Source organism: Arthrobacter sp. C2, assembly GCA_024207135.1.
Lineage (GTDB): Bacteria > Actinomycetota > Actinomycetes > Actinomycetales > Micrococcaceae > Paeniglutamicibacter.
This window is the reverse complement of sequence record CP042428.1, coordinates 1,540,372-1,597,027: the sequence shown is the minus strand read 5'-3', so window position 1 is coordinate 1,597,027 and position 56,656 is coordinate 1,540,372. Positions and strand designations below refer to the sequence as shown.

Sequence of the window (56,656 nt, the reverse complement as noted above, 5' to 3'; positions counted from 1 at the left end):
CGGATAGAGCAAACAGCTAACGGTTAGCTGACATCGGCCGATGGTCTAGGAAGAGCACGGATAGCTCACTTTCCTTTTGCGCCCACGGATGGGCCACGCACCGACCCTGGAGCAATTCGTCGTGTTCGATTCCGTCACGTCCCTGGCGCTGGAAAGCGCGCTGGACGGCCTGGCTCTGCGTCAGCGTGCCATCGCCAACAACATCGCGAACGTCAACACCCCCGGCTACCACGCCCGCCGTGTCGAGTTCGAATCCGCCCTGGCCAAGTCCGTGTCCGAGGGCAACGGCCACGTTGCCGCAACCACGTCCACCTCGCTGGAGCCCACGCGCCTTGACGGAAACAACGTGAACCTGGATACCGAGACGCTGTCCAACATCGACACCGTGCTGCGCTACCAGTTCGCCACCCAGGCGGCTTCCGGGCCCTTCAACTCCATCCGCACTGCACTTCGGAGCAACTAATGTTTGACGCCATCGGAATCGCGGGAACCGCGCTGACTGTCCACCGCAAGTGGCTCGACGCCGTTTCCGACAACCTCGCCAACGCCAACACAGCCACCTCCACCGACGGCGACGCCTTCCGGGCCCGCTATGTCCTGGCCCAGGCCGGTGCCGAAAACACCGGGGTCTACGTTGCCGGGACAGAGCTGGGGGACGCGGCCGGGCGCATCGTCCACGAACCGGACCACCCGCTGGCCGATGCCGAGGGCAACGTCCGCTACCCGGACATCGATATGTCCGAGCAGATGGGAAGCCTGATCATGGCGCAGCGCGGATACCAGGTCAACGCGGCCGTGGTGGACCGCGCCAAGGAAACCTACCAGGCAGCACTTCAGATCGGACGCAACCAATAATGGCCTTCGAAATCGGCCCAGTCGCGGGCGTCAGCCCCACCCTGCCCACCGGCTACCTGCGCGCCGCCGGAACGCCGTCCACCGACGGCTCGGCCTTCGCCACCGCTCTGGGTGGGGCCGTGGATTCGGTCCAGTCCCTGCAGGCCACCTCGAATGATCTTTCGATCAAGGCAGTGACCGGGGACCTGACCGACATCCACGCGGCCACGCTTGCCTCGACGCGTTCCGCGGTCGCCCTGGAAATGGTGTCCACCTTCCGCAACCGCGGTGTTGAGGCCTTCAACGAAATCATGAGGATGCAAGCCTAGTGGCTAACGTTCCAGCGCCCGTGACCAAGGCACTCGATGCCGTGCGCGGCTTTTCCCTGGCCCAGCGCACCATCGCCCTGATCGGGGTCGCCGTCCTGGTCCTGGGCTCCATTGCCTTGGTGGCCTTCATGAGCCAACCCAAGCTGACCCCGCTGTTCACTGGTCTTGCGCCGGAGGATGCCGCGGGCATCGTCGAACAGCTCCAGGCCGATGCGGTTCCCTATGAGCTGACCGGGGGAGGGGGCACCATCCTGGTGCCCGAGGCCAACGTCTACGACTCGCGGCTCAAAGCCGCCGCCGCAGGGATGCCCAGCGCCGGAACCAGCGGCTACTCGCTGCTTGACGACATGGGCGTGACTTCGAGCGAATTCCAGCAGTCCATCACCTACAAGCGCGCCCTCGAGGGAGAACTGGCCACCACTATCGGTGCCATGGACGGCATCAAGCTCGCCTCGGTGAAGCTGGCCATCCCAGAACAAACCGTTTTCGTGGATTCCAAGACAAACCCCACGGCCTCGATCTTCGTCGAGACCAAGCCGAACGTAAACCTCACCAGCAGCCAGGTCCAATCCATCGTCCATTTGACCTCCTCGGCCGTAGACGGCATGAAGGCCGAAGACATCTCGGTCGTGGATTCCACCGGCAAGCTGCTCTCCGCCGCAGGCGTCGGGCTCACCGGAGGGGCCGAGAAGCAAACAGCCGACTACGAATCCCGGGTCGCTTCGGTCATCCAGGGAATGCTGGACCGCGTGGTGGGCCCGGGCAACGCCACGGTGGCCGTCGCCGCGGATCTCTCCCTGGAATCGGCCGAACGCACCGAGGAATCCTTCACCAACCCCGAAGGCAACCCCGCGTTGACCGAGTCAAGCAAGGAAGAAGAATACGAGGGCAGCGGCGGTGCCGGAGCCGGGATACTGGGACCGGACAACATAGCGGTGCCCGGTGGGTCCAACGGCGAGGGAACCTTCAACTCCACCGACACCCAACGCACCAATGCGGTGAACAAGGTGACCGAAAACCGATTGATCCCCTCCGGCACGCTCAACCGCCAGAGCGTGTCCGTCGCCCTGGATGCCGCGGCCGCCCAGGGTCTGGACATCCCCGAGATCACCCAGATGGTCAGCACCGCGGCGGGCATCGACACCGAGCGCAACGACACCGTCAACGTCTCGGTGGTCCCGTTCAACGCGGACGCAGCCACCGCCGCGCAGGACGCCCTGGCCGCGGCCGCCGCCGCGGAGACAGCCGCGCGCAACGCCGCCCTGCAGAAGAACCTGATCATCGGCGGGGTCATCGCCCTGGCCCTGCTGCTGGCAACCGTCTACGCGCTGTACGTGCGGCGCAACAAGCAAAACCGGGAACCGGTCGACCTGGGCGAATTCCGCGAATTCGCCCCGCTGCCGCCCGCTCCCGCCGCGGTCACGAACCCCGAGACGATGGCCATCAGCCAGGTGCCCATCCCGGAACCGGCACTCGCGCTGGCGACCCCGCACCACGTCAAGCGCGACGAGCTCTCGGCCCTGGCCGCCAGCGACCCGGCCAAGATGGCCGACTACCTGCGCTCCGTGATGGACGATAGGGGCAACGAATGAAACAGGACCCAAGCAATGCAGCCCGAAAGCTGACCGGCATCCAAAAGGCCGCGATCGTGCTGATGCAGCTGGACCAGCACCACGCGGCCGAGGTCATGCGCCAATTCACCGAGTTCGAGGCCGACGAGATTGCCGCCGAACTGGTGCGCCTGCGCCGTATCGACGCCGGGACGATCGAAGACACCATCGACGAGATCCACGAGATGGCCACCTCCGGCAAGCCCACCGCGCGCGGCGGCCGGGACGTGGCGGCGGGCCTGCTGGAAGCCTCCTTCGGCAGCGAAAAGGCGACCACGGTGATGAACCGGCTGTCCTCCTCGATGTCAGGAATGACCTTCGAGTTCCTCGACGGCAGCGACCCGGCGCACATCGCCTCGCTGCTCGACGGGGAACTGCCCCAAACCATTGCCCTGGTGTTGGCCCACCTGCGTCCCGAGGTCGCCTCGGTGGTGCTGGCCGGGTTCGAGGGCCCGGCCCGCACCGACACCGCCAGGGCCCTGGCCACCATGGGCACCGCGGTGCCTGAGGCGGTGCGCGTGGTCGCGGAGGAATTGAAGAAGCGCACCGGATCGGTCATGACGAGCCACGAACCGCTCGAGACCGTCGGGGGGATCCAGCCCCTGGTGGACATCCTGAATCGCTCGGACGTCACGATGGAGAAGGACCTGCTGGCCTCCCTGGACGAACGGGACCCCGAGCTGGCCGAGGAAGTCCGCTCGCGCATGCTCTCCTTCGCGGACCTGGTCAAGTTCGAACGCCGCGACGTCCAGCGCGTGCTGCGCGGGGTCGACCCGACCACGCTGGCCTTCGCGCTCAAGGGCGCGGCGGCCGAGGTCGAGGAAACCATCCGCGCCAACATCTCCGACCGCACCAAGGAAATCCTTGACGCGGAAATCTCCTCCATGGGCAAGGTCCGCCTCTCGCAGGTCGAGGAGGCCCGCGCCGACGTCGTCCAATCGATCCGGGCGCTGGAAGCCAGCGGCGAGATCACCATCAAGCGCGGCGATGAGGATGACTATGTCCTCTGACGCCCAGGGGTTCGAACCGGTGCATTTCAGCGTGCTCGCTCCCTCGTCCGGGGACCGGCGCGAGGCCGGCGCCTCGCATGCGCACGGCTATGCCAGCGGCTACGCGCAGGGCATCCGCGCCGCCGAGGCCGTGGCGCGGACCGCGCGCGAGGATGCAGCACGGACCGCCGCCGAGGCCGAAGCCGCACGGCGGGTAGAACACGCCGACGCGTTGCGCGCCCTGGCCGGTGCCGCTGCGGCCCTGAACGCACGCACCGTTCCGGTGCTGGAGGAGGCCTCCGGCGTGCTGGTGGAATCCGCGCTGCTGCTCGCGGAAAAGATCGTGGGAAAGGAGCTTTCCAACGACCGCTTCGGGGCCAAGGCTGCACTGGACCGCGCCATGGATGGCATCGACGCGGCCACCGTGCGCCAGGTGCGGATGAATCCGCAGGATCTGGCGCTGTTGGACCTGGACACCGTGCCGGGCACCTCGATCGCGCTGGTTGCCGATCCGTCCCTGGCCCGCGGGGACGCGCTGACCGCATTCGAATCCGGATTCCTTGACGCGCGCATTTCAACCGCCCTTGAACGGGCCGCCGCCGCCTTGCGGAGCGGAATCGCATGAGCCTGGATACGCGTTCCTGGGAGGGCCTCGGTGCCGCGCTGTCCGCGGCCGGACCGGTGCCCATGGGGGTCGTCTCCTCCGTGGTGGGCCTGGGCCTGGAGGTTTCCGGGCTCAACGCCCCGGTAGGCACCGTGCTGCACATCGGGGAGAAGAAGATCCCCGCCGAGGTCGTGGCCGCCCGCAGCGACACCCTGCACTGCATGCCGCTGGGAGCCCTGGACGAGATCCAGGTGGGCGACTTCGTGCACAGCAGCGGCACCGCGGCCTACATCCCGGTCGGCACCGGCCTGCTGGGACGGGTGCTGAACGGGCTGGGAAACCCCATTGATGGCCTGGGTGCGCTGGGGGAGCACACCATGGTGCCCATGGAGAACCAGGCACCGGCCGCCCTGGAGCGAAGCAGGATCACCGACCCGCTGCAGCTGGGGGTCCGGGTCATGGACACGCTCACGGCGGTGGGTGCCGGGCAACGCATCGGCCTGTTTGCAGGCTCCGGCGTCGGGAAGTCCTCGCTGCTATCCATGATTGCCCGCGGCACCGCCGCGCAGGTCAACGTCATCGCCCTGGTGGGGGAGCGCGGGCGCGAGGTCCGCGAATTCCTCGAGGAAGACCTGGGTGCCGAGGGACTGGCCCGGTCCATCGTCGTGGTGTCCACCGCGGACGAGCCGGCACGCATGCGTCTGCGGGCGGCCTTCGTCGCCACCCGCATCGCCGAGTCGTTCCGCGAATCCGGTGCGCAGGTGCTGCTGATGATGGATTCGCTGACCCGCGTGGCCATGGCCCAGCGCGAGATCGGCTTGTCGGCCGGCGAACCGCCGGCAACCCGCGGCTACCCGCCCTCGACCTTCTCGTTGCTGGCCAGGCTCCTGGAACGCGCCGGAACCTCGGCGAACGGGTCGATCACCGGGATCTACACCGTGCTGGTGGACGGGGACGACCACAACGAACCCATCGCCGATGCGACCCGCTCGCTGCTGGACGGGCACATCGTGTTGGACCGCAAGCTGGCCATTGCCGGGCATTTCCCCTCCATCGACGCCCTGGCCTCGGTCTCGCGCGTTGCCTCGAAGGTCACCACCCGGGAGCAGGCCCGGGCAGCCGGAACGCTGCGTAAGGTCTTGGCCGCGCGGCGCTCTGTGCAGGACCTGCTCGACGTAGGCGCCTACCAGCGCGGCAGCAACCCGCTGGCCGACGCCGCGGTCGACCATGAAGGGCGAATCAACGATTTCCTGCAACAACGTCTCGAGGAACCGGTGCCCAGCACCCAGTCCTGGGCCGAGCTTGAATCGCTACTGCTTTCCATGGGGGTGTCCTGATGTCCAAGGGATTTGCACTGTCCAGCCTGCTGAGGCTGCGCGGCCTGCAGGAAACCAAGGCCGCCGGCCAACTCGCCGCGGCCAACCACGCCCTGCGCCGGGGCACCGGTGAGCGCAACACCGTGCGGGAATCCATCGCGGCTCCCGAGGACGCCCCCGTTGACAGCGGAACGCTGATGGCGCTCATGGCCGCCCGCGCTTCCACGCGCGGCATGCTGCTTGAACTGGATGCCGTGGTCGCGTCCCTGGACTCGGACGCGGACCATGCCCGCGAGGCACACCGGCAGGCCCGGGCCGAGCTGAAGTCCCTGGAAAAGCTGGCCGACCGCCACGAGATCGCCGTCCGCAACCAGGCCCTGGCCCGCGAGCAAGTACTGCTTGACGACCTGGGTGCCACCAACGCCTTCGAAGGGAAGACGCCGTGAGCTTCACCGACATGGCCTCGCGCATCGGTGCGATCCAGGGAACCCTGGCTCGTGTCAGCGGCACCACGGCAACGGCTCGCCCGGAACCGCTGTCGGCCGGCACCGCTTCGGCGGCCTCCATGTATGCGGGGGGATCCGCGGGCACCACTTCCGCGCTGCCCGCAGCCCCTTCAACACCGGCGGCATTCACCCAGGCACTGCAGGAGGCCATGGCCGCCCCGGCGGTGCTCGCCCCCAAGACAGCAACCCCGGCACCTGCCCCCTCCATTGCGCCGGGTACCGGTGCCGCCGCGGGCAAACCGGACGCGGTGCGCAACGAACCAAAGGCAACTAAGGGCGACGTAGACGGGTCGGACGTGGTCGCGGCCGCGAAGAAGTACCTTGGCGTCCCCTATGTGTGGGGCGGCAACAACCCCAAGATCGGACTTGACTGCTCGTCCTTCGTCCAGCACACCTTCAGGGATCTGGGCGTGGAACTTCCGCGCGTTGCCCGTCAGCAGGCCAAGGAAGGCACCGAGGTGCCTTCGCTGTCCCAGGCCAAGCCGGGGGACCTGATCGTCACACGGGGTGGTGGCCATATCGGCATCTACCTGGGTGACAACAAAATGATCCATGCCCCGCGACCCGGCGAAAGCGTGAGCATCCGCAAGCTCTTTGAAACGGATGCCACGATCATGACCATCCGCCGGATCGTGCCCTCTGAAACCTCGGCCCCGGCCGCGGCGAAGCCGGCGGCCGGCGCGACCAAGGAGACAGCCATCGAACAGGCCGAACTTACCGCAGCCGTGCAGCGGGCACTCTTCTCAACGGCGGTGAATGGCGCATGATGCCCCTGATACCAACAACTTCAACTCACCAGCCCGGTGCCGGTGAATCGACCACTGGCTCCGGCACATCGACCCGCGCCGGCGGTGCCGATCTTCCCGCAGCCGCGGCACCGGGGCTGTTCGCCGAACTCTTCGCCTCCATGATTCCTGTTTCGGCACCACGGCAAGAAGCGGACGCTTCTATCCGATCGAAGACGGATCCAGCGGTAGCCCCGGAGGATCCCGCCGCGGACGGACAACCCGCTGCCGCAGCACCCGAGAGAATGGAATCCCCACCGGAGGGCTTGCTGCTGGCGCAGCGGGCGCACTATCCGACCTTGGCACCGTTCGAAGCCACACCGGATGCGGTCTTAAAAGGTTCGACGGGCATGGTCCCTGCGATGAACGAGCCCGCTTCACCGGTCCAGTCCGAAATCTCAGCTGCACAGGCTCCGGACCTCCGCGTCGGTAGCGATCCGCTGGCAACCGGTTCCGCGGCCCGGGCATCCTTCCCGGTCGCCGTTGCCCCGCTGCTCATCTTGCCGCTGCCAGGGCCACCATCGCCCGAGACCTCTGCGCCGCCGCAGGTTCCGCCGCTGCCGGTGGCCGAAGCCCCGTTGCTCACCTTGCCACGGCCCGGAGGGCCAATGCCCGAGACTCCTGCAGCGCCACAGGATCCAGCGCTGCGGGTGGCCAACGCCCCATTGCTGGTTATCAAGATGCCGGAGTCGGCCGACTCCGCATCGGGTGTCCCCGAGCTGGTGGACGCCGCCGGTTCGGCGTCCCTGGACTCGAGTCATACTGCGCCAACCACCACGCTGCCCGCCACAGTGCCCGGGGCGGCATCGGTGCAGGGTGAGACACCGGCCGCGATCCAAACAGGAGTCCCCGAGACCGAGACCGACACGGCTGAAGGATCCGTGGCCGGAGGCGGCTCGCCACCTGCCACCGCCGGAGTTTCCCTGGCCGAGCCAAAGCCTTCCGCCGTGCCTCTAACCCCGGTGTCGGCATCTGCCATCGCTGCCCACTCCGTTGCCCAAGCCACTGAACCCGCTCCGGCAGCCGTGGGCCGCCCGTCCGCCGATGTGGGTGTCGGGGCCGTCGATTCGATCGAGGTGCCATCGACCACGGCCGCATCGGCCAGGACCCAACCCCCGCTGCCGCTGCACCGGCAATTGCTCGGGCCCATCGCCACGCTGGCCGCCGGACCCCATGGGGAACGCACGCTGAGCGTGAACATCGCCCCGGAGGCGCTGGGGCCCATCACGGTCAAGGCCCATCTGGGATCCGATGGCATCCGCATGGACATTTCCGCCCCCACGGAAGCCGGACGTGAGGCGCTGCGGGCCATGCTGCCGGAACTGCGCCGTGAACTGGCGGCCAGCGGAGGGGGAAACATCACCCTGAACACCACTGCGGACGGCTCGTCCTCCGGGGGAAGCCCCAGGGGTGAAACCTTCGGCGGCGGGGGCGAGCAACGAGCAGCCTCCGGCACCCGGTCCACGGTGTTGCCCGGCGGCACCGGACAACCACCCGAATTCCAAGCCCAGCCAGAACTCCCGACGCACCGTGCCACATCCCATCTCGACGTGATGGCCTAGGAAGGAAATACGCCCATGACCGTGCCACCCATCGAGGCCACGCAATTCGGGGCCGGAGCAGCACCTGCCCGGGCCCCCAAGCAGACCATGGACGGGGAGATGTTCTTGCACCTTTTGGTCACCCAGCTGGCCAACCAGGACCCCAGCTCGCCCATGGACACCAACGAGATGATCTCCCAAACCACGCAGCTGGCGTCCATGGAGCGGCTGAACCAACTCAGCGCCACCCAGGACGTGTCCCTGGCCATCCAGCAGCGCCTGGCCGTCTCGGCGCTGATCGGACAGCAAATCACCACCGGCGGCGATGACCCGGTCATGGGTGTCGTCACGGCGGTCTCCTTCTCCGGCATCGACCCGGTGGTCACCGTGGGGGACAAACAAATCCCCTACGGGCAGATCGTCACCGTGGGGATTCCGGAAGATTCACCGGCGGTGGAGGAACCCACCGAGGACGCTGAGCCCAAGACCACCGAACCCGATCCCGCCGCCGCGTAACTGCAATCCCTCAATTTTTCTTGATCCACCCGCCTTTCCTTCAACGCAGAAAGTGACCCCCCATGCTTCGTTCACTGTATTCAGGAATTTCCGGTCTTCGTGCGCACCAGACCATGCTCGACACCACCGGCAACAACATCGCCAACGTCAACACCGCGGGCTTCAAGTCTTCTTCCGTCCAGTTCCAGGACACCCTCTCGCAGATGACGCAGGGCGCCACCACCCCCGGTGCCGACACCGGCGGACGCAACCCCGCCCAGGTGGGCCTGGGCGTGCAGGTGGCCGGCATCGCGACCAACTTCGGACAGGGCTCGTCCCAGAGCACCGGGCGTGCCTCGGACATGATGATCTCCGGGGACGGGTTCTTCATCACTCGCTCGGGCAACGCGACCACCCTGACCCGCGCCGGGGCTTTCGAATTCGACGCCAACGGACGGCTCACCAGCCCCGACGGCGGCATCGTGCAGGGCCGCATGGCAGTCAACGGCGCCCTGCCTACCGGTGGCGCACTGGGCGACATCGTCCTGCCCCGCGACCTGGTCTCGCCGGGCACCGCCACCACCGAGGCTGCGCTCACCGGCAACCTGCCCAAGGAAACCGTCATCGGGGATTCCATCACCCAGGACAAGGAGATCTTCGCAGCGGACGGCACCAGCCGGACAATGTCCCTGACCTTCACCCGCACCTCCGCGACGCAGTGGAGCGTTGTCGCCAATGACGGTGCAACGCCAGCCGTCACCGACAACAGCACGCTCACGCTGAACGCCAACGGCACGCTGGCAGGCGACAAAACCCTGAATCTTGGAAGCCTCGAGGTGGACCTGTCCAAGGTCACCGGCTACGCGGGCCTGAAGACCGTTTCAATCTCCGAGGCGAACGGCAACGCTGCTGGCACCCTGGAGTCCTACACCCTGGGCTCGGACGGCACTCTGACCGGAACCTTCTCTAACGGCAAGCAGCAGGCCATTGCCCAGATTGTGCTCGGGACCGTGGCCAACCCCTCGGGCCTGCAGAAGACCGGAGGCTCGGGCTACACGACCACCGCAAACTCCGGGAACATCGAATTCGGTGCTCCGGGGGACCCTGGCATGGGCTCGATCGCCGGCGGAATGCTGGAAATGTCCAACGTCGATTTGTCCCAGGAATTCACCAACCTGATCGTCGCCCAGCGAGGCTTCCAGGCCAACGCCCGGATCATCACCACCAGTGACGAGGTCCTGCAGGAACTGGCCAACCTCAAGCGCTAGCCAGGGACGTCAATCATCGAAGGGCTGCCCCCTTGGAAAACGGGGCAGCCCTTCCTGCATTAATGGAAGCCTTGGTTCAATGTCTTTTTTGGACCTGGGTTCTCTCCCGGGCCATGGCCGCGCCGGGCACTGCAGCATGCGCAGGCCTGCCCGGCGATCAGTCGAGAAACCTCGGGAGCACGGGCTCGCCGATTCGACGGCCCCGGTCATCAAGCCGCCAGCCCATGCGCTTGATGAACCTGACCGTCACCGAACTCTCGGAAATGGTCAAGTGCTCAATTCTTTCGACGACTTCCCGCTCGATTTCAAAGATGTCCTCGGGCGACTTGACCCAGAGGACGAAGGTGAAGTTGGTCTGGCCCGTTGTCGAGGCGCAGTAGCGCAGATTCGGCAAGGTTCGAAGCACTGCTGCTGCAGCATCGTGTTGATTGGGCGGGAGTCGGCAGAACCACTGGCAGCTGATCGGCTGGCCGACAAGCTCGGGAGCCACATCGCAGCGCAGCGATATCTGGGGGTCTGCGAGGAAGCGATTCAGCCGCCGGGAAACCGTGCTTGCGTGCGTGTTGAGTTCGGCGGCGATGTCGGTGACACCTGCACGCCCGTCGCGAAACAGCAGGGGAATCAAGGCCCCATCCTCATTGCGCATCCCCTTGCCGTCTTCAACGGCGACCCGGCTTTGCAGTTGGAGCGCCGCCCGTGCCGCACCGTCCAGGACATTGAGCCGCCACTCGTGGCCCCCAAAATGCCGGCGCGTGCAGAGGATCGTTTCGTGCTGGGTCAGGCCTTCGAGGTTCGCGATCCGCGGTTGCAGCGAGCGCAGGAACACTTCCATGTCAGGAACCAGCACCGTCAGGATGAGGTCCCAGCGCCGGGCCGGTACCTCGATCGAAATGACCTCGGGAATCAGGATGGCTTGGTCGATTAGCGCTTGCTGCTGGCCCGGTTCGCCGAGCAGCGCGATGAACGCGGTGACGCCGGAGCCGCCCTCCCCGAAGGGTACTGCGGTGCACCATGCCAGTCCGGCATCCGTGAGTTCCTGCCAGCGGTTCGCGAGCATTGCCGGGGAACGGTGGAGCGCGGCGCCCAGGGAACGCCACGAAGCGCGCGGCGCGATTTGCAGGGCATGGAGCAATTCGAGGTCCTCTGCACGGGTCATGCCGGCCTCCTGTTGCTGGGAAACGTTGTGGGAGCGCTCACCTGCCGTGCATCGATGCGCACAGACTTGATGGCTTGATGCAAGAATATCCCAATATTATTCCTCAGATGATCAATATCGATGGATGTTCCGCGTGTAATCTGCACGACTTTCGGCGCGCCTATACTGATCTGAGCAGAAATTGAAAAGCGTGAGGATAGCCGATTTGGAATACCTGAAACAAGCTTCTCGGATCGAGGCAGACCTTGTGTCGCTCAGGCACGAGCTGCATCGCCACCCCGAGGTCGGGCTCCACCTGCCCCGGACGCAACAGCGGATTCTCGACAGATTGGCCGAATTGCCCGTCGAAGTCACCGTGGGTGTCAAATGCAGCTCCGTGGTCGCGGTGCTCAGGGGACAAGTCCCAACTCTGTGACCCGCCCCCGCAGTACTGCTGCGCGGAGACATGGATGCGCTCCCCGTCCAGGAGGAGACAGGACTCGCGTTTGCCTCCGAGCAGCCCGGAGCGATGCATGCCTGCGGGCACGACGCCCACATGGCGATGGTGCTCGGAGCGGCCGAACTGCTCAGCGCCAATCGCGAGAACCTGGCCGGCGACGTGGTGTTCATGTTCCAGCCGGGCGAAGAAGGCCATGACGGGGCCCGCCTGATGATCGAGGAAGGTGTGCTGGATGCCTCCGGCACCCGCGTCTCGGCCGCCTTTGCGCTTCACGTCTTCTCGGCGCGCATACCGCAGGGCGCCTTCATGGTTCGCAAGGGTGCGATCATGAGCGCCTCCGACACCGTGCTCATCACGGTGAAGGGCCGCGGCGGACATGGCTCGGCCCCGCACCGGGCTGTCGACCCGGTGACTGCCGCTGCAACGATGGTGCTCGCACTCCAGACCATGGTCACCCGCCGGTTTGATTCATTCGATCCCGTGGTTGTGTCGATCGGCATGATCAAGGGCGGCGAAGTCGAGAACGTCATCCCCGACACCGTCGAGATCAAGGCGACGGTTCGAACCTTCAGCACACAGAACCGCACGCACATGAGCACCTCGATCCCCGAGGTGCTCGGTGGCATCGCGGATGCGCACGGCGTCGAGGTCGACGTCGACTACCAAATGCTCTACCCGGTCACCCACAACGATCCGGCAGAGTCCGACATCGTCTCGGGCACCGTGCGGGAGCTCTTCGGCGAGAACCGCCTCATCGACCCGGAATATCCGCTCAGTGCATCCGAGGATTTCTCGAAGGTGCTTGAACAGGTGCCCGGGGTCTTCATCCCGCTCGGGGCAGCCCGTCCGGGCGTCGACGTCGATGACCTGCCCGACAACCATTCACCCCAGGCAGTCTTCGCCGACGACGTCTTGAAAGACGGTGCCGCGCTCATGGCGACACTGGCCCACCGCCGGCTGGCAGATCTGGCAGTCGACCGCACGAAACAGGAAGCAACCAGATGAGCTCCATAGATTCCCGCACAGCGAACGAGCGCGAAGCGGAACAAAGCCGCCGGACGACGAGGAAGAACCTTGTCGGCATCGGCATGGGAAACCTCCTTGAGTGGTACGACTGGAATGTCTACGCCTCCTTTGCCGTCTACATCGCCGCCCACGCATTCGACAACGACGACCCGACGTCCGCGCTGCTCTCTGCGCTGGCTGTTTTCGCCGTCGGATTCATTGCCCGCCCGTTTGGCGGCTTCCTCTTCGGATGGATCGGAGACCGCAAGGGCCGCAAGTTCTCGCTGACTCTCGCGATCATGCTTGCCTCGTTCGGCAGCCTTGCGATTGCCCTGATGCCCGACTACCAGACCATGGGCGCATGGTCCTCGCTCATGCTGCTGCTGGCACGCCTGGTGCAGGGCCTGGCCCATGGCGGCGAGCTTCCCGCCTCTCAGGTCTTCCTCTCCGAGGTCGCCCCCCGCAAGCATCGCGGACTGTGGTCGAGCTGGATCTACGTCTCGGGCACGACCGGCATACTTTTCGGCCTGCTGCTCGCCGCAATCCTCAATTTGGCACTCACCACCGAGCAACTTAACTCCTTCGGCTGGCGCATTCCGTTCGCGCTGGGGGCGGTCGCCGGTCTCTACACTCTCTACCTGCGCCGCAACATGAAAGAATCCGAGGTGTTCGAGCAGGTTGCCAAGAGCAACGCGAATCGCAAGCGGAATATCGTTGCACAGATCTGGGAACACCGCCTGGCGGCGTTGCAGGTCATCGGACTGACCATCGGGCTCACCGTTGCCTACTACGCCTGGGCCATCAACGCCCCGACCTTCGCGAACACCCAACTCGGCATGGATCGCGGACTTACCCTCTGGGCAGGCGTGATCGGCAACATCGTCCTGATTGGCGCGCTCCCGCTCTGGGGGATCCTTTCCGACCGCATCGGACGCAAGCCGGTCATGCTCATCAGCGCGGGTGGCGCACTCGTGCTCTACTACCCGATGACCTTGTGGCTGCGCGATGACTTCATGGTGCTCCTGTTGAGCGTCTCGATCATGTCCGCACTCCTGGCCGGTGCGCTGGCCATCATGCCTGCCCTGTTCTCCGAGCTGTTCCCGCCGGAGGTGCGGACCTCGGGCATCGGCTTCCCGTACGCCTTCGCGGTTGCCGCGTTCGGCGGCACCGCTCCCTACATTCAGACTTGGGCGGCTTCGTCGTCGTTCAACTTCTTCCCGATCTACGCGATGGCACTTTTGGTGATTTCCGCCGTGACGGTGTTCACCGTGCCCGAGACCAAGGGCAAGGACCTCAACGTCCTGGACCAGTAGCAGCGACAGTTGAAATGAACCGTGGCCGCAAGGTCGCACGCAGCAATGCGTCGCGAAGTTGCGGCCACGGTCGTTCCGGATGTGCCCGGGATCGCCATCGGGCACGCCCGGAACCGGGTGCCCGGAGGCTCCCGGATCGACGGTGCCATGGCTGGGGCAGCATCATCCATTCGTCAACGCCGAAATGCCGGCACTCGACGATTGGCCGCTGCCGACTACCGCGGCGCCGGTTGAATGGTCACCGCGAACCCGGGGGCGATCGAGCAATGGTCTCCCGGGATCGTGGCAGGGCGGCGCCGTTGGCTAACGGTTCCGCCCTTCCTGCCGAGAGTGCACCTGTGAAAGGACGGGCGCATTCATGATCGTAGTCACCAGGCTCAATGCCACACGTTTTGCGATCAATGCCGACCTCATCGAGCGGATCCAGGAAAACCCCGACACAGTCGTGGTCATGGTCAACGGTGCCAAGTACGTGGTGCGCGAAACCATGGAGGAAGTCATCTCCCTGGTGGCGGGGCACCGCGCCCGCGTGGTCTCGCTGGCCCGCCAGGCCCTGCCGTCCGATCCGCCCCTGACGCTTCGATAGAGGACGACCTTTGGATCCCGCAACACTCATAGGCCTGCTGCTGGCCTTCGGCGCGATGTTCACCATGCTGTTCATGGAGGGCGCCTCGGTCTCCTCGATCCTGCTGCCGGCCCCCATGATCATCGTGTTCGGCGGAACCATCGCCGTGGGCATCGCCAGCGGGACCATCGGGGACACGATCACCGCGATCAAGGCGCTGCCTTCGGCCTTCCGTGGCAAGCTGTCCCCGGTGCGCGAAACCATTGGCAAGCTGGTCGAGCTCGCCGAGGTGGCACGCAAGGACGGGCTGCTGGCCCTGGAGGCCGAGGCCCGCGACGCCAAGGATCCCTTCCTGGGGCGTGCCCTGCAGTCCCTGGCCGACGGCATGGATGGTGACGATCTGCGCGAGACCCTCGAGGACGAGATCACCACGCGCGAGGGCACCAACGCCATCGCGCACAAGTGGTTCTCCACTCTGGGCGGCTACGCACCCACCGTGGGCATCATCGGCACCGTGATTTCACTGACCCACGTGCTCGAAAATCTCTCCAAGCCCGACGAGCTGGGCCACATGATCGCCGCGGCCTTCGTGGCAACCCTCTGGGGCCTGGTGTCGGCCAACTTCATCTGGCTGCCCATCGGCTCACGCCTGCGCCGGCTCTCCGAGCTGGAAATCGATTCGATGACCCTGGTCCTCGAAGGCGTGATGGCCATCCAAGGCGGCAGCCAACCGATCCTGCTGGAAGAAAAGCTCAAGGCCATGGTCCCGCCCCACCTGCTGGGCAAGGAAGCAGCACAGGCGACGGGCGCCGACACCAAGGCCCTGCTCGACGACTTCAAGGAAGCCGCGTGAGCAGCTCCGGTCGCGGGGGCCGGCGGGGCCGCAAGCCGGCCCAGTCCGGTCACGACGGTCCGGACGAGCGCTGGATGGCCTCCTACATGGACATGGTCACGGTGCTGATGTGCCTGTTCATCGTGCTCTTCGCCATGTCAACCGTCGACCAAGACAAATTCGAGGCGCTGAAGAACTCCCTGGCCACCGGCTTCGGCTCCGAACAAAGCATCACCGCCGACACCGCCGACGGCATCGTGGTACCCCCGGAACTGGTCGGCACCGAGGGGTTGCTTGCCAACAGCAAGATCGACGGGCAGACCAAGGATGCGCTGCTCGAGCTGGCCAAGAGCGAGGAAGCCGACCTGCTGGAAATCAAGAGCCGCATCCAAAAGCGGCTGAAGGACTCGGGGCACGACGGGGCCGCGGTCTTCTCCATCGACAACCGCGGGCTGACGGTGCGGCTTGTCAGTGCCGAGACCTTCTTCGTGCCCAACAGCGCCAAGCTCACCGAGGATGCCCGGGAAATTATTGATGCCATAGCCCCGGTGCTGGCCCCCACCAAGCGGTACTTCGAGGTGGAGGGCTTCGCGGACGAGCGACGCCCGGTCCAGCCGTACCCCACCAACTGGGAACTCTCCGCGTCCCGCGCCACCGGCGTGCTGCGGGCCCTGGTCGAGGACGGGGGAGTGAAGGCCGCACGGATCTCCTCGGTCGGCTACGGGGACGCCCGTCCGGTCCCCGGAGCCAAGGACCTGTCGCTGAACCGCAGGGTCGACATTGTGGTGCTGTCCAACCAGCCAGAATCCGTGCGCAACCTGTTGCAACAAACGCCCTAGTGGGTGCGGCAACGGGCGATCCTGCCCGGGACCGGCCGAAAATGGTTGACCGCACCGGCTAACGCTTACCCTGATCCTGCCGATAGTGGTGCCAGTGACGCTCTTGCCTGCGGGACACCCCGGTGCGGGTGGACCGACCCCGAACCCCGAGGACCCGGCCATTGTCGTGCCCTACGACTTCCGCCGGCCCACAACCCTGGCCCGCGAGCACGCGCGCGTGCTCGAGCTGGCCTTTGAGACCTTTGCCCGGCAGTGGGGCACCCAGCTGACCGCAAAGATCCGCGTGATGTCCCAGGTGTCCCTGGAATCGGTGTCCATGGCTTCCTACGACGACTACGTCGCCGGACTGCCGCCGGCCACCACGATGGTGCTGGCCGAGGTCGCCGGGCACGAGGCCCGCACCGTGATCCAGTTCCCGGCCGCCGACGCGCTGAACTGGATCTCCCACATGCTCGGCAGCCCCGTCGCCACCGACGTGCCCGAGCGCAAGTTCACCCGCATCGAGGCCACCTTGGTGCGCGGGCTGATGGACGAGGCACTCGAGGACCTGCACTATTCCCTCGGTGCCCTGCTGAAGCACCAGCTGACCGTGGCCACCATCGGGCACAACTCCCAGTTTGCGCAGGCCGCCACGAAATCCGAGATCGTCATCACCGCCTCCCTGCGCGTGCGCGTGGGCGAACGCAGCGCCCTGGCCACCGTCGCGCTGCCCGCGGAGATGTTGTTGCCGCAGCTGGGGGAAACCAACCCGCGCTCGGCGGTCGAGGACGCCCCGGGACTGCTGGCCGAGGCCGTCGCCGGGGTGCCGGTGGACCTGTCCATGTCGCTGGTCCCGGCCAAGGTGCTGCCGGGCGCCATCTTGAACCTGGCGGTGGGAGATGTGTTGCCGCTGCCGCACCCGGTCCACCGGCCCTTCGAGCTGTCCGTGGGCGGGCGTCGCCTGGGCACGGCCGCGGCCGGAACCCGCAGCGGCCGGATCGCCGCCGTCGTCGTTTCAACCGAGGAGACTCCCGCATGATTCCCGAACCATCCGCCACCCCGGTCCTGCATTCGACCGCGCTGTACACCGCTGCGGCCGAGGCCCTGGCCGGAATGCTGCCCACCGGTTCCCCGGTGGACGCCGTGCTGCAGCACGGGGCCCGCGACGCCGGGCTGCTTGACGGGCCCGGCGAACTGGTGTCCGCCGGCTTCGTGGGCCAGCACTCGGCCGACGTGCTGCTGCAGGTCGCCGCACCACTGCTGGGCGGAGCCCCCGGAGGGCCCGGTTCGCTGGTCGCGGCCTCCGACGTGCTGCGTCCCGCACTCGAAGCGGCCACCGGGGTGCTGGGTGCCGGGGTGCTGTCCACCGAGGCCGCGGTGCGCCCGGACGCGCTGCTGGGGGATTCCGAGACCGTGTGCTTCGAACTGCGCAGCGCCGGGGAAAAGATCGGGTTCTTCGCCATCCGCATCCGCGAAAATGACCCGGCTCCCGCCCCGCAGGCCCCGGGTACCGGGGTGCGCGAGGACATGTCCAGCAAGCTGGGCCGGATCAACAACGTGGAAATGGCCCTGACCGTGGAGATCGGGCGCACCCGCATGTCGGTGCGCGACGTGCTGGGCCTGGAGCCCGGCGCCGTGGTGGAGCTTGACCGCTCCGCCGGGGCTCCGGCGGACATCCTGCTCAACGGCCGGCTCATCGCCCTGGGCGAGGTCGTGGTCATGGACCAGGACTACGGGGTGCGCATCACCCAGATCCTCGACGTGAACGAGGGCTTGTCCTAGGCGTGGAATCTTTTTTCTTGGTGCTGCGAGTGATCGTCTCGCTGGCGGCGGTCTTCGGCCTGTTGTTCTACCTGCGCAAGCGTCTCGGAGCGCGCTTCGGCGCACCGGCCGCGGCACAGCTGAACCTCGTCGAGCGCCGGAACCTGGGCCCGAGGTCCTCCGTGGTGCTGCTCGATGTCCAGGGACGGCGCTACCTGCTGGGCGTGGCCGAATCCTCCATCAGCGTGCTTGATTCCTTCGAGGCACCCGAGCCGGTGTCGGCCCCGGCCCCGGAGATCGCGGACGGGTCCACCACCGTGGCCGAACGCTCGCGTGCCTTCGCCCAAAGCCTTCTCAACGTGCGCCCCGGCTCTGTGTCCCCGGACGGACCGGATGCCGCTGCCCCCCACCCAGATGCCCCGCACACCGGGACGACGCAGCCCGCCGGTGCCGTGTCGGTGCAGGACGCCGCTACGGGTCCGCTGGCCGGTTCGATCCTGTCCCCGGACACCTGGCGCCGGGCCGCCGCGGCCCTGCGCTCCGGTCCCAACGCATGACCACCACCCGGCGTTCCCTGGCCCTGCGCGCCCGGCTGCCCTGGCTGCTCGCGCTGCTGCTGGTGCTACTGGCTTCGTTCGCGGTCCTGGGACCTTCCGCTGCGCTCGCCGCGCCCATCGAGCCCGGAACACCGGGGGACAACGGCGGGTTGTCAGTGGAAATCAACGGCCCCAACGGTACCCCGAGCTCGGCCATTGTCACACTCATCGCCATCACGCTGCTCTCGGTGGCCCCGGCACTGTTGTTGATGATGAGCTCCTTCACCAAGATCTTCGTGGTGCTGGCCTTCACCCGCAACGCCCTGGCGCTGCCGACCATCCCGCCCAACCAGGTGCTGGCCGGCCTGGCGCTCTTCCTCTCGCTGTTCATCATGGCCCCGGTGCTCACTGCCATGAACGAGACCGGCGTGCAGCCCTACCTGGACGGTTCCATCGACCTGACCCAGGCGCTCGAGGTCGGCGTCGTGCCGCTGCGCGAATTCATGCTGGCGCACACCCGCGAGGCGGATATCGCCCTGATGACCCGGGCCGCGGACCTGGCCAACCCCGCGACCCCGGCCGACGTCCCGCTGACCACGCTGATCCCCGCGTTCATGATCTCCGAGCTGCGTGCCGCCTTCATCATCGGTTTTGTGATCTTCGTGCCCTTCCTGGTCATCGACCTGGTGGTCGCCTCGGCACTGATGTCCATGGGCATGATGATGCTCCCGCCGGTGATGATCTCCCTGCCCTTCAAGATCCTGCTCTTCGTCCTGGTGGACGGCTGGGCGCTGATCCTCACCGCACTCATCGGCTCCTACAACGTCGGCGGGGGCTGAACATGGACTCCAACGCCGTCCTGGACATCGGCCTCTCCGGCCTGCTGGTCGCCGCGAAGCTCGCCGCTCCGGTACTGATCACCTCCCTGGTGGTGGGCTTCGCCATCTCGCTGTTCCAGTCCATGACCCAGATCCAGGAAATCACCCTCTCCTTCGTGCCCAAGGCCGCCGCGGTCGCGATCGCGCTGCTGGTCTGCGGGCACTGGATGATTGCCGAAATGGTGCTGTTCACCCACGAGCTCTTCGAGAAGATCCCGGCGCTGCTGGGAGGCACGTAACGGTGCTGGCGACCCTGCCGCTGGCCTCGCTGGAGGTGATGATGCTGGCCGCCGTCCGCGTCACCGCCTTTTTGGTCATTGCCCCGCCGTTCTCGCACAACGCCATCCCGCTCCGGATCAAGGGCATGCTCGGAATCGGCCTGGCCCTGGCCGTGACCCCGCGCATGTCCGCCGGCTACGAGTCCCTGGACACCGGCCCCTTCCTGGCCGCGATCCTCGCCGAACTGCTGGCCGGCGCCGCCATGGGCTTTTTGGTCATGGTGCTCTTCTCCGCCATCCAGGCCGCCGGCGGGCTGATCGACCTGTTCGGCGGCTTCGCCATGGCCCAGGGCTTCGACCCCCAATCCATGGTCAACGGCGCCCAGTTCACCCGCTTCTTCCACTTTGCCGCCCTGGCCCTGCTGGTCGCCTCCGACGGCTACCAGCTGGTGCTCGCCGGGGTGTTCCGCTCCTTCGACGCGATCCCGCTGGGCGGCGGCATCGGGCTGCCGGGGCTCTCCGAATCCCTGGTCTCGGCGGTGGGCAGCATGTTCCTGGCCGCGGTGCAGATCGCCGGACCGCTTCTGGTGGTCCTGGTGCTCGCGGACATCGGCCTGGGCTTGCTCACCCGCGCCGCCCCGGCACTGAACGCCTTTGCCATGGGCTTCCCGCTGAAGATCATGCTGACCCTGATGCTGGTCGGGACCGTGTTCGTGGTGCTGCCGGCGCTGGTCTCCTCGCTGGTGCGCAGCGCCCTGTCACTGCTGGGGGCGGTGATGGGCCAATGAGCCAGGATTCGGGGGAGCGCAGCGAGAAGGCCACCGCCCAGCGCATGAAGGAGAACCGCGAGAAGGGCAAGATGACCCGCTCGCAGGACCTGGCCGCCTGGCTGGGCATCGGCGCCGCGGCGTTGATGATCCCGGGACTGCTCGCACTGGCCGAGGCGGCAGGCCGCAGCCAGCTCCAGGCCGTGCGCCTGGTCATCGCCGATCCCGACCCGCAGGCCGCCGTCGGCGCCCTCGGCGCCGGGCTGGGGTCGCTGCCGGGCACCATGCTTCCCCTGTTCGCCGTGGTGCTCGTGGTCGTGATCGCCACCGCCGCGCTGCAGGGCGGGATCCGGTTCAAGAAGTTCAAGCTGGACCCCGCCAACCTGAACCTGCTCTCGGGCATGAAGCGGGTCTTCGGGTTCCAGGCGCTCTGGCAGGGGCTCAAGGCGCTGCTGAAGGTCGCCGTCATCGCCCTGGTGCTCTGGTTCGTGGTCTCCTCGCTGATGCCCCTGCTGCTGCAATCCGGTTCCCTGCCGCTGGCCTCGCTGCTGGCCGCCGGGTCCGACGGGGCCGCCTCGCTGATCCGCGCCTCGGTGATCGCCGGGCTGGTGCTGGCCGCCGCCGACGTGCTGGTGGTCATGCGCCGGAACCGCAAGCACACCCGGATGACCCGCAAGGAAGTCACCGACGAGAACAAGCGCACCGACGGGGACCCGCTGATCAAGTCCCAACGCCGCTCCCGGCAGATGGCCATGAGCCGCAACCGCATGATCGCGGCGATCGCCGACGCCGACGTGGTCGTGGTGAACCCGACCCACGTGGCCGTGGCCCTGAAATACGAGCCCGGCATCTCCGCCCCGAAGCTGGTGGCCAAGGGCGCCGGGAACATCGCCACGCGCATCCGCGAGGAGGCCGTGGCCAAGCGGGTGCCCATGGTCCGCGACATCCCGTTGGCCAGAAACCTGCACGAGGCCTGCAACCTCGGGGACGAGATCCCCGCCGGGACCTACAACGAGGTGGCCCGCGTGCTGGCCTTCGTGATGACGCTCAAGGCCCGCGGGCGGCCCGACGGCATCCACGCGGTGCCCGGCGCACCGCCGGGGGCCACCCCATGACCTCCCGGCCCCCGGGCCTTCCGCGGCCCGCCACCCAACCAGCCGACCAACCCCAGGCATCCAGCCCCGCCCCAAGGAGCAAGACCGCATGAAATTCGCCTCCCTCTCCAAGATCGCCGTGCCGCTGGGCGTGGTGGGCATCATCATGCTGCTGGTGGTCCCGGTCCCGGCCTCCCTGCTGGACGTGCTGATCGCCGTGTCCATCCTTTTGGCCCTGGTGATCCTGCTGACCACCATGTTCGTCAAGCGGCCGCTGGACTTCTCGGTCTTCCCCTCGCTGCTGCTGGTGGCCACGCTGCTGCGCCTGGGCCTGAACGTCGCCTCCACGCGCCTGGTGCTCGGGGACGCGTACGCCGGGGAGGTCATTGCCGCATTCGGGAACATCGCGGTGGGCGGCTCGCTGATCATCGGCTGCGTGATCTTCCTGATCCTGGTGGTCATCCAGTTCGTGGTCGTCACCAAGGGCGCCGAACGCGTCGCCGAGGTCGGGGCCCGCTTCACCCTCGATGCCATGCCGGGCAAGCAGATGGCCATCGACGCGGACTTGAACGCCGGGCTGATCACCGACAGCCAGGCGCGCGAGCGCCGCGCCGAGGTCGCCGCGGAGGCCGACTTCTACGGCGCCATGGACGGCGCCTCCAAGTTCGTCAAGGGCGACGCCATCGCCGGGCTGATCATCATCATCATCAACCTGGTCGGCGGCATCGCCATCGGCATGGTGCAGCGCGGCATGGGCATCGGCGAGGCACTGAACACCTATGCGCTGCTGACCATCGGCGACGGCCTGGCCACGCAGATCCCCGCTTTGCTGATGGCCGTGTCCACCGGCATGATCGTCACCCGTTCCAACGCGTCCTCCGACATGGGCTCGACCGCCTCCACCCAGCTGGCCCAGTCGCGCACCGCGCTGCTGATCGCAGGGTCCGCGGCCATCGGCCTGGCGCTGGTGCCCGGGATGCCGAAGCTGCCCTTCGTGCTCATCGGCACGCTGCTGATCTTCGCCGCCCAGCGCATCAAGGCCAACGCGGCCAAGGAAGAAACCCGGGCGGCGGTGGCACTGCGGAACGAGGCCGCGGTGGTCCCGGCCGAAACCACCGAGGACCTGATCGAGAAGATGCGGGTGCACGCCCTGGAGATCCAGCTGGCCCCGGACCTGGTGGACGTGGTCAACGGGGGAGGGGACGACCTGCTGGCCCGCGTGCGGGCGCTGCGCCGCCGCGTGGCCATGGAGCTGGGCATCGTGCTGCCCCCGGTGCGCACCCGCGACTCCGTCGACCTGCCCCCGGCCACCTACGCCATCCGCATCGCCGGGGTGGAGGCCGGGCGCGGCACCGCGCCGCGCGGCAAGATCCTGGCCCTGGGGGACCACCTGGAGTCGCTGCCCGGGGCCACTGTGGTGGAACCGGTCTTCGGGCTGGCGGGCAAGTGGGTCCCGGCCGAGCTGCGGCACAACGCCGAGATGGCTGGGGCCACCACCATCGACCGGGTCTCGGTGATCGTCACCCACCTGTCCTCGATCGTCAAGGACCAGGCCGCTCGGCTGCTCACCCGCGAGGACGTGCGGGTGCTCACCGACGCGGTGCGCGAGGCCAACCCCTCGGCCGTGGAGGAACTGGTGCCCTCGCTCATGAGCCTGGCCGAGGTCCAGCGCGTGCTCCAGGGCCTGCTGGCCGAATCGGTGCCGATCAACGACCTCGGACGCATCTACGAGGCCCTGGCCCTGCGGGCCAAGGCCGGCACCGACCCGGAGGGGCTCATCGAGGCCGCCCGCGCCGCCTTGGGACCGGCCATCGCCGCCGGCTACCTGGAAGGCACCTTGCTGCGGGTCGTCATGGTCGACCCGGTCCTGGAACAGGGCATGCTCGAGGGGCTGCGCCCTTCAGAGACCGGAAGCCAGATCATGCTCGACGCCCAACGGCTCGAGGCGGTGCTCTCCTCGGTGAAGCAGATCGCCGGCGAGCTGGAAACCCGGGGCCTGTCCGCGGTGCTGGTCTGCGCCCCGGCGCTGCGCCCGGCGGTGCGCCGGCTGATGGGCACCGCGCCCGGCTCCATCCCGGTGCTCTCCTACCAGGAGGCCACCGCCGGCGGGGCCGACATCGAGACCGTGGGGGTGGTGCGCGGTGCCGATGCGATTTCGGCTTGAGGGCCCCAGCCTCGAATCCATCCACGCCCAGGCGGTCGCCGAGTACGGGCACACCGCGCGCATCGTCTCGGCGGAGAAGGTCACCACCGGCGGCCTCGGCCGGTTCCTGGCCAAGGAACACTACGAGGCGATCATCGAGGTGCCCGACGAAAACGCCCCCGACGGGCGGGTCATCGGACCCGGGGACGAACCCCTCGATGCCCGGGACCTCGAGCTGGTTGCGGGTCGCGCCGCGGGCTCCCGCCCATCCGCGGATCCGGATCCGGGGGCCGGCGACACCAATCCGCAAGACACCGGCGGCGGGATCAACGGATTGCTGGAACGGGCCGATGCCGCCGAATTGCGCCTGGCACCGGCCTCGCCACGGCAGACGCGCCGCGGCGGGCGGCCGGCGGTTCCCGGTGCCCCGGATTTCGCCCGGTTGCTTGATGGGCAGGCCTTTGCCCTCGAACCGTCAACGGGTGCCCGGGCGGCGGCCCGCGGCCCGGCAGCAACCGAAACCGCCGGTGCCCCGGGCGCCGGTTTCCTGCCTGCGGGGCTGCTCCCGGCGGCTGTCGGCAGCGGATTCGGTCCGGGGCGGGACCGCGACATCGTTCCCTCGCCGCTGGCCGGTCCCGGGGACCTGGTGGTAGTCATCGGGCTGTGGGGGGACGCCGGGATGGCCGCGGAGGAGCTCCACGACGGCACCGCCCTGCGGCGCAATGCCGGGGAGCTGGCGCAGAAGTTCGATGTGGACTCCCTGGCCCGGCGGCCGGTGACCGACAGGCGCGGCATCCTGCGGGCGCGCGCCGCAGCGGTCGCCGAAGGCGTCCCGTTGCTCGTGGCGGTGGCGATCAACCCGCAACTGGCGCTGCTGCCGCAATTGGAGCTGCTCGAGGTGCTGGAGGCCGACCAGCTCTGGGCCGCCGTCGATGCCGGGCGCAAGGCCGAGGACACCGCGGCCTGGGTCAAGCACGTGGCCTCGGGCCACGGGCTCTACGCGGTGGTGTCCCTGCATGCCGACGAGACCCTGTCACCGGCATCGGTGTGGGAGCTGGGCTTCCCCGTGCTTGAGGCCCGGGGCCCAAACACGTAGGTCGCTCGGCAAGTGCGGGCGGGCACTGGGCTATGATTGTGCGGTGCTGGTACTTACTCGGAAGGTCGGAGAACAGGTCCTGATTGGCGAGGACATCGTGGTGACTGTCCTCGATGTCAAGGGCGATTCGATCAAGATCGGATTCGACGCACCCCGCGGCATCAAGATCCAGCGGGCCGAGATGCTCGCCGCCGTCACCGAGGCCAACCAACAGGCGGCCGAGGCCGCCACCGAGGCCGCCGAGGAGCGCCTGAAGGCCCTCTTCCCGGCGAAACCCAAGCCCCAGGCAACCACCGCACGGGACAAATAGGCACGGCTGGCATTCCCGATCTTTCGGGCGGACACGAACCCTGGCCAAAGTCACCGGTCAGGTGCCGTTTTCGTGGTGAATAGGGTTCCATGGCCCGTGGCTAGGCGATTTGGATACGTTCGTCTCCAAGCTCGACCTCGACCCGGAGCCTGCCGCCAATTGCCTCTACGTATTTACGCAATGTATCGACCTGTGTGCGCTCGATATCTCCGTGCTCTATTCGAGAAACCCGGTTCTGGGTGACCTGGAGCCTTCCGGCGAGCTGGACCTGGGTCAAGTCGGAAGCTTCGCGCAATTCGCGCAAGCGGTAGGCGCGGACCTCCTCGAGCATGCGCTTCTTATGTGCGTCAACGACGGCCCTGTCTACTGGCCGCTTCGCCAGCATTTCCTCAAAGTTCATTGCCATCATGGCGCTCCTTTCAGCGTCTTTAGGTGTTTGTCGAACAACTCATCGGCAACTGGAATATTCGTCTCGTACCATGTGTGCCAATTCCCCGCCTTGTCACCCGCAATCAGCATGATGGCTTGACGCTGGGGATCGAACGCAAACAGCACTCGCAATTCCGACCGGCCGCTGGAGCCTGGTCGCAATTCCTTCATGTTCTTGTGGCGTGACTGCACCACGGTATCGACCAAAGGGCGACCAAGCTGAGGGCCGCGTTCCGCCAACAATTCGATGGCAGCCATGCCCTGCACATAGGATTCGAAGTCCAAGTCAGACAGCCATGCGTCAACCAAGTTCAAGTCAACGATCCACATCACCACCAGAATACAACATGCAGGTAATATGACACAAGGGTTGTATCGATTGGGTGGCGGTGAATTGCTTGCCAGTGCCGCGCATGCCGCCGAAGCAGTTGAAATGCAGTTACGGACGCTGTCAGCATGTGTGGAAATACGTGGATTGGGATTCCGGTTTCCCGATTGCGCCTCGCCCGGATTAAGCATTTCCCCTTGAAAGTGGCCCTGCAGTGAAGTTGGAGGGAGTCCGGAGGGTCAGGCGCGGCTGAGTGTGTCCGGTATTTTCGGGCTTCGCCGTGCCGACCCTCCAGCACTGCGCCGAGCGCGTAAAACACGACGCAATTAGCACTCGCCTTGACCGAGTGCTAATGGTTGCCTAGAGTCATTCATGGTGCTTGTCGAACCCGGCAAGTGCTGAAAGCCTGAGGTAATTCACCAGCTGGCACCGCGACGACGGTTGGTACCACCCGAACGGCCCGTAAACCATTGGTAACTCACGCAAAGGAGAGACGATGTCCGTCTCCATTAAGCCTCTCGAGGACCGCATTGTCGTCCAGCCGCTCGAAGCAGAAACCACCACTGCTTCCGGTCTGGTCATCCCTGATTCCGCCAAGGAAAAGCCGCAGGAAGGCAAGGTCGTAGCAGTTGGACCGGGCCGTGTCGATGACAACGGCAACCGCGTTCCCGTAGACGTAGCCGAAGGCGACGTCGTGATCTACTCCAAGTACGGCGGAACCGAAGTCAAGGTCGGCGGTGCAGAGTACCTGGTGCTCTCGGCACGCGACGTCCTGGCCATCGTCGTAAAGTAGTTTTCCTGATAAAGCCCCGGCCCCTGGCCGGGGCTTTATGCAGCTTATAAGGAGCAAGACATGGCAAAGCAGCTAGCTTTCAATGAAGAGGCGCGACGCGCCCTCGAAGCGGGCATCGACAAGCTCGCAAACACCGTCAAGGTGACCCTCGGCCCGCGCGGCCGCAACGTGGTGCTGGCAAAGGCCTGGGGCGCACCGACGATCACCAACGATGGCGTGACCATCGCCCGTGAGATCGAGCTGGAAGATGCCTACGAGAACCTTGGCGCGCAGCTGGCCAAGGAAGTAGCCACCAAGACCAACGACGTGGCAGGCGACGGCACCACCACCGCCACCGTGCTCGCCCAGGCATTCGTCAAGGAGGGCCTGCGCAACGTTGCCGCGGGTGCCGCCCCGGGCGAAATCAAGCGCGGCATCGAGGTAGCCGTCGAGGCTGTCGCCGCACGCCTGGCCGAGAACTCGGTTCCGGTCGAGGGCAAGCAGGTCGCCAACGTGGCCGCCATCTCCGCGCAGAGCGAGGAAATCGGCGAGCTGCTGGCCCAGGCCTTCGAAACCGTGGGCACCGACGGCGTCATCACCATCGAGGAATCCTCGACGACCGCCACCGAGCTGGTTGTCACCGAGGGCATGCAGTTCGACAAGGGCTACCTGTCCCCGCAGTTCGTCACCGACCCGGAGCGCCAGGAAGCAGTCCTCGAGGACGCGCTGATCCTGGTCAACTCGGGCAAGATCTCCACGGTTGCAGAGTTCCTGCCGCTGCTGGAAAAGGTGCTGGCAGCAGGCAAGCCGCTGTTCATCATCGCCGAGGACATCGAGGGCGAAGCCCTTTCCACCCTCGTGGTGAACAAGATCCGCGGCACGCTGAACGCCGTGGCCGTCAAGGCCCCGGGCTTCGGCGACCGCCGGAAGGCCATGCTGCAGGACATTGCGATCCTCACCGGCGCCCAGGTTGTCTCCCCGGACCTGGGGCTGCAGCTGGACCAGGTCGGGCTCGAGGTGCTGGGATCGGCTCGCCGCATCACCATCACCAAGGACTCGACCACCATCGTCGACGGTGCAGGCACCGCCGAGGACGTGGCTGACCGCGTTTCGCAGCTCAGGGCCGAACTGACCCGCACCGATTCCGAGTGGGACCGCGAGAAGCTCAACGAGCGCCTCGCCAAGCTCTCGGGCGGCATCGGGGTGATCAAGGTCGGCGCAGCCACCGAGGTCGAGCTGAAGGAACGCAAGGCACGCATCGAAGATGCAGTGTCCTCCACCCGCGCGGCCCTTGAAGAGGGAATCGTCGCAGGCGGCGGCACCGCCTTGGTTGACGCACTGGCCGTGCTGGACACCGATCCGAACGTGCTCGCCCTGACCGGCGACGCCGTTGCGGGTGTCGGCATTGCCCGCCGCGCCTTGGTCCAGCCGCTGCGCTGGATCGCCCAGAACGCCGGCTTCGACGGCTACGTCGTCACCGCCAAGGTCTCCGAATCGCCGGCCAACGAGGGCTTCAACGCCCTGACCGGCGTGTACGAGAACCTGATCGACGCCGGTGTCATCGACCCGGTCAAGGTCACCCGCTCGGCGCTGCGCAACGCGGCATCGATCGCGGCCCTGGTGCTCACCACCGAAACCCTGGTCGCCGAAAAGCCGGCCGGAGATTCGGACTCGCACGCAGGCCACAACCACTAGCACCGCCCACACGGCAGTGCGTCCACGCGCCGCCGGCATCCAGGTTTCCTTCCCGCTTCGGGAGCGAACCCCGGAGGCCGGCGGCGTTTGGCGTTTACCCGGGCACGGCCGTGAACAAGCGGCGGCGCACGCGCCGGGCGCGGTACTGGCGAAATGCACGCGGATGCGGTAAAAATCTTGTTACGGAATTTAGCGACGGCCACCGGTGAGCGGGGGCTGTCGTGCAACTGGAGGAAGCGGTACGACAAACAAATTCATGGAGGCGCTGAGAAAAATGGACGTTCTTGGGGAACTGTGTGATTTGGTGGCCGAAATGGAAGGACTGCACGGCGTGTTGGAGGGCCTGGCCGAGCTGTCGGCCGATCGGCTGGGACGAGCCGCCGGATCGGACATCGAGTGCCTGGTGATTCTGCACATGCGCAAGCTGCCGCCGGCGATGGCGGGAAGCGATGAACGGGTGATACGCCTGGAGGGCATCGAGACGCTGCTGGATGATGGCCCCGGCCTGCACGCCGTGCGCAGCGGGCTGCCGGTCATCGTCAACGACGCCGTCGATGCGCGCTGGCCCGGGTACGGGCTGAAGCTGGCGGAGCAGGGCTTTGCCGGATTGGTGGCGGTCCCGCTGGAGCTTGGCGCCAGGGCCACGGCCGTCCTGGTGTTCTTCGCCGCCGACTCCGGGGCGCTCAGCGAGCCCATCGTGCTCGAAGCCATGGGGCTCGCCGACGAGGGACGCCGTGCCTTGTCCGCGGCCGTGCGGGTCGCGGAGGCCGAGCTGAAATCGGAGAACCTGGCCGCCGCCCTGGAGCACCGCACGGCGATCGACCTGGCGCGCGGAATCCTCATGGCCCAGGACGGTTGCTCCGCACAAGAGGCCTTCGACATGCTGTGCAAGGCGTCGAACAACAGGAACCAGAAGCTCCACGCCCTGGCGGAGGAAATCATCTCCCGTTTTGCCCCGGCGCCCGGACCAGCACATTTTGACCCCTAGGCCGGCGCGAGGGAACAGGGTCCCCAGGGGGTGCCTGGGCGGGCCCGGAGGTCGTCGAGGTCCAGGCGGCGGGGGCAACGGCCAAGGTCATGTGTCCTGCAACGCCCGTGGAGGGGGCAGCGATCCGACGACACCGGGAACCGGCTGTAACGAATTGATAACGGGGTTTGGTAACGTTGGATGCCCATGCCCAACGTTCCGGGCTTGGACACACCGCAAGCTTTACAGGATGTACCGATGCCTATCCCCACACCTGTCCCTATAGTGGCAGGCCGGAGCAACGCACCGGTCACGACCCCCGCCGAACGCTTCAGGCCCGAACTCCAGGGCCTGCGCGCGTTGGCGGTGGTGCTCGTGATGGTCTACCACGTTTGGTTCGGCCGGGTTTCCGGCGGCGTTGATGTCTTTTTGCTGCTCTCCGCGTTCTTCCTCGCCGGCGCGTTCATCCGCAAGGTCGAGACCGGGCGGCCCCTGGCGCTGATTTCCTACTGGCTGGGCGTCTTCCGCCGGCTGCTGCCCGCCGCGGTCTTGGTCCTGCTGTCCGTGATCGCCGCCAGCATCGTGCTGCTGCCCAAGGCGCGCTGGAGCTCGATCATGGAGCAAACCGCAGCCAGCCTGTTCTACCGGCAGAACTGGCAGCTTGCGGCGGACTCGGTGGATTACTACGCCGCCGACCACGCCACGGCCAGCCCGCTGCAGCACTTCTGGTCGCTGTCCATCCAGGGCCAGGTCTTCATCCTGTGGCCGCTGCTGCTCGCCGCGGGCTTGGTCCTCTTCAAGGCGCTCTGCGGCAGGTTCCCGTCGATGAGCTACCGGAACACCATGGGATTCCTCTTCGGCGCCGTGTTCACCGCCTCCCTGGCCTACTCGATCCACATCACCGCAACCGCCCAGGAATGGGCCTACTTCGACACCGGCGCCAGGCTCTGGGAGTTCGCGCTCGGATCGCTGCTGGCAGTGTTCCTGCCGCAGCTGCGAAAGCTGCCCAGGGCCCTGACCGTGCCGCTGGGCTGGGTGGGCCTGGCCGCGATCCTGGCCTGCGGCATGCTGCTGCAGGTGGAGCACGAGTTCCCCGGGTACCTGGCCCTGTGGCCGACCCTGGCCGCGGCCTTCGTCGTCATGGCCCCCGACAACCGCTTCGGGGTGCAACGGGTGCTGGCCCTGGGCCCGCTGGTGAAGCTGGGGGACATATCCTATGCGCTGTACCTGTGGCACTGGCCGGTGATGATCTTCTTCCTCGTCGAAACGGGAAACGCGGAGATCTCCTTCACCACGGGCCTGGGCCTGATGCTGGTTTCCCTGGTGCTGGCCTGGGCCACCACCCGCGTCGTCGAATCCCCGATGCGATCCTGGCACTGGCTCTCGGCCAAGCGCCGGCGCGCGGGCCTGGGCATCGCGGTGCTGCTCTCCCTGGTGCTGCTGCCGCTGTCCGGCTGGGAACACCGGGTCGCCGCCGAGGAACTGCGTGCGGCCTCCCAGGCGGAGATCGACAACCCCGGTGCGGCAATCCTGGACCCCGGGTTCGGGCACGAACCAAGCTCCGAGGCCGTCATGGTCCCGCTGACCAGCAAGCTCGACGAGGAATGGTCGAACTTCGGGGCCGACTGCTCCGGAGCATGGGCGCCCCAGGCACCCGAGGTCGAATACTGCCAGCAGCGCGGCAGCGAAAACGCGGAAAAGACCATCGTGGTGCTGGGGGACTCGCACGCCCAGCACTGGAGCGGCGCGGTGGACGCGATGGCGCAAAAGCACGGCTGGCGCTGGATCCTGCTGACCAAGCCGTCGTGCCGGTTCGGCGGACCCTCCGACACCCGCGGCGAGGAATGCGGGGCGTTCAACGAGGCTGCAGGGAAATACGCGCTGGAACACGATCCCGATGCGGTGCTCACCCTGGGCACCTTCACCGCCCTGGGCGAAGACCCCGAAGGCCGCTCCCCGGCGCAGCAGGAACGGATAGTGCCCGGCTACGAGGCGGGAATCCGCCCGCTGCTCGATGCCGGCATCCCGGTGGTGGCGCTGCGCGACACCCCGCGCTTCACCACCCCGGCCCCCGAATGCGTGGACCGGTTCGGCGCGGAATCGGAGAATTGCAGCGCCCCGGTGTCCGAGCTCATGGCCAAGGCCTCACCGCTGGACAACCTGGCCGCCGACGGAACGCTGGGGGAGAACTTCTCCACCATGGACATGACCGACCAGCTCTGCCCCGAGGGCATCTGCCGCCCGGTCATCGGCAACGTGCTGGTTTACATGGACCAGTCCCACCTGACCAGCACCTATGTCCGGACGACGGCTGCCCAATTCGAGCGGCGCTTCCTGGAAGCCCTCACCGGCTCGCACTGATTCCAAGCGCCGGGCCAGCGCCGAGAAGCACCGTTGGTACCGGCCGGAGCGTCGTGGAAAAGTGCCGCGCAAACGTGATGCCGAGGGCCTTTTGCCCCCTCCCCGTGCGGCGTATTGTTGCCTCCAAGCGGCCGAACGATCCGGCCCGGCCGTGCCCACTTGCGCACCATCGGAGTCAATGCCATGAAAACGGAAATGGCACCATTGTCCCTGGCCCTTGCCGGCCCCGTGAGCAGGAGGGCGGTGCTCTCGGCCGCCGTGGCGGTGTTGGGAGGAGCCGTGCTGGGCCCCGGACTGGTGGCGGCCCCCGCCGCGGCGGCGGTCACCCGGAACCACGTCTACACCATCTCCTCGCGCAACACCTTCACCTCCGCCACCTACCCGCGCACCGAGTTCCGCGCCCTGTGGACCGCGAGCGTGCTGAACATCGACTGGCCCTCCAAATCCGGGCTGTCCGTGACCACCCAGCAGGCGGAGCTGCGCTCGATCCTGGACCTGGCGGTGTCCCGCAACCTCAACGCCGTGCTGCTGCAGGTCCGCCCGGCCGCGGACCGGATGTGGAAGGCCACCCTGGGCGAGCCCTGGTCCAAGTACCTCACCGGCACCCAGGGCACGGACCCGGGCTACGACCCGCTGGCCTACGCCATCTCCGAGGCGCACAAGCGCGGGATCGCCCTGCACGCGTGGATCAACCCCTTCCGCGTATCGATGGACACCTCGCTGACCTCGCTGGTGGCCAGCCACCCGGCGCGGCTGAACCCTTCCTGGTCCTTCGCCTACGGCCCGCGACGCTACTACAACCCCGGCATCCCGGCGGTGCGCACCTTCATCCGCAACGTGGTCGTCGACCTGGTCAAGCGCTACGACGTGGACGGGGTGCACTTCGACGACTACTTCTACCCCTACCCGGTGGCCGGGGCCTCGATCCCGGACTCGTCGACCTACAACACCTACAAGGGCACCTTCACCTCGATCTCTTCCTGGCGGCGCAACAACATCAACGTGTTCGTGCGCGACACCCACACCGCGATCCACGCCGCCAAGCCCCGGGTGGTGTTCGGCATCGGTCCCTTCGGCATCTGGGCCAACAGCTCCTCGAGCTCCCTGGGCTCCGCCACCAGCGGGCTGGAGAGCTTCTACGCCCTCTACGCGGACACCCGGCGCTGGGTCAAGGAGGGCTGGATCGACTACATCGCCCCGCAGTTGTACTGGTACCAGGGGTACTCCGTGGCCAACTACAACGTGCTGGTCGATTGGTGGGCCAAGCAGGTCGCCGGAACCAGCGTCAAGCTCTACACCGGGGAAGCCGCCTACAAGGTCGGGGACCCTGCTACCCCGGCCTGGCAGGACCCCAACGAGCTGCGCGACCACGTGACCAAGTGCCGTGCGGTCCCGGCGGTGCGCGGCCAGGCGTACTACAATACCACCGCCGTGCGGGCGAACAAGCTCAACGCCATCGGGATCCTCAAGGCCGCCAAGTACGCACGTCCCGCCCTGCCGGTGCCCTACACGCAGCTGAACTTCGTGCGTCCCTACACGCCCACGATCACCACGGCCGTGCGCGAGGGCACCGGCGTGCGGTTGGGCTGGAGCTCGAGTTCCAGCGGGGAGCCGATCAAGCTCATCGCCATCTGGCGCTGGGAATCGACAGGCTCGGTCGTCCCCTACATCCAGTCCACCGGCACCTACCTGCGCACGGTGCGCCGGCGCACCGCCTCCGCCCAGTCCTGGCTGGATTCCGGGGTGGTGCTCGGGCACTACTACTGGTACATGATCCAGTCGATCAGCCAGACAGGCGTGGACTCATTGCGGGCCACCGCGATCTTCATCAGGGCGTGAGGCGCCGGGGCCTTGGGACCGCATCGTGCCGCGCCGTTCCCGCGCTGCGCGAGGCCTCGGGATGGCCCCGGCGGTGCGGGCGGATGCCGAGGCGCGGGCGGTGGCGGGAGTTGCGTTCGCCACACCAACCACGCGGGAATGTCGCTTGGCGGTGAAGCGTTCTAGGATGTAATCAATCCCCGCACCGGCGTGAAAGGTCCCCCGTGACTGAGTTCAATCCATTTGCCTTTGAAGGCCTCACCTACGATGACGTCTTGCTGCTTCCCGGCCCGACGGATGTGATCCCCTCGGAGGCAGACACCACCACGCGCCTGACCAAGCGGATCTCCATCAACATCCCGCTGCTTTCCGCGGCCATGGATACCGTCACCGAGGCGCCGATGGCCATCGCGCTGGCCCGCCAGGGCGGCATCGGCATCATCCACCGCAACCTGTCCATCGATGACCAGGCCGACCAGGTGGACCAGGTCAAGCGCAGCGAATCGGGCATGATCACCAACCCGGTGACCGTGAACCCCGGGGCGACGCTGGCCGAATGGGACGACCTGTGCGCGCACTACCGCGTCTCGGGCCTGCCGGTGGTCGATGAGAACCGCAAGCTGCTGGGCATCATCACCAACCGCGACACCCGCTTTGTGCCGCGCGAGACCTACATGACCACCAAGGTCTACGAAGTCATGACGGCTATGCCGCTGATCACCGCCAAGGTGGGGGTGTCGCGCGAAGAGGTCATCAACCTGCTGGGCAAGCACCGCATCGAGAAGCTGCCGCTGGTAGACAACGATGGCCTGCTCCAGGGCTTGATCACCGTCAAGGACTTCGACAAGGCCGAGCAGTACCCGCTGGCCACCAAGGACGACGAGGGCCGCCTGCGTGTCGGCGCTGCCGTCGGCTTCTTCGGCGAGGGCTACGACCGCGCCATGAAGCTGGTCGAGGCAGGCGTCGACGTGCTGGTGGTCGACACCGCCAACGGCCACACCCAAGGCGTGCTGGACATGATCGCCCGCCTGAAGAAGGACCCGGCGGCCGCGCATGTGGACGTCATCGGCGGCCAGGCCGCGACCCGCGAGGGCGCCCAGGCACTGATCGACGCCGGCGCCGACGCCATCAAGGTCGGCGTGGGCCCGGGATCCATCTGCACCACCCGCATCGTCGCCGGTGTCGGCGTCCCGCAGGTCACCGCCATCTACGAGGCAGCCAAGGCAGCGATCCCGGCCGGCGTGCCGGTGATCGCCGACGGAGGCTTGCAGCACTCGGGCGACATCGGCAAGGCCCTGGTTGCCGGCGCCGATTCGGTCATGCTCGGTTCCCTGCTGGCCGGCACCGCCGAGTCCCCGGGCGATTTGGTCTTCATGAACGGCAAGCAGTTCAAGGCCTACCGCGGCATGGGCTCGCTCGGCGCCATGGAGACCCGCGGCAAGAACACCTCCTACTCCAAGGACCGCTACTTCCAGTCGGATGCGCCGTCCAACGAGAAGCTGATCCCCGAGGGCATCGAGGGCCAGGTCCCGTACCGCGGCCCGCTCTCCGCGGTGGCGCACCAGCTGGTTGGCGGCCTGCGCCAGACCATGTTCTACGTCGGCGGACGCACCATCCCGGACCTGAAGGAGCGTGGCAAGTTCGTGCGCATCACCGCCGCGGGCCTGAAGGAATCGCATCCGCACGACATCATGATGACTGTCGAGGCCCCGAACTACCGTTCGCGCTAAACGCCCATCACGACAGAGCCCCGGCCACCTGCTCCCACAAGGGAATCGGTGGCCGGGGCCTCTTGTATTTACTGCGTTGAGGAACAACGGCTTCGTCCGGCGCCTCAAGCAGGCGGACACCAACCATCGATTGATGATGTAGTCGCGTCGATTGGGTAAGTTGACGTTCGGTAGGTAGGCTAGGTTGGTTGGTCCTGCCACCCCCCCTAAGTGCAGGACCATTTTCGGAAGAATCTGGCACCCCAAGTACCAGATTCTTCCATGGGAGTTACGACGCAGACCCCAAGCTGCGCGTTCCCAGGGCAGGGACCCGCTGACGTAGCGCGGGTTCCTGCCCCTTCCATTTCCCATCGATCCCATGTGCAGCGCCCGGGTGGTAAATTGGGTTGGCGTAAACGTCGCTGGACCGGCAACGATGCGATCGCCGATGGCACCCTCGGCGATCGCCCAAGATGAATTTCGCAGAGATATCGCTTCAACATCCCGTAACACTCAGCACCCGTCACGGCTAGGCTCCGAGCACTGGCTCCCGCAGGGGAACTGGTGGTCGAGGCCTTTGGCATGTGGTGTGCCGTGGCTGAACTGCCATCACGCGAGCGCTTGGCGGCGCATCCGCAACAGTTCCTCGAATGCGGCTGCGTCCAGCGGAACGGCATAGTGGAATCCCTGGACGGTTGTGAACCCCATGGCCTTGAGCTTCGCCGATTGCTCGGCAGTCTCCACTCCTTCGACGACGCACTCAAGGTCACAAGCTGCAATCAAGTCGGAGATGGCGCGAAGGAAGGATTCCTGCTTCGGGTTCACGGCAATGTCGTCAACGAGAGTCCTGTCGATCTTGGCTCCGGTCACGGGCAGCTGGCGCAGATAGCTGATTGAGGAGTAGCCGGTGCCAAAGTCGTCAATAAAGACCTCAACCCCCATCTTCGCCAAAGCCATCAAGGTATAGCGGTGCAGGTTGTCACCCGACATCAAGTTGTTCTCGGTGATTTCCAAGGCCAGCACGGTTGCCGGAAGTTCATGCTGGCGCAAGACCCTGCGCACCTCGTCGGCGAAGCCCAGGTCGTGCAGTCCACGCGAGGTCACGTTGAGGTGGACCTTGAAATCTGCGCCGACGAGCTTGGCCGCCCGCCACCTCTTGACGTCGCTCAGTACCCGATCCAGCAGGTATTCAGTCAGTTTGCCGACCATGCCCGCCTCCTCGGCAGCGGGGAGGAACTCGTCTGGACGCACGAGCCCGTGGCCCGCTCGATTCCACCTCACCAAGGCCTCTGCGCCGATGATTGCCTCATCCTTGAGGCGGACCACTGCTTGGTAAGCAGGGAAGAACTGCTCGCCGTCCAGTGAATGTCGGAGATCGGAGAGCATCTCGGCCTTCTCACGTCGTTCAAACAGCATGAACGGCTCGAATTCCACGACCTTTTCGCTTACCGAGCGCTTGGCCACATACATGGCTGTGTCCGCCTCAAGCACGAGGCTGTCCGGCGAATGCGACGGCGTTGTCCGGGCAATGCCAAGGCTGGCCCCGGGGCTCAGGTGGATGTTGTCGATCACCATGTCCTGGTTCATCGCCGCAACGATGCGTCGGCCCAGGGCGACGGCGTTGTGTTCCGGTGCGTGCACCAGGATGGCGAATTCGTCGCCTCCGAGTCTCGCCACGAGGTCCTCGGCGCGCACACAACCGCGAAGCCTCTCGGCGAGCTGGCACAGGACCTTGTCGCCCAGTGCATGGCCGTAGGTATCGTTGATGCTCTTGAAGGCATCCAGATCCAGGAGCATCAAGATCGGGGCCGAGGGACCCGTGCCGGGCTCGACAAGCGTCTTGTTGATTTCCTCCATCAAGGCGGAACGATTCGCGAGCTGGGTCAAGGGGTCCGTGTAGGCCAACAACGCCATTTGGTCGCGGGCCGCCTCGAGCAACCGCGTGCGCTCTGCCACCCGGCGATCAAGCGTGGAATACGTCGTTTCCAGGTCAGCGGCCATGGCATTGATCCCCATGATGATGGCGTCGATCTCATCGCGCCGGCTGCTGGGATGCAATAGGGTATCGAAATCCATGTCCGCGATCCTGAGGATGGCGTCGACAATGCGCGGAATACGGGGTTCGTCCATCTCGAGAGGGCCGGGGTCAGTCATCTTCGTGGAAGAACGCGAGTGCGTCCTGCCGGCTTTCGACATACATATACCGTCGCGCAGGATCGACCTTGCGCATGAAGAATCGTGCCAGCACGCGGTCTGCGGGTCCGGAGCCCAGCAGAGCCGTGCGCATGCCCTCGGTCATCGGATCAATCAGGGCAGTGACATTGGGTTTCACACTGTCAATGCCGCATACATCAACCAGCAAGTACTTCACCTTCCGTTCGAGGCGCGCGTCCGCAAGTCCCCAGAGCTCCCGGACCGTCTCGACTGACAACACCGTCCGGGGATGGAAAACGACCTCAAGCAATTCGTTGGCGAAGAAAGTGAGCCGGGCATGCTTGACGTCCAGGCTCCAAACCGCTTGCTCTGCCGTGCCTTCAGACGTCGCGTCCGCGATCGGACTAAGTCCGTCCAGCAGCAAGCCAATCTCGAGAAGGGGAACCTGTCCCATGGTTACTTCACACCAATCCGTTTGCGGCGATCGTCGGTTCCGCGCAAATCACGATCCAATCGTCGGTCACCTTGATACAACAAGGTCGACCAGTCCGTGTTTTCCGGTGTGGCCACGGGGTAGGAAACCGTGGCGTCTTTGGCCTTCTTCGGCGGGACAAAAAGCCAATTCACCAACCCCAGGGCCATGTCAACAACGGAGTTCTTGAAGCCGATGTAGGCGCGTATGGCATAGAGGGCCAACACGGTGTTCAATGCGGCAAAGGCAACATTTCCCCAGTTGCGGTCCTGGAAGTCCCGCCACAATGTGAAGATCGAAAAGAAGACGATCAGGTATGGGATGGCCACGTAGAGACCTGGAGATGCGGTGCGATTGCGGACCTTCGGTGTCCTGACGAATGGGATTTTCTCGCCGGTGAATGCCTGTTCCGTGGACTTGAGCACCCCTGCCATATTGACCGGCAGGAGGATCAGGTTGAACCCGTAGATCCTGAAGACATCGCTGAATCGGTGCCCGCAGTCCCGGAGGTCGCTTCCCATGGCGATGAAGTAGGGCAACGCCGCGACAAAGATCAGCGGGCTGAGCAAACGCCCGTCGTATGGATAGGCCAGAAGGAAGATCAGGCCAAGGCTGGCCCAGGCAATTGATGCCATGTAATTGACCCGCAGGAGCACCTCGCGCAATCGGATGCGTTCGTTGCGTCGCTTACGCTCACCGATCTGTCGACCAAACTTGGGCAGGATCAAAAGACCGCCATTGGCCCAACGACGTCGTTGGACCACCAGCGAGCCGAAATCCGGGGGAGTCGCACTGTAACTGAGTCGCTCCGGGTAATTGGACAGGGTCCAGCCGTGGGTGCCGAGGTCGATGCTTGACTCGGTGTCCTCGATGACGGTTCGGTCCTGGATGTAGGTGTGGATTTCATACCCGCCGACGGTTGTGGTCTGGCAGATATCCACAAGTGCCTGTTTGCGGATCACTGCATTGGCGCCAACCCAGAAGGTGGCATTGTAAAGGGTCTTGCCCTGGTGCAAGATGTGCTGGATGTCTGTCGTGGCGCCAGCCAAGCGCTCGATGCGGGTGGGCGCACCTCGGAATGAAGAGTAGGGGGTTTGCGTCACCGCCACGCGCGAATTCTCCTCGGACTCCAGGAAGTAAACCAAGCGCAGGCAATAATCGCGCAGCAGCAGCGAGTCGGCGTCAAGCGTGAGCAGGTATTCGGAGTCCGGGATGTCCAGGACTTGGTCCATGTCCGTGGTTTCCTGCGTCGGTGACACCGCGCGAAGCACCTCCACATCTCCGCGGTTGTCCACCAGCCACTTTTGGCCCATGAGGGAGATATAGGCGTTCAGGTTCATCGCCTTGTTCACCGCTTGGGACAGATTTGCGTACTTCTTGCGTTCGAAGGTGTGCATCCGGACGGAGAAAATACGTTCCAGCCGCAGATGGAATTCTTCCAACCTGTCGCTGTGAGGCGAATCGTTTTGTGCGGCAGCCGCGTTCAGGGCCAACAGTGTCAGGCGCAGCTCGCGAGCAAGTCCCATGATGACCGAATCAACGAAAAACTCGTCGACATGGTCGTCGATCCTTTCCGCGGTGGCCATTTCTTCGAGCCAGACCGCGGCAGCATCGTAGGCGGCAATGGTGGTGGCCAGGATTTGGGCAGGCGAGGCCCCTGCCTCTCGTTGGCGTTCAAAAAGGACCCGGAAGTCCTGGGCCATCCTCAACGGAAGTTCCAGGGACTGCTGGATTTCCAGTGCCAAGCCACGCGTTTCCTCGAGCTTGGCCAGGATGTCCGGGTCTTCCGGGTAGGGATCGTCATCCACAAGAAGCACCACGTGCAGGTTCGTGAACTCCTGCAAGGCCACGGACCAGAGCGTTTTCCTGACCACGGCTGGCTCTTCGGCATAGCTAGGAACCAGCGTAGTGATCGACTTGTTATAGGAACGGAAGTGCCGATCCAGCTCACCTCGGGGCACTCGTCGGTGTTGTGAGAAGCGCAGAAGGGCACCTTGCCTGGCGACGAGGTACATCAACGCGGAGAAAGTCAGAAAGGTGACCACGGCGAGGTACATTGCCGCCTCGAAACGGAACCTGAAGCCCGCATCGGGGTTGTCGGCCAGTTGCCTCAGGATGGTGCTGATGACGTAGCCGATCCAGGCCAGAATGGTCGTGACGATTGCTATGCGCCCCCAAGCCAACTTGCCGCGCGAGGGGACGGGATGAACAATCGACAGGGGCTCGGAACGCTTTTCCGCGCCCCACTGCCGCTTGCGAATGTCTGGTGAAGCCGTGCGTGCATTCGTGCTGATGTTGTTCAAACTGATTTGCCCCCAAGCAATCTCGTTTCAGCACTTGGGGATTCTGCGACCCGCAATGCATTTCAAAAACTGATCATAGCGTATGATTCAGCAGTGATCTGAATTACGCGTCTCGGGGAGACGTGGGGCCTTGGGGCAGGTGAGAGCACAATTTCCTTGCGATGAGATTCGCCTTATTCTGATGGATTACTCCTGGACGAAATGGGCCCCACCGTTTGCCGCGTTTTCAGTGAGCCGTCAATTGTTATGAATTGAGATTGTTGTGTCTAACTTGACCACGGGCAGACGCCTTTCATGGGTCCGGGTGGCGGCTCTTGCCCTGGCGATTGCCGGGCTGGTGGCCGCTGGAACGTATTACTGGAACACATCCCGCGACTCGGCCAGAGCAGCTGATACGGGACGCTGGTTCGGGTCCTACGTCGATGCGACATCGACGCCGTTCTATCCGATTGCCCAAAACCTAGTACCTGGACAACGCGTGGTTCTTGGGTTCGCCGTGGCCGATCCCAAGGACAGCTGTGCGAATTCGTGGGGCGGCTACTACAGCATGGACAGCGCCAACGAGACGTTCGACCTGGACCGTAAGGTGGCCCGGGTGCATGAACAAGGCGGCGAAATCGTGATCTCCACCGGCGGGTTGAACAACGACGAACTGGCCACCGCCTGCACCGATGAGCAAAAGATCATTGACGGATACGAATCGTTCCTCCAGCGATACGGTTCCACCACCCTGGACCTGGACGTCGAGGGAAACGACCTCGAGGATGCCGCCGCTTCGTTGCGCCGTGCTTCAGCTGTGTCGGCACTTCAATCCCGTGCTATGGAGTCGGGAAAACCAGTGGAGGTCTGGGTGACGCTTCCTGTGGACACCCGGGGGCTGACGGAATCCGGACTGGGCGAGGTCAAGCGGCTCCTCGAAGGCGGCGTCGACCTCGCAGGCGTGAATCTCATGACCATGAACTTCGGCGATACTCGTTCAGCGGGCCAGAGCATGGCCTCGGCCTCGGAACAAGGGGCACGTAGCGCACACCAGCAGATCAAGGCGCTCTATTCCCAGCTCGGACAGGAAATAGGGGATCGCACCCTCTGGGCCAAGATTGGGCTCACCCCCATGATCGGTCAGAACGACTTGCTTGGAGAGATATTCACGCTGGACGACGCGAGGGCATTAAAGGAATTTTCCACGACCAACGGCATAGGACGGCTTTCGATGTGGTCGGCCAACAGAGATGCCGACTGCGGACCGAACTTCCCGGATCTGAAACGGGTATCGAATAACTGCAGCGGCGTCACCCAGGAAGACGGTGCCTTTGCACGGACGCTTGCGGCCGACCTAGATTCCTCCGACCGCCCGGTGGCGACCAATGACGCTCCAGTTGAAGCCCCCGTGGAGACTGCCATCGTCGATGACCCCGCGAAGAGCCCCTACCCGGTATGGAACACCGAATCCGCCTACCCCAAATCGGAACGCGTCGTCTGGCGCGGCAACGTTTACGAGGCAAAATGGTGGACCCAGGGGGAAATACCGGATCTTCCGGCCAGTGACGCGCGAGCGATCCCATGGAGCTTGATTGGACCTGTGCTTCCCGGAGACAAGCCGGAAATCCCCGTCGCGGTGCCCACAGGACTCTATCCGGCCTGGTCGTCCACCAAGGTGTATGACAAGGGGGAACGGATCTTGTTTGACGGCCGGATTTTCGAGGCCAAATGGTGGAACCAGGCCCAGAACCCCGAAGCCGCGGCGCAAGGCTCAGCGGATTCTCCGTGGTCCCGTTTGGCAAACGGGCAAGTCAGCGAAATCCTCAAGGAATCGCAGAAGAAGCCCTAGCCGGGATTCGCCGCGTCAGGACGGGTCAGCTGCCCGTGTCCGCTTCAATCAGGGCAGCGCGCACGCTTTCCCGGTGCGCATCCTCGAAACGCCCCGTGGCGTGGAGGATTTCCGACCAGAGCCGATGCACCGAGGCGTCTTCCGGTGCCCCGGAGCCATAGGCGTCGGACAGTGCTCGCTCCAGCAACGAGGACGCTTTCTCTAGCTCTCCGTTGGCCACATACCACCGTGCCCGGGTTCCGGCCAGGCCCAGTAGCTCCACCGCACTTCCTCCGATGATGTCGTAAGCAAGCTGGGCACGGATAATGCAGTCATCGGTGCGCTCGTTGGCGACTCCCGCCTGGAGCTGCACATCGGCGCTCGCATTGTTGAACCGTGCCCACATGTGGATGTCATTGACCTGTTGGAGGTGGTCAGCCGCGCACTCGTGGTAGGCGTTGCCCTCGGCCTCGTGGCCCTTGGCGAATGCGAGGTTTCCCAATGTCCAGAAGCCCTGGCCAGCCAACATAGTGTCTTCCACGTGTTCCAAGGTGGCAGACAACAGGTCACGGACAGCCCAGGCCTCGTCGGCGCGGCCAGCCTCGACCAGGCAGGCAATGATTCCTTGGTACGCTTCAGCTCGTGCTTCGTGTCGGTCTTTGACGTCGGACAAGACGGCCAACGCCGTGCGCGCGGTGTCCACGGCCTCTTCGTGATGTGCTTGGTTGCGAAGAGCTGCTGCACGCAGGATCAATACCTGGGCCTTGAACACCGGGTCGTTTTGTATCCGGGGAAAAGCGAGGATAGTTTCCGCGGTTTGGAAGGCAGCCATATAGGCACCCGTTAACACCTGGCTTTTTCCCATGTCGTAGAGGAAAACGGATTCCTTGACCCGATCGCCCATCGACGCATAGATTCTGGCGCACTCCCGGGCGGCTTCGAGCACCTGCTGCTGGTCTCCCGAATTCCGAATCCTGCGGTGGTGCGCTTCCGCCTTGGCGGCGCGGGCTTCGGCGGAGGGGTGGTGCATAATCTCAATTATGCTGCATCCGGTGGCGGCCACCCTCATGTACTCCCACCGCCGGGCTTCCGGCAAATCCTCGAAGGGCAGTGGTTCCATGAAATCCGATGACGAATTCAACTCCAAAACATCAGGTGAGCGCTAGGATATCCCGTGGGGCTGTCGTCCCGTTCCCGGGTGCGGCAAATATGGGCAATGCTCCGAACACTCGCCCGAATTCTGAATGAGATGGAGAATACGTGAAGAAGATCCTGGGTTCGGCCCTTGCCGCAATGCTTATTGCCGGGGCAGTTGTCGCCGGTGGTGCCGGTGACGTTGTGCGGTCAGACAGCGGGTCGGTGCAGAGCATCGGTATTACCAAGACGCTGGGCGGGAACAACAACTGGCCCTTGCAATACGAGACCCTGAATGGCGGCACGAGTACCACCGCCGGAAACAACAACTGGCCGCTGTAGGTTTTCCGCGCACGGGAGTGCCTCGAAGGCAAGGCCCCGGAATGGACGCAGCAAGCTCATGGTGTCGAGAATGTTCTCCCGTGCATCAAGAATGACGTTGTCCGGTCGGTGTATCCCGGCCGGACACCTGCATTTGTCGCCCCGCAGGCCGCGTCACATGCCAAGGCTGGCCGGAAACATACCAAGACCGCATCCCGCGATACGTGGGTCGGCCCCCAAGTCCACGCTGCGGCAGCCGTGGGTCGTTGACGATGCCTATCCAGGGGGTTGGACTCGAACCACCTTTGGTATTGGGCTTGTGAGTGGTCCGGCCGGCAGCAGTCGTCGGGACCACGTCATGGCGGCCGGTTCGCTGTTCGAACGAGCACGAAATGCGCCGAATTTCGGGCGGGCTCGGCTACCGAACCGGTTCAACCGATTCTTGCCCTCGAAGGTGCACGGCCTGCAGCAGGGCAAAGAGCGCGAAACCCAGTCCCGCACCGATGGTATTGGCCACGACATCGAGCAGGGACGAGAACCGCTGGGGCAAGAAGATCTCCTGCCCTAACTCGATGAAGAATGAGGCCGCGAAGCCCGCCGCGAGAGGATGCCACCACATCCGGCTCCGGATCCCCGCGATGTATCCGAACGGCACAAAAAGGCCGATGTTCGCGGCAAACTCGACCTTGTTGTAGCCGATGAACAACGGCAGCCCGTGGGCATGCAACCAGCCCAGAATGCTTGAAAGGTTTCCGCTCACCGGGCGATCCACCGGGGTGGGCCAAAAGGCAATCAGCAGCAGAGCCAAAAGGTAGGCAGCGGCGAGGACTGCGGCGAAACGGACATGCGGCTTGGTCATGGAACCCAGTCAAGAGAGTTGCGGGTGGGACAGTGGCTCCGGCAAAAAACCTTCCGGCTCCGCTGCCGATTTTACGCCACTGCCAGGGTCCGGCACCTTGAAGCGTGAACCCCGGGCTGCGGGACACCGCGGGTCACAAGAACGGGCCGCGCGTTGGCATTGCCCCCATGGAACCCGCCGCGAACCAGAACCTGAACCCGGAGAACGCCGGCCTCGCGCGCCGGGCTGTTGGGCCCGATGCCGGGGCCCTGGCCGAGGCCTTGGTCCAGGTCTGGAGGGCGGCCTACGCCGGCATCATCGATGCTGCGTTCCTGGAATCCATGAACGTGCAGCAGATCTCCGGCCGCTGGGCGCACTCGCTCGGGCGGGACACCGGGGAGAAGCCCCTGGTGGCGGTCGTGGACGGCGAGGTCGTGGGTTTTTGCCAGTTCGGAGTGCCGCGGGAGGAATCCGCCCAGGGCACCGGGGAGCTGTATGCGCTGAACCTTCTCCCGGCCTGCTGGGGCCGCGCGTTGGGAACCGTGCTGTTGCTCGAGGCCACTGCCGAGCTGCGCCGGCTGGGATACGGGACCGCCTACCTGTGGGTGGCCGAGGGGAACCGGCGGGCCATGGACCTGTACGAGCGCCACGGCTGGCACGACACCGGAACCACGAGGGAAGATGCGCGGTTCACTCCGGCCTTGCTCGAGCGCCGCTTTGCCATCGACCTGACCTAGCCTTTCCGGTTGGCGGTCCCGGCTAGTCAAAGGGCGTATGCGGGCGCCCCAGGCGCTTGCCGTCGAGGATGAAATCGGTCCGCTCGCTGTAGAAGCACACGAGTCCGGCGATCGCGGCGGCCTCGGGAAACGGGTTGGCGTAGCTCCACGCCACGTCCCGGCCGCCGCTTGCCGGGGCCCAGTAATGGGCCGTGCCCTTGTAGGGGCACTTGCTGGAACTGTCCGTGGCCACAAGCGCATCCCACTGGACCTCGCCGGGCCGCAGGTAGTAGCGGGTGGGAACGTGCGTCTCGAAGAGCAGCCTGGGGTGCCGGGTCTCGGCCAGCAGCATCCCCTCGAGCTCGATGCGCAAGTGCCTGCTCGAGGCCAGGACGTCGACCCGCTTGAAGGGATCGCGCGGGTGCGCATCGATGGGCTCGTCCTCCTCGCGCCAATCGAACGCCCGGAAGTCGAAGGCGACGAAGCCCTGCAGCACGGGGTCCGACAGCCGGAAGGCCGCGCCCGGAAGCGTGCGCCCGCCGACCTCGACATCCAGCGCAGCCCCTTCGGCGGTGTGCAGCGCGAAGGGGTCATCCGGGGTCAGGATCCCGGCCTTGTCCGGGACCCCGGGGCCGGTTCCGGCCGTCAGCGCCAGGTGGGCCTGCACATTGGATTCGGGGACCGCGTAGATCGGCACGACGCGCCGCGGTTCCCACACCAGCACGGCGGAGGAGGTGTCAAGGACCGGGGTCCCTTTGAAGCTGGCCCGCACCCGTTTCTGTGTCGGTTCGTACCGGAGCACGGGCAGGGACTGGTTGATCAGGTCTGAGATTCGGGTGGCCACGGCGTCAGTATGCGCGCGCGCCGCTCCGCGGTCAAGGGCCGGTGTTGACTCATGTGAAGTGCTCGCGAAAGGGGGCACGGCCTGCTGCGGGAGCCGGAAGCATGCCGGCGCCCAACCCTAAACAAACGGCCCACTTGTTGGTAGATTCGGGAGGACATCACGGATGCAGTGCGCTGGTCTTGGGGACCACGAACGGGGGATTGGGGGCGTCGTGTTTGGTGTGCGATTCTTCGGCCGCGGCGGCGCATCCACATGAGCGCCGCCAACCACTACGACGTGCTGCGCGTGAGCAGCACGGCACCGGTGTCGGTGATCAGGGCGGCCCACCGTGCCCTGATGCGTGAACACCACCCGGATGCCGGAGGTGCCACCGACGCGATGGCCAAGTCGTTGAACGAGGCCCTGCGGGTGTTGGCCGACGACAGGTTGCGGGCCGCCTTCGACGCCGCGCTCGCCGGTCAGGCCGAGCAGCAGCGGCGCACCGCCGAAGCCCGGGGCAGGAATGAGGCGGAAGCGCGGGACGGTGCCGAGGCGGCACGAGCCGCAAGCGACCGTGAACGGGACCGCGTGCGCGCCGAGCCCAAGGCCCGCACCGCGGCAGCGGCCCGGGCCAGGGAGAAACGGGCAGCGGCCCGGGACCCGGCAAGCCCTGCCGGCTTCAACGTCTTCGAATGCAACCGGATCGACCTCTCCGCGATGGACTGGTACACCCGCTCCTACCCGCCGCTGGAGATCCGCGACGATTCCGCCGGGCGGGTGGGTTCTTTCCGTTTCCTCGCCTGGTTCCTGCTGGAGCTCAACATCATTCTCGCCGGACTCTTCGTTGCGGCCATGGTGCGCGGCAGCGACTCGCCTGAGTGGTGGAGGGTCGCGCTGCTGGTGCTCCTGGTGCCGGTGGCGGCGCTGGCCGGCGGCTGGGCCCGGGCCCGTGCCCGCGGACGCGGACTGGTGCGCTACTTGTTGTTCCTCGGCTTCGCCGGAGGGATCCTGGTCCCCGCGCTCGCCGGCGGTCGCGCGGGCATGCTTGCGGCTATTGGCTGGCTGGGCCTGTATCTGCTCACCGTCGAGATCCTGCGCGCCAGCGCCATCCGGCGCCGTCGCCCGGGCCCGAGGGGGTTGCTGGGCGTGGAGGAAATCACCGGCCGCAACCACTGGGACCTGGACGTCTCCGGCGGTGGGGATGGCGCCGGCACCGGCGCCAGCCACCCGCGAAGGACCGCCGATTCGCTCACCGGCCAGCTGCTGGACACCCTGCATGCCCTTCCCGGGGCCAGGACTCTGGCCGGCCTGTCCGTCCCCGGGGACCCGCAGCTGCACCTCGGCCACGGCGTGCTGTGCGGGGACCGGCTGGTGCTGGTCGAATCGCGCCTCTGTCCCGGGGGACAGTACTACTGGTGGGAAGACCGGCTGGTGTGCAAGCTGCCCGGCGACGCCCCGGCTTTCCTGGCCCATCCCTTCCCGGGCGCCGTTCAGGCGTGCCGCGCCCGGTTCCCCGAGCTTCAGGTGAGGGGCTGGTCGGTGTTCCACCCGGTCGACGGCACGGCGGTGTTGGTCAACAACCGGGCCACCGGCGCCAATCCGCGGCTGGCGACGGCGGCCGCGTTCCTGCAGGAGGCCGGCGACTGGCTGTGCGAGGGGCAGGCGCACATCGTGGACCGGGTGGCGCTCTCTCGCCTGGTCAAGGACTTCGGTGCCCCGTGAGGTCCCCTCCTGGCCCCGGTGCGAATCGGGTGTGGACCACCGGTGACGGCCGCTTTGTCCCGGGTTTATCATGGGGGCAGGCGTTGGGCACAGCATGCCGCGAGAGGCGGGATGGGGCCCGGACGGCCCCAAGGAGCCCACGATGAGCGACACCGACCAATCCATCAGGCGCTACACCACCGGGAACCTGCGCGAGCGGCTCTACGCGGCGCTTCGCAGCGCCGGGAAGGAACCGGAGGTCCTGCTCCCGGGCGACCTGGGCGAGGCCGACCACTTCCACTCCGGCGGCGCCAACGCCACGGCGGAGGTGGCCCGTGAGGCCGGCATCGGGCTCGGGACCCGGGTGCTGGACGTGGGGGCCGGCATCGGCGGACCGGCACGCCACTTCGCGCAGCTCGGCGCGGTGGTCACCGGCGTGGATGTCACCGAGGAGTTCGTGCTGCTGGCCCGGGAGCTGAACGCCGCCTGCTCGATGGCCGGGTCCATCACGATGCTGCTGGCCCCGGCGCAGGCCACCAACCTGCCGGCGGGTTCCTTCGACGCGGCGACCATGCTGCACGTGGGCATGAACCTGGAGAACAAGCCAGCGGCGTTCGCCGAGGTGCACCGGCTGCTGCGCCCCGGGGGAATCTTCGCCATCTACGACCTGATGGGCACCAACGCCCTGGACTACCCGATGCCGTGGGCCGACGCGGCCGCTTCGTCCTACGTGGAACCCGCCGAGGCGTACCACCGCCACCTGCGTGTGGCCGGTTTCATGCCCGGGACCGACGAGGACCGCACCGCGGCGGTGCTGGCGTGGATGCCGGGGCCCGGCAAGGGACCGGCGACGGAACTGGGCGCCCCGATCCTGCTGGGCAGCGACCCGGCGGACCGGCTGGGCAACGTGGCCGCGGCCATCAAGTCCGGTGCCGTGTCCCCGCGGCTGCTGGTCTCGGTGCGCGCGGCCGGGTGAGCGGCCGGTTGCACGCGGCCCGGGGATGGTGTGCCCCCACGTAGAATGTTTCACTGGCGCTGCCCCCTGGCGTGCGGGAGAGACCCGCGCCGATGCGCGCACGCAACACCTAAGGAGCACACCGTGGCCCAGCCGAAGAACCTGAAGAAACTCACCCGCGCCCGCATGGACCGCACAGGGGAGAGCTACACCACCGCCCGCAAGGCGATCCTGTCCGCGAAGCCCCACCGCCCGGCCAGCGCCCAGGACGCCGCCGACGCCGCGGCCGCGGCCCAGGAAGCCGAGCTGCCCGAGTATCCGGCCCCGGAGAACGTCCTGCAGTACGACGCCGGGCTGTGGCACCGCGTGCTCACCCAGGCCGGGGTGAAGCACCCGCTGACCGGCGAGCCGATGAGCGAGGCGCTGCTGGCGGGGCTGGCCGGCGGCATCGGCTTCATGGTCTTCACCTTCGTCTACGAGGAGACGACCACAGCCACCATCGTCACCCGGGCGCACCCCGAGCCGTACACCGCGAACCTCCTGGCCCGGTCCGGGGCCAAGGTCATGGAGCGCACCACCGGCAGCGCCCGGCTGGCCGCCGACTACCTCGACGCCGGGCTGGATGCCGGACGCGCGGTGGTCGTGCGCGCCTCGGTCGCGGCGCTGCCGTGGATCGATGCCGATGCCGTGGAGGAATCGGACTCCATCGACCTGGCCGTCGTCGGCGAGCACGGCGACGACCTGCTGATCGACGACGGCTCCGGCTCGCTGACCCCCATTTCCCCCGAGGACCTGGCCGCCGCCCGTTCCCGGCGCAAGAAGGACAAGCACTGGCAGGCCTGGATCCCGGAGCGCACCGGGCCCGACGCCGCGGCCCTGGCCGCCAACGTGCGCGAGGCGATTGCGCAGACGACCGGGCGCCTGCTGGGCACCAGCGAGCTGGAGGGCATCCCGGCGCACTTCGCCAAGAACTTCGGCGTCGCGGGCATGAACAACTGGGCCGAGCGCCTGCGCGATGCCACCACCAAGAAGGGCTGGACGCAGATCTTCGAGGACCCCGCACGCCTGGAATCGGGCCTGAACCAGATCCTGGGCTTCCTCACCGACACCCGCTTCGGCGGCGTGGGCGCCCTGCGCGGCCAGTACGCCGACTTCCTCGCGGAGGCTTCCGCGCTGCCCGGCCTCGAGGCCCTGGGCGCGCATGCGGCCGACTACGCGCACCTGGCGCAGGACTGGATCGTGTTCACCGACCTGGTGGACCCGCAGATCCAGGTGCAGGACCGCACCGGGCACTTCGCGGTGCTCGCCGACCAGCTGGAGGTCATCGCCGCGGGCGAGGAACGCGCCGCGCGGGCGCTGGCCGACACCCTCGGCACCCTGGCCGGCTGAAACGCCCCGTGGCCCGCGGCAGGCACCGCGGGTCCGGCGCGCACCCGGGGGGAGGCCCGGCCCGCCGGCGTGCTGATAGGGTGGTGCGGTGACTTACGAGATTGAAATCGGCCGTTCCAAACGCGCAGCCCAGGCGTACTCCCTTGACGATGTGGCGATTGTTCCCAACCGCCGCACCCGCGACCCTCACGACGTGTCGGTGGCCTGGCAGATCGACGCCTACAAATTCGAGACCCCGATCCTGGGCGCCCCCATGGACTCGGTCATGTCCCCGGCCACCGCCATCGCGCTGGGCAAGCTCGGCGGCCTCGGCGTGCTGAACCTCGAGGGCCTCTGGACCCGCTATGAGGACCCGGCCAAGGTCTTGTCGGAAATCGCCGCACTGAAGTCCGCCAACGGCGGCCACTTCGACCCGGCCATCACCGCGCGCCTGCAGGAGCTGTACTCAGCTCCCATCCAGCCCGAGCTGATCACCGCGCGGCTGGCCGAAATCCGCGAATCCGGCGTGACCGTCGCCGGCTCGCTGACCCCGCAGCGCACCCAGGAACACTACAAGACAGTCGTGGCCGCAGGCGTCGACATCTTCGTCATCCGCGGCACCACGGTCTCGGCCGAGCACGTCTCCAAGACCCACGAGCCGCTGAACCTCAAGCAGTTCATCTACGAACTCGACGTCCCGGTCATCGTCGGCGGCGCTGCCGGGTACACCCCGGCCCTGCATCTGATGCGCACCGGCGCCGCCGGCGTGCTGGTCGGCTTCGGGGGAGGGGCCTCGGGCACCACCCGCCGCGCGCTGGGCATCCACGCGCCGATGGCCACCGCGATCTCCAACGTCGCCGCGGCCCGCCGCGACTACCTGGACGAGTCCGGCGGACGCTACGTGCACGTGATCGCCGACGGCGGCCTGGGCACCAGCGGCGACATCGTCAAGGCCATCGCCATGGGCGCCGACGCCGTGATGCTCGGCACCGCCCTGGCCCGCGCCGAAGAGGCCCCGGGAGCCGGCTGGCACTGGGGCATGGAGGCCGCCCACGAGAACAACCCGCGCGGGGACCGGGTCAAGGTCGGCACCGTGGCGCCGCTGCAGGAACTGCTCTTCGGCCCCTCGCACCACACCAATGGAACCTCCAACCTCGTTGGCGCGCTGCGCCGCTCGATGGCCACCACCGGGTATTCGGACCTAAAGGAATTCCAGCGCGTCGACGTCGTGGTTTCCCCCTACGAGGCCGACTAGCACCTTAGGGATCCACGCCGGGGCGACCGGGTCCGCTGCCTTCCCCCACCACGGTGGCGGCGGTGCGGACCCGGTCGTTTTGCGTCCCGGCAGGCAGCGGGACCCGGGGCACCCCCCGCTGCGCGCCGGGCCCGGGCCCGTGTACTGTACAAACCAGGCGCACGCCATGCGCGCCGCCCCCCCGAACACCGAACGCCGCCTGATCGAATCGATGCCATGACCTTTTCCCAGACGACGCCCGCCGGCGACGACGCCCCAGAGATCACCACGCGGGAGCTGGTGGTCCTTGAACTGGCGACGCCCACCCGGGAAGAAACCGTCGCGCTGCTGGCCGGCAGGCTGCTGGCCGCCGAACGGATCGGGGACCTGCCCGGCTTCCTGGCCGATGTCCACCGCCACGAACACCAGCTGGCCACCGGCCTGCCCGGCGGCATCGGGCTGGCCCACGCCCGCAGCGATTTTGTTTCGGCACCCAGCATCGCGGTCGGCGTGATGGCCTATGGGCACGGGCTGGACTTCGGGGCCAAGGACGGCCCGGCGCACGTGGTGCTGCTGCTGGCCACCCCGGCCTCGAGCTACTCCGGGCACCTGATGATGCTCGCCGCGCTGGCCCGCTCGCTGGCCAAGGACTCGTTCCGCGAGTCCCTGCGCCGCGCCAACGACACCGGGGTCATCGCCGAACTGGTCAACTCCACCGTCGACTTCTCCACCGTCTAGGGCCGGGGGATCCCGTGCCGCGGCGGCCCGGCCCCGCCCGGCCGCGCGACACGGCGGATGTAATCCCGGCCACATCGCCAGCCCCGCCGCACGGACAGGGCGGCGCGGGCACGCACCCGCCCGCGCCCCCGGTGCCCGCGGGAACCCGCGCCCCGCCACACCCCGCGGCGGCCCAAGGCAGCCCCGGGCCGGCCGCCGGGTGGTCCCGGGGCCCGCGCGAACGCCCCGGCGCCGCCTTTGGTTCCATTGGCTCTTCGATGCCCAATCGACGTACGGTTGGAGTGTGCTGAAAACTGCCCTTAAACCCCGTTGGATCCTGGCCTTGGTCGGCGCCCTCGTTGTTGCCACCGGCTTCGTCCTGCTGAGCCAGTGGCAGTTCAACCGCTCGCATACCGAAGCCCCGCCCCCGGTGACCACCACCGAGAAGGTCGTTCCGCTGACCAGCCACATCAAGCCGGTCAGCGAATTGATGGCCCGCGAGGCGGACCAGATGGTCTCCGCGACCGGCAGCTTCCTGCCCGGCAAGCAGGTCCTGGTGAAGAACCGCATCGAGGACGGACGCACCGGCTACTGGGTCGTCGCAGCCTTCAAGGTCGCCGACGCGCCCGGTTCCAACACCATCCCGGTGGTGCGCGGCTGGCAGCCCGACGACGCGGCCCCCGCACCGGCCCCGGCCGGCACCCTGGAGGTCACCGGCCGGCTGCTGCCCACCGAGGCCCCGATCTCCCAGGACGCCGGCCAGAACGCCTACGCCTCGCTGTCCGTGGCCGAGCTGATCAACGTGTGGGACGTGCCCTCCTACAGCGGATTCGTCGTGGCCGCCACGGTGGCCGGAGCGGACGGTGCGGACCTTTCCGCCGCCGCCACCGGGCTCGTCCCGGTGCACGTGGGCCCGCAGCCCCAGGAACGCCAGGTCAACTGGCTGAACATCTTCTACGGCATCGAGTGGGTCGTGTTCGCCGGCTTCGCGGTCTTCCTCTGGTACCGCCTGGTGGCCGACGACTTCCGCCGGCAGCAGGAAGACATCGCCGACGCGGCGGCGCTGGCCGCGGGCCTGGACCCGGCCACCGTGTACCAACGCCAGCTCCACCACGAGAACCCCCTGCTCGACTCCCAACCCAAGGACCAGTTGTGACCGAAGAAAACTCCGCCCCGAAGGTGCGCCGCTTTGCCGGCACCCCCGCCCAGATCCGTTCCGCCTCCACCTTCTACAAGATCCTGGCCTACGCCACCGGCGTGATGCTGCTGCTGCTCTGCGCCGAAATGATCGTGAAGTACTTCTGGCACCTGGAGCTGTTCATCGGCGGCACCCTGCTTGATGGCAGCTCCAACGCCGTGGGCCTGGTCAACCGCGCCGACATCACCGACGGCGTCAACGTCTCGCTGGCGATCCTGATCATCCACGGCTGGATGTACGTGGTGTACCTGCTGGCCGACTTCCGCCTGTGGTCGCTGATGCGCTGGCCGTTCAGCCGCTTCATCACCATCGCCCTGGGCGGCGTCGTGCCGCTGCTCTCCTTCTTCATGGAGAAGAAGGTCCACGGCGAGGTCGAGACCGAACTGGCCTCCCACCCGCAGGCCGCCAAGCGGTACTGACCGGCTCTACGGCCCGGCCGAACCGACCGGTTGAACTGCCCAAGGGCGGCCAACGCATGCGCACCGACGCATCCGTTGGCCGCCCTTCGTGCTTCGCGCCTTCCCCTGCCGGCCTTCGGGCCCACTTCCCCCCACAATCGGCTTTCCCCGCCGCGTGTCGGGCCCGCGGCGGCGCAAACTGGGGTTCATGACCACCACCGCGCCAACCCGCACCCCGAGGGGGCAGGCAGACACCGACACCGCGATCCGGCAGCTTGCCGCCGCGGTGCTGGCGGTGCGTGCCGCGCAGGAGCGGCTGGGGTCCGCGGACCTGGACGCCGCCTCCGTCGCCCTGGTGCTGGGGCTCTACGAACAGGGGAACCGATCGATCGCCTACGGGCAGATGCACGCGGTGTTCACCGCCGACGCGGTCCAGGTCCACCGGTTGGACCCGGGCACCGCGGCGCAGGTAGACGCGCTGGCCGCCGACCCCTGTTCCCTGTCCGACGGGACGGCGACCGTGCCGGTGGAGCGGATGTGCCAGGGGATGGCCGCGCACCGGAACACCAGCGAGTGGATGCAGGCGCACCTGCACATCACCGAAGCGGAATCCAAGCGGCGACTCGGCGGTTCCCGGCTGCTCATCGCCCCGGCCCAGGCGGGCTCCGGCGCCGATGATGGCGGCCGCCGGGCACCGGTGTTCCCGATCCTGGCGCAGGCGGCGGAAGCCGGACAATCAGATGTGGGAACGCTGGCACAGCTGGCCAAGAAGCTGTCCTCGCTGCAGCCGCGCCTCGCACTGCACCCGGAGGCCCCACGGTTGGCCGCCGACATCGAGGCATCGGTCGCCGAAGCCGTCACCGCCGCGGAACCCAGGCACGGGTACAAGGCGCTGGCCGACTGGGACGCCTTCCTCACCCGGAACGGAGCGCCGATCACCGACGCCCAGATCCGGGCCAAGCGCGGATTCTTCTACAAGTACCACCGCGACGGCTGCGACGTATACCAGCTGACCTGCGACCCCGTGGACTCCGAGGCCATCAGGGCGTTCGGCGAGGCCTGGACCAACCCGCGTTCGAGCAAGCTGCCTCCGCCCTCGGTCTCGACCCGCGGCCCCGTCACCCGCCCCACCCCCATTCCACCGGCCAACACGGCGGGCGACGCCACCGCCGACGACGCGGGCACGATCACCTCGGATGACGGCACCGGGACCAAGACCGCCGGGACCAAGACCCCCGGGGCCGGCCGTGCCGGGCCCCGCACCCCCGGCACGGACCCAAGGCCCGGCGATGGCCAGGGCCCGCGGTTGGTGATCGTGCCGGATCCCGGCGACAGCACCACCGAGGATGCCACCCCGGGTGGGTGGGCACCCGCCGGAGCTCCCGCCGGAGCTCCCGCCGGAGCACCCGCCCCGGAGTGGGCACTAGCACCGGGCTCCGACCCGGAACTGGCGCCGCGCTCGGAGTGGTCCTGCGGCCCGCCGGCGCCCGGCACCTCAGACAACGACCCCGGCTCCGCCGAAGAACGGCAGGGGTGGGAAGACCGGGATTCGCGCACCGCCCCGCAATTGCTGCTCGACGGGCTCATTGCCGCAATCACCGGTGCCCTGAACGGCACCGGGGTTCCTGACTCCGGAGGCCTGCCGGTGAAGATCGGGGTGCTGATCGGCTACCGCAGCCTGCTGGGCCAATGCGAAGACGCCGGGGTCACCGCCCACGGCATGCCGATCTCGGCGGCGAACATCCGCCGCTTGGCCTGCGACGCCGACCTGCTGCCGGCGCTGCTCGGATCCGCCGGGGAAATACTGGACCTGGGCCGGACCGTGCGCGGGTTCACCCCCGCGCAGCGCCGGGCCATAGCCATCCGCGACCGCGGCTGCGTGGTCCCGGGCTGCCACCGCCCGGCCTCCACCAACGAGTACCACCACGTCAAGCCCTGGCAGGAGGGCGGGGAGACCAGCGTCGACAACGGCGCAAATACCTGCCAGCACCACCACCTGATGATCCATGCCGGGCTGATCACGCTGAAAATGATCGACGGCATTCCCTACGTCGTCGGCCGCGCGGGCCAGCCCCGCGGGGACCCGGAACGCAACCTCTACTGGCATCCCGAGCTGCGCACCGCCGGCTACACCCCGCCGATGTTCACCGACTGACCGTCCAGCCGCGTTCCCGCCCGGGAGTGATGTGGTGGATGTCGAATCGAGCAGGTTCTTCGGAGCATCCCGTGCCGGATGGCGGGCATCTGGCAGGTGCCGGCGGTCCCGAACGCGAACATGGGCGCGGTCGTGCAGAGCCCCGCGGGGGAGGACCTGCTCGTGGAGTCGAACTTCCGCGAGCACCTCGACGGCGCGGACTTCCCGTAGCGGCTCGGCATCGCCGGCGAAGCCTGGATCGACGGGTGCGACCCGCGGCACCCGGTCGATGCCGGGCACCCGGAACTCCGGCGCGGGTGCTTCGACGGCAGCTTTCCCCTGTTGACCTGATACCCCGCGTCGCCATGCTCCCGGAGCCCATCCGGACCCGCTTGGGGTCGTGGCATCGGCGGCAGCGGCAAGGGCGCCGGGGCACCGGCGGGCCGCACTGTGACGGGGTCCCGCGTAGCGTGCGTCACTCCCGGCCGGTTGAAGATGCAAGCGGGCTGCCCGGGCGGCTAAGCTTAGGCGCGTGACCCACACTCCCAGCACCCCAGAGCAACAGCCGGTTCTGGTCGTCGATTACGGGGCCCAGTACGCACAGCTGATTGCTCGGCGTGTACGCGAAGCCAACGTGTATTCGGAGATCGTCCCGCATACCTTCACCACCGAACAGATTCTCGCCAAGAACCCGGCGGCAATCATCCTCTCCGGAGGCCCCTCGAGCGTTTACGCCGACGGTGCCCCGAGTGTCGGTGCCGACCTGTTTGAGGCAGGTGTGCCGGTCCTGGGCATCTGCTACGGCTTCCAGGCCATGGCCAACGCCCTGGGCGGCGTCGTTGCCGAAACCGGATTGCGCGAATACGGCGCCACCGATGCCACCGCATCCGGGGCGGCCCGCTCCATCCTGGCCGGCATGCCGGAAAACCAGAACGTCTGGATGAGCCACGGCGACTCCGTGTCCCAAGCCCCCGAGGGCTTCGAGGTGCTGGCCACCACCGCCGGCGCACCGGTTGCCGCGTTCGCCAACGAGGCCAAGCGCCTCTACGGCGTGCAGTGGCACCCCGAGGTCAAGCACTCGGACCACGGCCAGCTG

At 66.8% G+C, this 56,656-nt stretch carries 57 protein-coding genes (2 of these 57 running past the window's edge); 47 read left to right on the top strand and 10 right to left on the bottom strand.

The features are described 5' to 3' along the window. From FPY90_RS07425 to FPY90_RS07365, 13 genes are all read left to right on the top strand, one after another. Window positions 1-7, top strand: partial view of a hypothetical protein gene (locus FPY90_RS07425; RefSeq protein ID WP_498684788.1) — the 3' portion only. It extends 323 nt beyond the left edge of the window; only the last 7 of its 330 coding nucleotides appear in the window; the start codon falls outside the window, past its left edge; the stop codon is at window positions 5-7. Window positions 8-121: 114 nt separating this feature from the next. Next, window positions 122-463 (top strand): flagellar basal body rod protein FlgB, encoded by a 342-nt coding sequence (locus tag FPY90_RS07420; protein WP_498685537.1) that lies wholly within the window; start codon window positions 122-124, stop codon window positions 461-463. Next, complete coding sequence (locus FPY90_RS07415) at window positions 463-855, top strand: flagellar basal body rod protein FlgC (protein ID WP_498684787.1); 393 nt, start codon at window positions 463-465, stop codon at window positions 853-855. Before FPY90_RS07420 ends, FPY90_RS07415 begins: the two co-directional genes overlap by 1 nt. Next, window positions 855-1,163, top strand: coding sequence for a flagellar hook-basal body complex protein FliE (gene fliE / locus FPY90_RS07410; protein ID WP_498684786.1), 309 nt, complete (start codon window positions 855-857; stop codon window positions 1,161-1,163). The genes FPY90_RS07415 and fliE overlap by 1 nt, the downstream gene beginning before the upstream one ends. Further along, window positions 1,163-2,755, top strand: a complete 1,593-nt coding sequence (gene fliF / locus FPY90_RS07405; RefSeq protein WP_498684785.1) for a flagellar basal-body MS-ring/collar protein FliF — start codon at window positions 1,163-1,165, stop codon at window positions 2,753-2,755. The genes fliE and fliF overlap by 1 nt, the downstream gene beginning before the upstream one ends. Continuing rightward, window positions 2,752-3,783, top strand: a complete 1,032-nt coding sequence (gene fliG / locus FPY90_RS07400) for a flagellar motor switch protein FliG (RefSeq protein ID WP_083410934.1) — start codon at window positions 2,752-2,754, stop codon at window positions 3,781-3,783. The genes fliF and fliG overlap by 4 nt, the downstream gene beginning before the upstream one ends. Beyond that, window positions 3,773-4,387 carry a FliH/SctL family protein gene (locus tag FPY90_RS07395; protein WP_498684784.1) on the top strand — a complete coding sequence of 205 codons (615 nt, stop codon included), beginning with the start codon at window positions 3,773-3,775 and terminating at the stop codon, window positions 4,385-4,387. Before fliG ends, FPY90_RS07395 begins: the two co-directional genes overlap by 11 nt. After that, the gene (locus FPY90_RS07390; protein ID WP_498684783.1) at window positions 4,384-5,703 is read left to right on the top strand and encodes a FliI/YscN family ATPase; all 1,320 of its coding nucleotides are present in this window, start codon (window positions 4,384-4,386) and stop codon (window positions 5,701-5,703) included. The genes FPY90_RS07395 and FPY90_RS07390 overlap by 4 nt, the downstream gene beginning before the upstream one ends. Then, window positions 5,703-6,128 carry a flagellar FliJ family protein gene (locus FPY90_RS07385; RefSeq protein ID WP_498684782.1) on the top strand — a complete coding sequence of 142 codons (426 nt, stop codon included), beginning with the start codon at window positions 5,703-5,705 and terminating at the stop codon, window positions 6,126-6,128. Before FPY90_RS07390 ends, FPY90_RS07385 begins: the two co-directional genes overlap by 1 nt. Next, window positions 6,125-6,955, top strand: a complete 831-nt coding sequence (locus tag FPY90_RS07380; RefSeq protein ID WP_498684780.1) for a C40 family peptidase — start codon at window positions 6,125-6,127, stop codon at window positions 6,953-6,955. The genes FPY90_RS07385 and FPY90_RS07380 overlap by 4 nt, the downstream gene beginning before the upstream one ends. Window positions 6,956-7,335: 380 nt before the next feature. Continuing rightward, entirely contained in the window at window positions 7,336-8,535 is a 1,200-nt protein-coding gene (locus tag FPY90_RS07375; protein WP_498684779.1) for a flagellar hook-length control protein FliK, read from the top strand. 15 nt (window positions 8,536-8,550) lie between these two features. Continuing rightward, window positions 8,551-9,030, top strand: a complete 480-nt coding sequence (locus tag FPY90_RS07370) for a flagellar hook assembly protein FlgD (RefSeq protein ID WP_498684778.1) — start codon at window positions 8,551-8,553, stop codon at window positions 9,028-9,030. 62 nt (window positions 9,031-9,092) lie between these two features. Next, a complete protein-coding gene (locus tag FPY90_RS07365; RefSeq protein WP_498684777.1) occupies window positions 9,093-10,277 on the top strand; it encodes a flagellar hook protein FlgE in 1,185 nt (394 codons plus the stop codon). A gap of 157 nt (window positions 10,278-10,434) precedes the next feature. Here FPY90_RS07365 and FPY90_RS07360 read toward each other — a convergent pair whose 3' ends face one another. Both FPY90_RS07360 and FPY90_RS07355 read right to left on the bottom strand, forming a co-directional pair. Next, window positions 10,435-11,433, bottom strand: a complete 999-nt coding sequence (locus tag FPY90_RS07360) for an Lrp/AsnC family transcriptional regulator (RefSeq protein ID WP_498684776.1) — start codon at window positions 11,431-11,433, stop codon at window positions 10,435-10,437. A 160-nt stretch (window positions 11,434-11,593) separates the two neighbouring features. After that, entirely contained in the window at window positions 11,594-11,833 is a 240-nt protein-coding gene (locus tag FPY90_RS07355; RefSeq protein ID WP_498684774.1) for a hypothetical protein, read from the bottom strand. 45 nt (window positions 11,834-11,878) lie between these two features. Here FPY90_RS07355 and FPY90_RS07350 point away from each other — a divergent pair, with 45 nt between their 5' ends. The 15 genes from FPY90_RS07350 to csrA all read left to right on the top strand — a co-directional run bounded on the left by FPY90_RS07350 (window position 11,879) and on the right by csrA (window position 25,208). Next, window positions 11,879-12,877 carry a M20 metallopeptidase family protein gene (locus FPY90_RS07350; protein ID WP_498684772.1) on the top strand — a complete coding sequence of 333 codons (999 nt, stop codon included), beginning with the start codon at window positions 11,879-11,881 and terminating at the stop codon, window positions 12,875-12,877. Further along, complete coding sequence (locus tag FPY90_RS07345) at window positions 12,874-14,190, top strand: MFS transporter (protein ID WP_498684771.1); 1,317 nt, start codon at window positions 12,874-12,876, stop codon at window positions 14,188-14,190. Before FPY90_RS07350 ends, FPY90_RS07345 begins: the two co-directional genes overlap by 4 nt. A 358-nt stretch (window positions 14,191-14,548) precedes the next feature. After that, complete coding sequence (locus tag FPY90_RS07340) at window positions 14,549-14,776, top strand: flagellar FlbD family protein (RefSeq protein ID WP_071212993.1); 228 nt, start codon at window positions 14,549-14,551, stop codon at window positions 14,774-14,776. A gap of 10 nt (window positions 14,777-14,786) precedes the next feature. Continuing rightward, window positions 14,787-15,608: a motility protein A gene (locus FPY90_RS07335; protein WP_498684770.1), complete on the top strand. Its 822-nt coding sequence runs from the start codon at window positions 14,787-14,789 to the stop codon at window positions 15,606-15,608. After that, window positions 15,605-16,426, top strand: a complete 822-nt coding sequence (locus FPY90_RS07330; protein WP_498684769.1) for an OmpA/MotB family protein — start codon at window positions 15,605-15,607, stop codon at window positions 16,424-16,426. The genes FPY90_RS07335 and FPY90_RS07330 overlap by 4 nt, the downstream gene beginning before the upstream one ends. Window positions 16,427-16,520: 94 nt before the next feature. Further along, window positions 16,521-17,444, top strand: a complete 924-nt coding sequence (locus FPY90_RS07325) for a flagellar motor switch protein FliM (protein WP_498684767.1) — start codon at window positions 16,521-16,523, stop codon at window positions 17,442-17,444. Next, window positions 17,441-18,187 (top strand): flagellar motor switch protein FliN, encoded by a 747-nt coding sequence (gene fliN / locus FPY90_RS07320; protein WP_498684765.1) that lies wholly within the window; start codon window positions 17,441-17,443, stop codon window positions 18,185-18,187. Before FPY90_RS07325 ends, fliN begins: the two co-directional genes overlap by 4 nt. A 2-nt stretch (window positions 18,188-18,189) precedes the next feature. Beyond that, window positions 18,190-18,723, top strand: a complete 534-nt coding sequence (locus FPY90_RS07315) for a FliO/MopB family protein (protein WP_498684764.1) — start codon at window positions 18,190-18,192, stop codon at window positions 18,721-18,723. After that, window positions 18,720-19,541 carry a flagellar type III secretion system pore protein FliP gene (gene fliP, locus FPY90_RS07310; protein ID WP_498684762.1) on the top strand — a complete coding sequence of 274 codons (822 nt, stop codon included), beginning with the start codon at window positions 18,720-18,722 and terminating at the stop codon, window positions 19,539-19,541. The genes FPY90_RS07315 and fliP overlap by 4 nt, the downstream gene beginning before the upstream one ends. 2 nt (window positions 19,542-19,543) lie before the next feature. Then, entirely contained in the window at window positions 19,544-19,819 is a 276-nt protein-coding gene (gene fliQ / locus FPY90_RS07305; protein ID WP_071212999.1) for a flagellar biosynthesis protein FliQ, read from the top strand. 38 nt (window positions 19,820-19,857) lie between these two features. Then, window positions 19,858-20,586 carry a flagellar biosynthetic protein FliR gene (locus FPY90_RS07300; protein ID WP_071213243.1) on the top strand — a complete coding sequence of 243 codons (729 nt, stop codon included), beginning with the start codon at window positions 19,858-19,860 and terminating at the stop codon, window positions 20,584-20,586. Continuing rightward, window positions 20,583-21,680: an EscU/YscU/HrcU family type III secretion system export apparatus switch protein gene (locus FPY90_RS07295; RefSeq protein ID WP_498684760.1), complete on the top strand. Its 1,098-nt coding sequence runs from the start codon at window positions 20,583-20,585 to the stop codon at window positions 21,678-21,680. Before FPY90_RS07300 ends, FPY90_RS07295 begins: the two co-directional genes overlap by 4 nt. A gap of 88 nt (window positions 21,681-21,768) precedes the next feature. Continuing rightward, window positions 21,769-23,823, top strand: coding sequence for a flagellar biosynthesis protein FlhA (locus FPY90_RS07290; protein ID WP_498684758.1), 2,055 nt, complete (start codon window positions 21,769-21,771; stop codon window positions 23,821-23,823). Beyond that, a complete protein-coding gene (locus tag FPY90_RS07285) occupies window positions 23,807-24,898 on the top strand; it encodes a hypothetical protein (protein WP_498684757.1) in 1,092 nt (363 codons plus the stop codon). The genes FPY90_RS07290 and FPY90_RS07285 overlap by 17 nt, the downstream gene beginning before the upstream one ends. Window positions 24,899-24,941: 43 nt before the next feature. Further along, window positions 24,942-25,208, top strand: a complete 267-nt coding sequence (csrA, locus tag FPY90_RS07280; RefSeq protein WP_071213003.1) for a carbon storage regulator CsrA — start codon at window positions 24,942-24,944, stop codon at window positions 25,206-25,208. 100 nt (window positions 25,209-25,308) lie between these two features. Here csrA and FPY90_RS07275 read toward each other — a convergent pair whose 3' ends face one another. After that, a complete protein-coding gene (locus FPY90_RS07275) occupies window positions 25,309-25,617 on the bottom strand; it encodes a helix-turn-helix domain-containing protein (RefSeq protein ID WP_498684756.1) in 309 nt (102 codons plus the stop codon). Beyond that, entirely contained in the window at window positions 25,614-25,967 is a 354-nt protein-coding gene (locus FPY90_RS07270; protein ID WP_071213004.1) for a type II toxin-antitoxin system RelE/ParE family toxin, read from the bottom strand. The genes FPY90_RS07275 and FPY90_RS07270 overlap by 4 nt, the downstream gene beginning before the upstream one ends. 494 nt (window positions 25,968-26,461) lie before the next feature. Between FPY90_RS07270 and groES the strand changes: the two genes are divergently transcribed. The 6 genes from groES to guaB all read left to right on the top strand — a co-directional run bounded on the left by groES (window position 26,462) and on the right by guaB (window position 35,308). Further along, a complete protein-coding gene (gene groES, locus FPY90_RS07265) occupies window positions 26,462-26,758 on the top strand; it encodes a co-chaperone GroES (protein WP_071213005.1) in 297 nt (98 codons plus the stop codon). A gap of 60 nt (window positions 26,759-26,818) precedes the next feature. Then, window positions 26,819-28,432 (top strand): chaperonin GroEL, encoded by a 1,614-nt coding sequence (gene groL, locus FPY90_RS07260; protein ID WP_071213006.1) that lies wholly within the window; start codon window positions 26,819-26,821, stop codon window positions 28,430-28,432. Window positions 28,433-28,745: 313 nt separating this feature from the next. After that, on the top strand, window positions 28,746-29,420 hold the full coding sequence (locus FPY90_RS07255; RefSeq protein ID WP_498684752.1) for a GAF and ANTAR domain-containing protein: 675 nt from the start codon (window positions 28,746-28,748) through the stop codon (window positions 29,418-29,420). 264 nt (window positions 29,421-29,684) lie between these two features. Beyond that, entirely contained in the window at window positions 29,685-31,760 is a 2,076-nt protein-coding gene (locus tag FPY90_RS07250) for an acyltransferase family protein (RefSeq protein ID WP_498684751.1), read from the top strand. A 183-nt stretch (window positions 31,761-31,943) separates the two neighbouring features. Next, on the top strand, window positions 31,944-33,599 hold the full coding sequence (locus FPY90_RS07245; protein ID WP_498684749.1) for a glycoside hydrolase family 10-like protein: 1,656 nt from the start codon (window positions 31,944-31,946) through the stop codon (window positions 33,597-33,599). Between the two features lie 203 nt (window positions 33,600-33,802). After that, window positions 33,803-35,308, top strand: coding sequence for an IMP dehydrogenase (gene guaB, locus FPY90_RS07240; protein ID WP_071213009.1), 1,506 nt, complete (start codon window positions 33,803-33,805; stop codon window positions 35,306-35,308). Window positions 35,309-35,896: 588 nt separating this feature from the next. Here the strand turns inward: guaB and FPY90_RS07235 are convergent. From FPY90_RS07235 to FPY90_RS07225, 3 genes are all read right to left on the bottom strand, one after another. After that, on the bottom strand, window positions 35,897-37,363 hold the full coding sequence (locus tag FPY90_RS07235) for an EAL domain-containing protein (RefSeq protein ID WP_175475362.1): 1,467 nt from the start codon (window positions 37,361-37,363) through the stop codon (window positions 35,897-35,899). A gap of 70 nt (window positions 37,364-37,433) precedes the next feature. Then, window positions 37,434-37,895, bottom strand: coding sequence for a hypothetical protein (locus FPY90_RS07230; RefSeq protein ID WP_071213011.1), 462 nt, complete (start codon window positions 37,893-37,895; stop codon window positions 37,434-37,436). A 2-nt stretch (window positions 37,896-37,897) separates the two neighbouring features. Further along, the gene (locus tag FPY90_RS07225; protein ID WP_498685535.1) at window positions 37,898-39,928 is read right to left on the bottom strand and encodes a glycosyltransferase family 2 protein; all 2,031 of its coding nucleotides are present in this window, start codon (window positions 39,926-39,928) and stop codon (window positions 37,898-37,900) included. A 550-nt stretch (window positions 39,929-40,478) separates the two neighbouring features. Here FPY90_RS07225 and FPY90_RS07220 point away from each other — a divergent pair. Beyond that, window positions 40,479-42,044 carry a chitinase gene (locus FPY90_RS07220; protein WP_498684746.1) on the top strand — a complete coding sequence of 522 codons (1,566 nt, stop codon included), beginning with the start codon at window positions 40,479-40,481 and terminating at the stop codon, window positions 42,042-42,044. Between the two features lie 25 nt (window positions 42,045-42,069). Here FPY90_RS07220 and FPY90_RS07215 read toward each other — a convergent pair whose 3' ends face one another. After that, complete coding sequence (locus FPY90_RS07215) at window positions 42,070-43,143, bottom strand: tetratricopeptide repeat protein (RefSeq protein WP_071213013.1); 1,074 nt, start codon at window positions 43,141-43,143, stop codon at window positions 42,070-42,072. A 140-nt stretch (window positions 43,144-43,283) separates the two neighbouring features. Between FPY90_RS07215 and FPY90_RS07210 the strand changes: the two genes are divergently transcribed. Beyond that, window positions 43,284-43,499 (top strand): hypothetical protein, encoded by a 216-nt coding sequence (locus FPY90_RS07210; protein WP_071213014.1) that lies wholly within the window; start codon window positions 43,284-43,286, stop codon window positions 43,497-43,499. 397 nt (window positions 43,500-43,896) lie between these two features. Here FPY90_RS07210 and FPY90_RS07205 read toward each other — a convergent pair whose 3' ends face one another. Continuing rightward, window positions 43,897-44,337 (bottom strand): VanZ family protein, encoded by a 441-nt coding sequence (locus FPY90_RS07205; protein ID WP_071213015.1) that lies wholly within the window; start codon window positions 44,335-44,337, stop codon window positions 43,897-43,899. A gap of 167 nt (window positions 44,338-44,504) precedes the next feature. Here FPY90_RS07205 and FPY90_RS07200 point away from each other — a divergent pair, with 167 nt between their 5' ends. After that, complete coding sequence (locus FPY90_RS07200) at window positions 44,505-45,053, top strand: GNAT family N-acetyltransferase (protein ID WP_498684743.1); 549 nt, start codon at window positions 44,505-44,507, stop codon at window positions 45,051-45,053. Window positions 45,054-45,075: 22 nt separating this feature from the next. Here FPY90_RS07200 and FPY90_RS07195 read toward each other — a convergent pair whose 3' ends face one another. After that, complete coding sequence (locus FPY90_RS07195) at window positions 45,076-45,876, bottom strand: DUF427 domain-containing protein (RefSeq protein WP_498684742.1); 801 nt, start codon at window positions 45,874-45,876, stop codon at window positions 45,076-45,078. Window positions 45,877-46,128: 252 nt separating this feature from the next. Between FPY90_RS07195 and FPY90_RS07190 the strand changes: the two genes are divergently transcribed. The 10 genes from FPY90_RS07190 to guaA form a co-directional block, all read left to right on the top strand. Beyond that, window positions 46,129-47,577 carry a J domain-containing protein gene (locus tag FPY90_RS07190; protein WP_498684740.1) on the top strand — a complete coding sequence of 483 codons (1,449 nt, stop codon included), beginning with the start codon at window positions 46,129-46,131 and terminating at the stop codon, window positions 47,575-47,577. Between the two features lie 142 nt (window positions 47,578-47,719). Then, entirely contained in the window at window positions 47,720-48,532 is an 813-nt protein-coding gene (locus FPY90_RS07185) for a class I SAM-dependent methyltransferase (protein WP_498684739.1), read from the top strand. Window positions 48,533-48,655: 123 nt separating this feature from the next. Next, a complete protein-coding gene (locus FPY90_RS07180) occupies window positions 48,656-49,900 on the top strand; it encodes a BtrH N-terminal domain-containing protein (RefSeq protein ID WP_498684738.1) in 1,245 nt (414 codons plus the stop codon). 88 nt (window positions 49,901-49,988) lie between these two features. Then, window positions 49,989-51,134: a GuaB3 family IMP dehydrogenase-related protein gene (locus FPY90_RS07175; protein WP_498684737.1), complete on the top strand. Its 1,146-nt coding sequence runs from the start codon at window positions 49,989-49,991 to the stop codon at window positions 51,132-51,134. A gap of 216 nt (window positions 51,135-51,350) precedes the next feature. After that, window positions 51,351-51,851: a PTS sugar transporter subunit IIA gene (locus FPY90_RS07170; protein ID WP_071213022.1), complete on the top strand. Its 501-nt coding sequence runs from the start codon at window positions 51,351-51,353 to the stop codon at window positions 51,849-51,851. A 283-nt stretch (window positions 51,852-52,134) separates the two neighbouring features. After that, complete coding sequence (locus tag FPY90_RS07165; RefSeq protein WP_498684735.1) at window positions 52,135-52,986, top strand: SURF1 family protein; 852 nt, start codon at window positions 52,135-52,137, stop codon at window positions 52,984-52,986. Continuing rightward, a complete protein-coding gene (locus FPY90_RS07160; RefSeq protein WP_071213024.1) occupies window positions 52,983-53,447 on the top strand; it encodes a DUF3817 domain-containing protein in 465 nt (154 codons plus the stop codon). The genes FPY90_RS07165 and FPY90_RS07160 overlap by 4 nt, the downstream gene beginning before the upstream one ends. Window positions 53,448-53,634: 187 nt before the next feature. Continuing rightward, window positions 53,635-55,581, top strand: a complete 1,947-nt coding sequence (locus FPY90_RS07155) for an HNH endonuclease signature motif containing protein (protein WP_498684731.1) — start codon at window positions 53,635-53,637, stop codon at window positions 55,579-55,581. A 78-nt stretch (window positions 55,582-55,659) separates the two neighbouring features. Further along, window positions 55,660-55,791: a hypothetical protein gene (locus FPY90_RS07150; protein WP_498684728.1), complete on the top strand. Its 132-nt coding sequence runs from the start codon at window positions 55,660-55,662 to the stop codon at window positions 55,789-55,791. A gap of 301 nt (window positions 55,792-56,092) precedes the next feature. Next, on the top strand, window positions 56,093-56,656 hold the 5' portion of the coding sequence (guaA, locus tag FPY90_RS07145; protein WP_498684724.1) for a glutamine-hydrolyzing GMP synthase. It continues 1,023 nt past the right edge of the window; the window shows 564 of its 1,587 coding nt (coding positions 1-564); it begins with the start codon at window positions 56,093-56,095; the stop codon falls past the right edge of the window.

What these genes read in the sequence shown, in the direction of transcription:
- FPY90_RS07170 (WP_071213022.1), top strand. Translation starts at nt 51,351, where the DNA reads ATGACCTTTTCCCAGACGACGCCCGCCGGCGACGACGCCCCAGAGATC.
- FPY90_RS07290 (WP_498684758.1), top strand. Translation starts at nt 21,769, where the DNA reads ATGAAATTCGCCTCCCTCTCCAAGATCGCCGTGCCGCTGGGCGTGGTG.
- FPY90_RS07300 (WP_071213243.1), top strand. Translation starts at nt 19,858, where the DNA reads ATGATGCTGGCCGCCGTCCGCGTCACCGCCTTTTTGGTCATTGCCCCG.
- FPY90_RS07150 (WP_498684728.1), top strand. Translation starts at nt 55,660, where the DNA reads ATGGCGGGCATCTGGCAGGTGCCGGCGGTCCCGAACGCGAACATGGGC.
- fliE (WP_498684786.1), top strand. Translation starts at nt 855, where the DNA reads ATGGCCTTCGAAATCGGCCCAGTCGCGGGCGTCAGCCCCACCCTGCCC.
- FPY90_RS07345 (WP_498684771.1), top strand. Translation starts at nt 12,874, where the DNA reads ATGAGCTCCATAGATTCCCGCACAGCGAACGAGCGCGAAGCGGAACAA.
- FPY90_RS07390 (WP_498684783.1), top strand. Translation starts at nt 4,384, where the DNA reads ATGAGCCTGGATACGCGTTCCTGGGAGGGCCTCGGTGCCGCGCTGTCC.
- FPY90_RS07205 (WP_071213015.1), bottom strand. Translation starts at nt 44,337, where the DNA reads ATGACCAAGCCGCATGTCCGTTTCGCCGCAGTCCTCGCCGCTGCCTAC.
- FPY90_RS07275 (WP_498684756.1), bottom strand. Translation starts at nt 25,617, where the DNA reads ATGATGGCAATGAACTTTGAGGAAATGCTGGCGAAGCGGCCAGTAGAC.
- fliG (WP_083410934.1), top strand. Translation starts at nt 2,752, where the DNA reads ATGAAACAGGACCCAAGCAATGCAGCCCGAAAGCTGACCGGCATCCAA.
- FPY90_RS07415 (WP_498684787.1), top strand. Translation starts at nt 463, where the DNA reads ATGTTTGACGCCATCGGAATCGCGGGAACCGCGCTGACTGTCCACCGC.
- FPY90_RS07370 (WP_498684778.1), top strand. Translation starts at nt 8,551, where the DNA reads ATGACCGTGCCACCCATCGAGGCCACGCAATTCGGGGCCGGAGCAGCA.
- fliN (WP_498684765.1), top strand. Translation starts at nt 17,441, where the DNA reads ATGATTCCCGAACCATCCGCCACCCCGGTCCTGCATTCGACCGCGCTG.
- FPY90_RS07235 (WP_175475362.1), bottom strand. Translation starts at nt 37,363, where the DNA reads ATGGATTTCGATACCCTATTGCATCCCAGCAGCCGGCGCGATGAGATC.
- FPY90_RS07190 (WP_498684740.1), top strand. Translation starts at nt 46,129, where the DNA reads ATGAGCGCCGCCAACCACTACGACGTGCTGCGCGTGAGCAGCACGGCA.
- FPY90_RS07365 (WP_498684777.1), top strand. Translation starts at nt 9,093, where the DNA reads ATGCTTCGTTCACTGTATTCAGGAATTTCCGGTCTTCGTGCGCACCAG.
- FPY90_RS07340 (WP_071212993.1), top strand. Translation starts at nt 14,549, where the DNA reads ATGATCGTAGTCACCAGGCTCAATGCCACACGTTTTGCGATCAATGCC.
- FPY90_RS07155 (WP_498684731.1), top strand. Translation starts at nt 53,635, where the DNA reads ATGACCACCACCGCGCCAACCCGCACCCCGAGGGGGCAGGCAGACACC.
- FPY90_RS07245 (WP_498684749.1), top strand. Translation starts at nt 31,944, where the DNA reads ATGAAAACGGAAATGGCACCATTGTCCCTGGCCCTTGCCGGCCCCGTG.
- FPY90_RS07230 (WP_071213011.1), bottom strand. Translation starts at nt 37,895, where the DNA reads ATGGGACAGGTTCCCCTTCTCGAGATTGGCTTGCTGCTGGACGGACTT.
- FPY90_RS07295 (WP_498684760.1), top strand. Translation starts at nt 20,583, where the DNA reads ATGAGCCAGGATTCGGGGGAGCGCAGCGAGAAGGCCACCGCCCAGCGC.
- FPY90_RS07285 (WP_498684757.1), top strand. Translation starts at nt 23,807, where the DNA reads ATGCGATTTCGGCTTGAGGGCCCCAGCCTCGAATCCATCCACGCCCAG.
- FPY90_RS07385 (WP_498684782.1), top strand. Translation starts at nt 5,703, where the DNA reads ATGTCCAAGGGATTTGCACTGTCCAGCCTGCTGAGGCTGCGCGGCCTG.
- groES (WP_071213005.1), top strand. Translation starts at nt 26,462, where the DNA reads ATGTCCGTCTCCATTAAGCCTCTCGAGGACCGCATTGTCGTCCAGCCG.
- fliQ (WP_071212999.1), top strand. Translation starts at nt 19,544, where the DNA reads ATGGACTCCAACGCCGTCCTGGACATCGGCCTCTCCGGCCTGCTGGTC.
- groL (WP_071213006.1), top strand. Translation starts at nt 26,819, where the DNA reads ATGGCAAAGCAGCTAGCTTTCAATGAAGAGGCGCGACGCGCCCTCGAA.
- fliP (WP_498684762.1), top strand. Translation starts at nt 18,720, where the DNA reads ATGACCACCACCCGGCGTTCCCTGGCCCTGCGCGCCCGGCTGCCCTGG.
- FPY90_RS07185 (WP_498684739.1), top strand. Translation starts at nt 47,720, where the DNA reads ATGAGCGACACCGACCAATCCATCAGGCGCTACACCACCGGGAACCTG.
- FPY90_RS07375 (WP_498684779.1), top strand. Translation starts at nt 7,336, where the DNA reads ATGAACGAGCCCGCTTCACCGGTCCAGTCCGAAATCTCAGCTGCACAG.
- FPY90_RS07255 (WP_498684752.1), top strand. Translation starts at nt 28,746, where the DNA reads ATGGAAGGACTGCACGGCGTGTTGGAGGGCCTGGCCGAGCTGTCGGCC.
- FPY90_RS07270 (WP_071213004.1), bottom strand. Translation starts at nt 25,967, where the DNA reads ATGTGGATCGTTGACTTGAACTTGGTTGACGCATGGCTGTCTGACTTG.
- FPY90_RS07200 (WP_498684743.1), top strand. Translation starts at nt 44,505, where the DNA reads ATGGAACCCGCCGCGAACCAGAACCTGAACCCGGAGAACGCCGGCCTC.
- FPY90_RS07215 (WP_071213013.1), bottom strand. Translation starts at nt 43,143, where the DNA reads ATGGAACCACTGCCCTTCGAGGATTTGCCGGAAGCCCGGCGGTGGGAG.
- FPY90_RS07350 (WP_498684772.1), top strand. Translation starts at nt 11,879, where the DNA reads ATGGATGCGCTCCCCGTCCAGGAGGAGACAGGACTCGCGTTTGCCTCC.
- FPY90_RS07395 (WP_498684784.1), top strand. Translation starts at nt 3,773, where the DNA reads ATGTCCTCTGACGCCCAGGGGTTCGAACCGGTGCATTTCAGCGTGCTC.
- FPY90_RS07360 (WP_498684776.1), bottom strand. Translation starts at nt 11,433, where the DNA reads ATGACCCGTGCAGAGGACCTCGAATTGCTCCATGCCCTGCAAATCGCG.
- FPY90_RS07225 (WP_498685535.1), bottom strand. Translation starts at nt 39,928, where the DNA reads ATGTACCTCGTCGCCAGGCAAGGTGCCCTTCTGCGCTTCTCACAACAC.